General features: G+C 70.1%; 32 protein-coding genes and 7 pseudogenes. 17 read left to right on the forward strand and 22 right to left on the reverse strand.

What is annotated here, in order from left to right; genetic code table 11:
* Positions 1 to 608: FAD-dependent oxidoreductase (locus ACWCRB_RS30545; RefSeq protein WP_450999115.1), on the reverse strand; the 608-nt coding region annotated here is incomplete at its 3' end.
* A 338-nt stretch (positions 609 to 946) separates the two neighbouring features.
* On the opposite strand from ACWCRB_RS30545, the gene denD reads away from it, so the two are divergent.
* A complete protein-coding gene (denD, locus tag ACWCRB_RS30550) occupies positions 947 to 2,038 on the forward strand; it encodes a D-erythronate dehydrogenase (RefSeq protein ID WP_450999116.1) in 1,092 nt (363 codons plus the stop codon).
* A 75-nt stretch (positions 2,039 to 2,113) separates the two neighbouring features.
* Here denD and ACWCRB_RS30555 read toward each other — a convergent pair whose 3' ends face one another.
* A complete protein-coding gene (locus ACWCRB_RS30555) occupies positions 2,114 to 2,512 on the reverse strand; it encodes a winged helix-turn-helix transcriptional regulator (RefSeq protein ID WP_450999117.1) in 399 nt (132 codons plus the stop codon).
* Between the two features lie 158 nt (positions 2,513 to 2,670).
* Here ACWCRB_RS30555 and ACWCRB_RS30560 point away from each other — a divergent pair, with 158 nt between their 5' ends.
* On the forward strand, positions 2,671 to 3,420 hold the full coding sequence (locus tag ACWCRB_RS30560) for an alpha/beta fold hydrolase (protein WP_450999118.1): 750 nt from the start codon (positions 2,671 to 2,673) through the stop codon (positions 3,418 to 3,420).
* 79 nt (positions 3,421 to 3,499) lie between these two features.
* Positions 3,500 to 4,519, forward strand: coding sequence for a LacI family DNA-binding transcriptional regulator (locus tag ACWCRB_RS30565; RefSeq protein WP_450999119.1), 1,020 nt, complete (start codon positions 3,500 to 3,502; stop codon positions 4,517 to 4,519).
* A 36-nt stretch (positions 4,520 to 4,555) separates the two neighbouring features.
* On the opposite strand, the gene ACWCRB_RS30570 is transcribed toward ACWCRB_RS30565, so the two are convergent.
* Together ACWCRB_RS30570 and ACWCRB_RS30575 are read right to left on the reverse strand one after the other, a co-directional pair.
* On the reverse strand, positions 4,556 to 6,025 hold the full coding sequence (locus tag ACWCRB_RS30570) for a ricin-type beta-trefoil lectin domain protein (protein WP_450999120.1): 1,470 nt from the start codon (positions 6,023 to 6,025) through the stop codon (positions 4,556 to 4,558).
* 282 nt (positions 6,026 to 6,307) lie between these two features.
* On the reverse strand, positions 6,308 to 7,408 hold the full coding sequence (locus ACWCRB_RS30575) for a cytochrome P450 (protein WP_450999121.1): 1,101 nt from the start codon (positions 7,406 to 7,408) through the stop codon (positions 6,308 to 6,310).
* Here ACWCRB_RS30575 and ACWCRB_RS30580 point away from each other — a divergent pair.
* Positions 7,365 to 7,976: pseudogene (locus ACWCRB_RS30580) on the forward strand (amidohydrolase family protein); the annotation flags it as partial. The gene ACWCRB_RS30575 and the pseudogene ACWCRB_RS30580 overlap by 44 nt on opposite strands.
* 18 nt (positions 7,977 to 7,994) lie before the next feature.
* Complete coding sequence (locus tag ACWCRB_RS30585) at positions 7,995 to 8,417, forward strand: hypothetical protein (protein ID WP_450999122.1); 423 nt, start codon at positions 7,995 to 7,997, stop codon at positions 8,415 to 8,417.
* 37 nt (positions 8,418 to 8,454) lie between these two features.
* On the opposite strand, the gene ACWCRB_RS30590 is transcribed toward ACWCRB_RS30585, so the two are convergent.
* Entirely contained in the window at positions 8,455 to 9,372 is a 918-nt protein-coding gene (locus tag ACWCRB_RS30590) for a LysR family transcriptional regulator (protein WP_450999123.1), read from the reverse strand.
* A gap of 75 nt (positions 9,373 to 9,447) precedes the next feature.
* Here ACWCRB_RS30590 and ACWCRB_RS30595 point away from each other — a divergent pair, with 75 nt between their 5' ends.
* The 7 genes and pseudogenes from ACWCRB_RS30595 (at position 9,448) to ACWCRB_RS30625 (ending at position 13,976) form a co-directional block, all read left to right on the forward strand.
* Positions 9,448 to 10,197: a CTP synthase C-terminal region-related (seleno)protein gene (locus tag ACWCRB_RS30595; RefSeq protein WP_450999124.1), complete on the forward strand. Its 750-nt coding sequence runs from the start codon at positions 9,448 to 9,450 to the stop codon at positions 10,195 to 10,197.
* A gap of 4 nt (positions 10,198 to 10,201) precedes the next feature.
* Positions 10,202 to 10,534, forward strand: a pseudogene (locus ACWCRB_RS30600) (pyridoxal-phosphate dependent enzyme); the annotation flags it as partial.
* A gap of 55 nt (positions 10,535 to 10,589) precedes the next feature.
* Positions 10,590 to 11,135: pseudogene (locus ACWCRB_RS30605) on the forward strand (pyridoxal-phosphate dependent enzyme); the annotation flags it as partial.
* A gap of 235 nt (positions 11,136 to 11,370) precedes the next feature.
* Complete coding sequence (locus ACWCRB_RS30610) at positions 11,371 to 11,973, forward strand: isochorismatase family protein (protein ID WP_450999125.1); 603 nt, start codon at positions 11,371 to 11,373, stop codon at positions 11,971 to 11,973.
* Positions 11,974 to 11,983: 10 nt separating this feature from the next.
* Entirely contained in the window at positions 11,984 to 12,892 is a 909-nt protein-coding gene (locus ACWCRB_RS30615; RefSeq protein WP_450999126.1) for a GlxA family transcriptional regulator, read from the forward strand.
* 308 nt (positions 12,893 to 13,200) lie between these two features.
* A pseudogene (locus ACWCRB_RS30620) lies at positions 13,201 to 13,446 on the forward strand (alpha/beta hydrolase); the annotation flags it as partial.
* A gap of 58 nt (positions 13,447 to 13,504) precedes the next feature.
* Positions 13,505 to 13,976: pseudogene (locus ACWCRB_RS30625) on the forward strand (NAD(P)H-dependent oxidoreductase).
* 46 nt (positions 13,977 to 14,022) lie between these two features.
* On the opposite strand, the gene ACWCRB_RS30630 reads toward ACWCRB_RS30625, so the two are convergent.
* The gene (locus ACWCRB_RS30630) at positions 14,023 to 15,102 is read right to left on the reverse strand and encodes a hypothetical protein (RefSeq protein ID WP_450999127.1); all 1,080 of its coding nucleotides are present in this window, start codon (positions 15,100 to 15,102) and stop codon (positions 14,023 to 14,025) included.
* A 100-nt stretch (positions 15,103 to 15,202) separates the two neighbouring features.
* Here ACWCRB_RS30630 and ACWCRB_RS30635 point away from each other — a divergent pair, with 100 nt between their 5' ends.
* The gene (locus tag ACWCRB_RS30635) at positions 15,203 to 16,051 is read left to right on the forward strand and encodes a hypothetical protein (RefSeq protein WP_450999128.1); all 849 of its coding nucleotides are present in this window, start codon (positions 15,203 to 15,205) and stop codon (positions 16,049 to 16,051) included.
* Positions 16,052 to 16,129: 78 nt separating this feature from the next.
* Here ACWCRB_RS30635 and ACWCRB_RS30640 read toward each other — a convergent pair whose 3' ends face one another.
* From ACWCRB_RS30640 to ACWCRB_RS30655, 4 genes and pseudogenes are all read right to left on the reverse strand, one after another.
* On the reverse strand, positions 16,130 to 16,666 hold the full coding sequence (locus ACWCRB_RS30640; protein WP_450999129.1) for a phosphoribosyltransferase family protein: 537 nt from the start codon (positions 16,664 to 16,666) through the stop codon (positions 16,130 to 16,132).
* Between the two features lie 80 nt (positions 16,667 to 16,746).
* On the reverse strand, positions 16,747 to 17,340 hold the full coding sequence (locus ACWCRB_RS30645) for a WD40 repeat domain-containing protein (RefSeq protein WP_450999130.1): 594 nt from the start codon (positions 17,338 to 17,340) through the stop codon (positions 16,747 to 16,749).
* A complete protein-coding gene (locus ACWCRB_RS30650) occupies positions 17,313 to 20,309 on the reverse strand; it encodes an nSTAND1 domain-containing NTPase (RefSeq protein ID WP_450999131.1) in 2,997 nt (998 codons plus the stop codon). Before ACWCRB_RS30650 ends, ACWCRB_RS30645 begins: the two co-directional genes overlap by 28 nt.
* A gap of 128 nt (positions 20,310 to 20,437) precedes the next feature.
* Positions 20,438 to 20,572, reverse strand: a pseudogene (locus ACWCRB_RS30655) (IS481 family transposase); the annotation flags it as partial.
* A 212-nt stretch (positions 20,573 to 20,784) separates the two neighbouring features.
* Between ACWCRB_RS30655 and ACWCRB_RS30660 the strand changes: the two are divergent.
* Complete coding sequence (locus tag ACWCRB_RS30660; RefSeq protein WP_450999132.1) at positions 20,785 to 21,228, forward strand: HIT family protein; 444 nt, start codon at positions 20,785 to 20,787, stop codon at positions 21,226 to 21,228.
* A gap of 190 nt (positions 21,229 to 21,418) precedes the next feature.
* On the opposite strand, the gene ACWCRB_RS30665 is transcribed toward ACWCRB_RS30660, so the two are convergent.
* The gene (locus ACWCRB_RS30665; protein ID WP_450999133.1) at positions 21,419 to 21,994 is read right to left on the reverse strand and encodes a TetR/AcrR family transcriptional regulator; all 576 of its coding nucleotides are present in this window, start codon (positions 21,992 to 21,994) and stop codon (positions 21,419 to 21,421) included.
* A gap of 102 nt (positions 21,995 to 22,096) precedes the next feature.
* Between ACWCRB_RS30665 and ACWCRB_RS30670 the strand changes: the two genes are divergently transcribed.
* Positions 22,097 to 22,948, forward strand: a complete 852-nt coding sequence (locus tag ACWCRB_RS30670) for an SDR family oxidoreductase (protein ID WP_450999134.1) — start codon at positions 22,097 to 22,099, stop codon at positions 22,946 to 22,948.
* A 44-nt stretch (positions 22,949 to 22,992) separates the two neighbouring features.
* On the opposite strand, the pseudogene ACWCRB_RS30675 reads toward ACWCRB_RS30670, so the two are convergent.
* Together ACWCRB_RS30675 and ACWCRB_RS30680 are read right to left on the reverse strand one after the other, a co-directional pair.
* Positions 22,993 to 23,207, reverse strand: a pseudogene (locus ACWCRB_RS30675) (hypothetical protein); the annotation flags it as partial.
* A gap of 169 nt (positions 23,208 to 23,376) precedes the next feature.
* Positions 23,377 to 23,580: a hypothetical protein gene (locus tag ACWCRB_RS30680; protein WP_450999135.1), complete on the reverse strand. Its 204-nt coding sequence runs from the start codon at positions 23,578 to 23,580 to the stop codon at positions 23,377 to 23,379.
* Positions 23,581 to 24,335: 755 nt separating this feature from the next.
* Between ACWCRB_RS30680 and ACWCRB_RS30685 the strand changes: the two genes are divergently transcribed.
* Positions 24,336 to 28,352: a phage tail protein gene (locus ACWCRB_RS30685; RefSeq protein WP_450999136.1), complete on the forward strand. Its 4,017-nt coding sequence runs from the start codon at positions 24,336 to 24,338 to the stop codon at positions 28,350 to 28,352.
* The gene (locus tag ACWCRB_RS30690) at positions 28,352 to 29,041 is read left to right on the forward strand and encodes a hypothetical protein (RefSeq protein ID WP_450999137.1); all 690 of its coding nucleotides are present in this window, start codon (positions 28,352 to 28,354) and stop codon (positions 29,039 to 29,041) included. The genes ACWCRB_RS30685 and ACWCRB_RS30690 overlap by 1 nt, the downstream gene beginning before the upstream one ends.
* Positions 29,042 to 29,586: 545 nt before the next feature.
* Here ACWCRB_RS30690 and ACWCRB_RS30695 read toward each other — a convergent pair.
* The 9 genes from ACWCRB_RS30695 to ACWCRB_RS30735 form a co-directional block, all read right to left on the reverse strand.
* Positions 29,587 to 29,880 carry a hypothetical protein gene (locus ACWCRB_RS30695; RefSeq protein WP_450999138.1) on the reverse strand — a complete coding sequence of 98 codons (294 nt, stop codon included), beginning with the start codon at positions 29,878 to 29,880 and terminating at the stop codon, positions 29,587 to 29,589.
* 5 nt (positions 29,881 to 29,885) lie between these two features.
* Positions 29,886 to 32,150 carry an ATP-binding protein gene (locus ACWCRB_RS30700; protein WP_450999139.1) on the reverse strand — a complete coding sequence of 755 codons (2,265 nt, stop codon included), beginning with the start codon at positions 32,148 to 32,150 and terminating at the stop codon, positions 29,886 to 29,888.
* 100 nt (positions 32,151 to 32,250) lie between these two features.
* Positions 32,251 to 34,041: a hypothetical protein gene (locus tag ACWCRB_RS30705; protein WP_450999140.1), complete on the reverse strand. Its 1,791-nt coding sequence runs from the start codon at positions 34,039 to 34,041 to the stop codon at positions 32,251 to 32,253.
* Positions 34,038 to 34,568 carry a hypothetical protein gene (locus tag ACWCRB_RS30710; protein WP_450999141.1) on the reverse strand — a complete coding sequence of 177 codons (531 nt, stop codon included), beginning with the start codon at positions 34,566 to 34,568 and terminating at the stop codon, positions 34,038 to 34,040. Before ACWCRB_RS30710 ends, ACWCRB_RS30705 begins: the two co-directional genes overlap by 4 nt.
* 2 nt (positions 34,569 to 34,570) lie before the next feature.
* Complete coding sequence (locus ACWCRB_RS30715) at positions 34,571 to 35,710, reverse strand: hypothetical protein (RefSeq protein ID WP_450999142.1); 1,140 nt, start codon at positions 35,708 to 35,710, stop codon at positions 34,571 to 34,573.
* Positions 35,707 to 37,827 (reverse strand): hypothetical protein, encoded by a 2,121-nt coding sequence (locus ACWCRB_RS30720; RefSeq protein WP_450999143.1) that lies wholly within the window; start codon positions 37,825 to 37,827, stop codon positions 35,707 to 35,709. Before ACWCRB_RS30720 ends, ACWCRB_RS30715 begins: the two co-directional genes overlap by 4 nt.
* 2 nt (positions 37,828 to 37,829) lie before the next feature.
* Positions 37,830 to 39,146, reverse strand: a complete 1,317-nt coding sequence (locus ACWCRB_RS30725; protein ID WP_450999144.1) for a hypothetical protein — start codon at positions 39,144 to 39,146, stop codon at positions 37,830 to 37,832.
* Between the two features lie 10 nt (positions 39,147 to 39,156).
* Positions 39,157 to 41,154: a phage tail protein gene (locus ACWCRB_RS30730; protein WP_450999145.1), complete on the reverse strand. Its 1,998-nt coding sequence runs from the start codon at positions 41,152 to 41,154 to the stop codon at positions 39,157 to 39,159.
* A partial coding sequence (locus ACWCRB_RS30735; RefSeq protein ID WP_450999146.1) for a baseplate J/gp47 family protein occupies positions 41,151 to 41,713 on the reverse strand: 563 nt, incomplete at its 5' end. The genes ACWCRB_RS30730 and ACWCRB_RS30735, both read right to left, overlap by 4 nt.

The raw sequence follows: 41,713 nt of genomic DNA on the forward strand, positions 1-41,713 counted from the left end.
GCGGGCAGGACGAGGATCACCCGGATACGGTCCAGGACGCCTTGCCTGCGCCAGTGGTCGGCGGCCAGGTAGGCGATTTTCTGCGGGGCGCCGCCACATTTGACCGGGCCGGCGGGCTGGGTGAAGACCGCGGTGCCCGAGCGCATACCGCGGATCAACTCCCAGGTGTAGGGAGCGTGCTCGAAGGAGTAGTTGCTGGAGACCCCGCCGTGTCCGACCGCACTGTCCAGGCCGGGGACCTTGCCCCAGTCCAGCTGCAGGCCGGGGGCCATCACCAGGTAGTCGTAACCGATCGTGCGGTCCGCGGCAGTGGTGACGGTCCGCACCTCGGGGTCGACGGCGGTGGCGGCCTCTCGGATCCAGCGCACCTGCCGGGGCATCACGGAGGCTTCGGGGCGGCGGGTGATGCCGAGCGGAGCCCGGCCGCCGCCGACCAGGGTCCACAGCGGCTGATACCAGTGGACGTCGGCCGGTTCGAGCACCGCGATGCCGGTGACACCCGCGCGGCGCAGCCGGGCCGCGGCCGTGATCCCGGCGGTGCCACCTCCGACGATCAGCACCCTGTGGTGGTCGCGGGCGGAACTGGAGGCGGAGGACATGGATGACATGACGAGTGCTCCTCACTGTCTGCGGACTTATACCCCCTGGGGTATATCGGGGATGGTAGGTCGCATCCCGCGCGGGGGCCACTGACGGCACGGACAATTGCCTGACAGGCAAGGAGAGTTGACAGGATCGCCATGAGCCTGTGCGTGGCGTGCTCTCCGCGCTGGTGCGCCGCCAGCCGTGCCCGGCAGGAGTGCCGGGAAGAGGAGCCTCGTTGCGGCAGGCGTGCGTGGCGGGGTTCGGCATAGCTCTGGCGCCGGGCCCGAGCGAGCGGGTATGTCCCCTGTGCCGGGCCGGACCAGCGGCTCGGCCGGGTCACGGAGTATCGAGGAGCATGCACATGAGGGTCCTTATCACCGGCGGCTTCGGCTTTCTGGGACAGCGAGTGGCCGCCGTTCTGCTCAAGCGGCGGACGCTGTGCGGCGCTCCCATCGAGCGTCTTGTGCTCGCCGACCGGTTCGTCCCAGTCGTGTCGACGTTGGTGGACGACCCGCTGGTGGACGTCGTGCGCGGTGACCTGAGCGCGCACCTGGAGGAGATCTTCGTACAGCCGGTCGACGTCATCATCCATCTGGCGTCGGCCGTCTCGGCCGAGTGCGAGGCCGACTTCGACCTCGGCATGAGTGCCAATCTGGACACCACCCGTGCGCTGCTCGATGCCGCCCGCGCCCAGTCCGCCGCCGGCGGACCGACCCCCCGGGTGGTGTTCTCCAGCAGCGTCGCCGTCTACGGCGGCGACCCCTCACTGCCGCTGCCGCCCGTCATCAGCGAGTCGACGCTGCCCATGCCGCAGACCAGTTACGGAACACAGAAGCGCGTCTGCGAGCAGCTGATCGCCGAGTACACCCGCCGGGGCTTCGTCGACGGACGGGTGGCGCGTCTGATGACCGTCTCGGTGCGGGCGGGCAAGCCCAACGCGGCCGCCTCCGGCTTTCTGTCCGGCATCATCCGCGAGCCGCTCGCGGGTCTTCCGGCCGTCTGCCCGGTCGGTCCCGAGCTGCGGGTCGCCCTGGCCTCGCCGCGTCGTACGGTCGAGGGCATCCTCCGTATCACCGAGGTCGAGCGCGGCCCGGGCGGGCTTGAGGGTGGGCTTCCCGTCAATCTGCCGGCGCTCACGGTCACGGTCGCCGACATGCTGGACACGCTGCGCCGGGTGGCCGGTGACGCCGTCGCCGACCTGGTGACGGTCGCGCCCGATCCCGTCGTCGAGGCCATCGTGGGCTCCTGGCCGGCCATCCTCGACAACACGCGTGCCGCGTCGCTCGGCCTCCGGCCCGACGAGAGCTTCGAGTCGGTCGTACGGGCGTACGCCGAGGACCACCCCGACGCCATCACGGCCGAACGGCTTCAGGGCGGTGCGGGTGGGGCTCGTGGGCGCGGGCGCGGCGATGGTGGTGCGGGGCGACAGGCCGACGCCGGGCGAGGCTGGTGAAAAGGGCATCGAATCGGGCCGCGTACTCCCCCGGCCTTCCCGCCGTCGACCCGTGCTGCCGCCGCGTGCGACGAACTACCGGTCCGTGTCCGGGGTGTTGGGGCGGGCGTCGTACGCGGCGCGGGCGTCGTCGATGAGTGCCAGGTGGGTGATGCTCCACTCCAGGAGGGGTGCGGTTGCCTCGCGGAGGGTTCTGCCCATCGGGGTCAGTTCGTAGCTGACGTGCGGCGGCATGACGCTGCGGACGGTCCGTGTGAGGATTCCGTCGCGTTCCAGGTCGCGCAGGGTGACGGTGAGCATGCGCTGGCTGATTCCGTCGACGGCACGCTTGAGCTCGGTGAAACGGCGCGGTCCCTGGCTGAGGTTGCGTACGACCAGCAGGGACCATTTGTCGCCGACGATGTCGAGCACTGCGCGGGTCCGGCACGGGTCCTCCGGCCGTGCCGGCCGCGACTCGCTCTCCGCTGTGCTCATGGTTACCTCCAGAGAACCGGGGCACTGAAATGTGCCTTATTGCTCGCGGCGCCCCACACGTACCACGATGATCTCGGTTCTCAAAGAGTACCGAGGCACGAAAGGGAACCGTCGTGCTCCCGTGCCTCCGCGTCCCGAAGAGGGAGAGCGTTCCCCTTATGTCCACATTCCTGTTGGTGCACGGTGCCTGGCACAGCGGCCGGTGCTGGGAGCGGGTGGTCCCGCTGCTGGAGTCGGCCGGACATCGGGTGTTCGCGCCGTCGCTGACCGGCTACGGCGACAAGGCACACCTGCTCGGTCCCGAGGTGGGACTCGACACGCACGTCGAGGACGTCGTCGGGCTGATACGCGAGGAGGATCTGACCGAGGTGATCCTCGTGGGCCACAGCTACGCGGGACTGGTCGTCTCGTCCGTGGCCAACGAGGTCCCGGAACGGATCGCGCATCTCGTGTACCTGGACGCGATGGTCCCGGAGCACGGCGAGACCGCCGTCGACGTCATGCCCATGACCCAGCACCTGATCGACCTGGCCGCGAAGTCCGACAGCGGCTGGCGTATCCCGCCACTGCCCGAAATGCCCCCGCCCTTCGGCCTGTTCGGGGTCACCGACCCGGCGGACGTCGCATGGCTGCGCGCGATGCTCTCCGACCAGCCGATCCGCTGCCTGAACCAACCGGTCCGGCTGGACGACCCGGCCGTGAACGCGATCCCCCGCACCCACGTCCACTGCGTCGGCGTGGCACCGGAAGGCATCACTCGGCGGCCCGTCCCCGCGACCCAGCCCAATGGTTCACCGGCACAGGTGTGGGAACTGCCCACCGGGCACGACTGCATGGTCACCATGCCGGCAGAGCTGAGCGAACTGCTGCTCAAGCTCGAAGATCTCGATCCGCAGTCGGAGTACTAGGCTGTTGTCAGGGCCCGATACACAGGGAACGAGAAGCAGGGAAAAGGGAAAAGGGATCACGGCGATTGGGGGCGAGCCCATGTCCGGACGGCCCCGGCCGTCGATGGCGGATGTCGCGCGGCACGCCGGTGTCGCGCCGCAGACGGTCTCGCGTGTGTCCAACGGCCACAGCAACGTCGACCCGGCGACCCGGCAGCGGGTCGTGGAGTCGATGCAGGCGCTGGGGTACCGGCCGAACGGGGCCGCGCGTGCGCTCAAGAGCGGGCGGTTCAACACGATCGGTGTCATCACCTTCACGCTCAGAACGTTCGGCAACACGCGCACCCTCGACGCCATCGCCGAGGAAGCCGCCCGCGCCAAGTACGCCGTCACCCTCATCCCCGTCGCGGACCCGACCATGGGCAGGGTTTCCGGCGCGTACGACCGGCTCAGTGAGGCGGCCGTCGACGGAGTCATCCTCATCTTCGAGGCGCATCTCCTGGACGACACGGAGTTCAGCCTTCCGCCCGGGGTTCCGATGGTCGTCGTCGACTCCGACACCGGTCCCGGTTACACCGTGGTGGACACCGATCAGGCCCTGGGCGCCCGGCAGGCCACGGAGCATCTGCTGGAACTGGGTCATCGGCAGGTGTGGCACATCGCCGGGCCCGTGACCTCGTTCTCCGCGGCGCATCGGGTCGAGTCCTGGCGACGCACCCTGAAGGAAGCCGGCGTCGTCCCGCCCTCGGTGCTGTACGGGGACTGGACCACCAGGTCCGGATATCAGCACGGGTTGGAATTGGGACGGAGGCCGGAGGTCACGGCGATCTTCGCCGCGAACGACCACATGGCGCTCGGTGTCATGCGTGCCCTGCACGAGCTCGGCCGTCGGATTCCCGAGGACGTCAGCGTGGTGGGGTTCGACGACATGGAGGAGGCCCATGCCTTCTGGCCGCCGCTGACCACCGTACGGCAGGACTTCGCCGCGGTCGGGCGGCTCAGTCTGCAGAAGTTGCTGGGCAAGATCGGGCGTACCGGGCCCGACGTGGTCGACAAGACCCTGGTTCCGACCCGGCTGGTGGTCCGCGCTAGTACAGCGGCGCCGCCGGCCTCGCCCTGAGGCGAAGCACGGCGGCGCCGGTCAGCTGTGCCTGGGTCAGCTCCTGGTCCACTGCTGGTTGCTGCTGCCGTTGCAGTACCAGACGTCGACCGCCGTGCCGTTGCCGGTGCCCGCTCCGGCCGCGTCCAGGCAGAGTTCCGGGTTGGCGACGCTGGTCACGGAGAGGTCCGCGTTGACGTTCCACTGCTGGGCCGTCGCACCGGTGCAGTCGGAGATGACCACCGGGTCTCCCGCCGTCGCGCCGGTGCCGCCCACCGTCATGCACTTGTTGCCGTAGACGGTGAGTTGTTTGTCCGCGTTCCAGTTCCAGGTCTGGTTGCCGCCGTCGTTGCAGTCCCAGAGGTCGAGCTGGGTGCCGTTGGTCGTGCTGAAGCCGGGTACGTCGACGCAGCGGCCCGAGCCCACTCCGCGCAGGACCTCGCCGGGAGGCGCGGGCGGCAGGTCGTTGACGGGCGGGGTCGTGCCGAAGCCGTAGCCCCAGCGCAGCAGGGCGACTCCGGTTTCACTGTTGTCCACGAGGTTGCCGTCGGCGTCCAGCGACTCGATGGAGTAGGCGTCGCCGAACCTCAGCCCCGGCCAGTACACCAGCCCCATGCCCTTGCTGCGGGCGGTGTTGGCCACGGCCGCGAGGTACGAGGTGTAGATGTTGCCGTTCCAGGCGCCGTAGTTGAGGCCGATGGTCATCGGGGCGCCGGCCTCGTCGATGATGGTCCGGCCCGCGTAGTCGCCGAGGCGGGCTTCGAGGTCGGCGGTCCAGTCCGCCTGCGTGGTGTGGCTGGCCCAGAAGCCGTAGAAGTGCAGCGAGAGCAGGGTGCCCTTCAGTTCGCGGGCCGCGCCGACGCCGGTGACGTTGTCGTTGTAGCCGGTGCCGCTGATCACGACTCGGCCGCGCGGGACGTCCTTGTGCTGGGCGAGCCAGCCGCTGGTGACGGACACCCACTGGTCCAGGGTGTAGCCGTGCGGCTCGTTCATGGGCTCGAAGTAGACCCGTGGGTTGTGCTTGTACTCCCGCACGACGGTGTTCCACATGGTCTTCCAGGCGGCCGTGTCGTCGACCAGGCCGTCCTTGCTGGTGTTGGCCTCCCAGTAGCTCACGATGACCTTGTCGCCGTAGGCCGTGGCCGCGTCGATCGTCGCCCGGTACGACTTCCACCAAGTGGTGCCCACGGTCGACGGGTTGATCGGCAGTCGCAGCGTGTTGGCGCCCAGGTTCTTCTTGAAGCCGCGCACCATGCGGTTCGTGGTGCGGTACACGGTGCGGTAGTCGTCGGTCACCGTCAGCCCGCTGGGCACCACGGCGTCGGAGGCGTAGTTGTCGCGCGGGTCGGCCCAGTTCACCCCGCGGAAGTCACTGGTACCGCCCTTCGCCGCGGGCCGCACCTGCGTGTGCGAGGCGGCCGACTCGGCGAGGGCGGGAGCTGGGGCGGTCAGGAACATGAGTGTCGCGCCGAAACCGGCCATGATCACGCTGGCCAGTCTTCTCGACCTCGTCCGGGTCTTGGTCATGTCGTCTCCAGTGACGGGTATCGCTGCGGGCGGAGTGCGGGTTCGTCGACTGAGCCGAGGCACTGACGAGCCGGGATCCGGACATTGGCGGCCACCCGGACCCACGCAAACCGGCCATGGTTACGTAACCATGGCCGGACACTCGCATGCCGTCGGCACCGCTGACAAGACCCGCGACAGCTCCGGCACGCGACAGACCGCTCAAGATCGGGCGAATCCTTCGCACCCCCGGACGGGGAAGCGAGGACCGTCGTCGGCCCGGCCGTTGGTTCGAGCGTGCCGTCAGGCGAGCGTGACCTCGACGGGCAGCTTCTTGATGCCGTTGACGAAGTTGGAGCGGACGCGCGGCACTTCGCCGGCCAGGCGGATGCCGGCGATGCGCGGGATCAGTTCCTCGAACATGATGCGGATCTCGGTGCGGGCGAGGAGGTTGCCCAGGCACAGATGGGGGCTGCCCTTGCCGAAGGTGACGTGGTCGTTGTGCTGCCGGGCCACGTCGAAGTCGTAGGGGTTGCCGAAGATCTCCTCGTCGCGGTTGCCGGAGGCGTACCACATGACGACCTTGTCGCCCTCCTTGATCCGCTTGCCGCCGAGTTCGACGTCCCGGGTCGCGGTGCGCCGGAAGTGGTAGACCGGGGAGGCCCAGCGCAGGAACTCCTCGACCGCGGTCGGGATCAGGGACGGGTCGTCCTTCAACTTCGCCAGTTGGTCGGGGTGTTGCAGCAGGGCCAGCATGGAGTGGGAGATGGTGTGCCGGGTGGTCTCGTTGCCGGCCACCACCAGGAGCAGGAAGTAGTTGTCGAAGTCCTGCGCGGACAGCGGGATCCCGTCGCGCTGGGTCGAGTTGACCAGCTTGGACACCAGGTCGGTGCCGTCGCCGCCACGCCGCTGCCGGGCCAGCTCGCGGCCGTACTCGAAGACTTCGAGCGAGGCGGGTGAGCGGAAGGGCAGATCGCGGTACTTTTCGCTCTCGGCGCTGTGCAGGAGTACGTCCGCGTAGTCGGGGTCGGTGTTGCCGATGATGCGGTTGCCCCAGTCGATGAGCTGCTGGTTGTCCTCCGGCGGTACGTCGAGGAGGCGGGCCAGCACGTTGATCGGGAAGTCCGCGGAGACATCGGCGACGAAGTCGAACGTGCCCTTCGCGAGGGCCGCGTCCAGGGTCTGTGCCGTCAGCCCGCGCAGGAAGTCGCTGTAGCTGTTGATGACACCGGCGCCGAACTGCCGCTGGATCACGCTGCGCAGCACACGATGCCGGACGCCGTCCATCTCCAGGATGGAGGCCCGCTTCTTGATCTGGTCGTCGTCGACCTCCTCGAGGTTGACGAACCGCGTCGAGTAGGCCGGGTTCCAGCTCGGCGTGCACGTCACCGGCGACCGGGCCATCGACACCGTCGTGGACGCGTTCATCGCCGCCGACGAGGCCGCGCCCCGCCGCGACGCCCGCCACTACGTCATCCACGGCGACTTCATCGGCCCGGACAGCCTGGCCAAACTGGCCGCACACGGCTACGACGTCAACATGAACCCCGGGATCAAGTGGACCATCGCCGACCTCATGGACGAGGTCGTCGGACCCGCACGCTCGGCCTATCAGTGGCCCGTGCGGTCGGCGACGGAGGCCGGCGTCACCGTCTGCTCCAGCTCCGACGCTCCGATCACCGAGCCCGACTGGCGCCAGGGCGTGGCGTCGATGATGCTGCGCGAGTCCAAGGCCAGCGGCCGGCAGAGCGGCCCCGACCAGTGCGTGCCGCTCGCCGACGCCCTGCGTGCCTACACGGCCAACGCGGCCTGGCAGGACTTCGCCGACGACTGGACGGGCACGATCGAACCCGGCAAGGCCGCCGACCTGTGCGTCCTCGACCGCCCGCTGCTCGACCTCGACCCGCACGACCTGGCACGGGTGGAGGTGGACCTCACCGTGTTCGACGGGCGTGTGGTGCACGAGCGGTGAGGTCCTGAGCGGGGGTGTATGTGCGGCCGCCGGGGCTGTGCAGGGGCCCACGCATCCGGCCCGGCGACCCTGCGGCACGCCGCCGCAGGACGTGGTCGGCCGGTGTCGTACCAGGAACCGCGCGAGGGCGCCCTGAACCGCGTCCCCCGGGCTGTCGGCGCCGTCGAGTTCGGGTGCGCGGCGCCGGCCGTGGCGGTGACCGGTGTGGTGGAGCCGGTACAGCCCGAGCTGGTGATCGTCGGCGGCGGATTCGCCGCGGGCGTGCCGGGTTTCGTCGACGTGTTCGAAGCCCGTCCGGTCTGCCTGGCCCGGCCGGGACGACCACTGCCACCGCTCCGCCTCGCGGCCCTCGGCGGCGAGTCCTCGCTCCACCGCGCCGTCCTGGCCGCACGCGACAGGCTCCTCCTGACGCAGGGACACCCGGCGGACCGATCTGAATGAGGTGTACGCCATTCACTGGGCCGCCGACGGGGTGCGCTCAGGCTCGTGGCAAGGGAGTCCGGACGTGGCGGTGGATCGCCGCCGTGAGCATCGTGGCGGGACCCGTCAGGCTGCCGTGGACGAGTTCGGTGCGGTGGACGAGGTGCGGAGTCGAGAGTGGGACACCGGTCGCATCGGGGTCGCCCTCCCGATGGTGTGGCACGGCGGACGCGGGAAGCAGGGCGAGCCCGCCACCGACCGCGACGAGGGCCAGGAGACCGCGGACATCGGTGCCGGTGTAGTGCAGGCTGGAGCGGAACCCGTCGGAGCGTGCGAGGGCCCGCAGCCGGTCCAGCGGTGTGGCGACGTCGGGTGCGTCGATCCAGACGGCGTCGACGAGATCCTCCAGACGGAGCCGACTACGGCCTGCCAGCGGGTGCGTGCCGGGCAGGGTCACGACGACGGATTCCTCGCTCAGGGCGACCGTGGTGAGCGGACCGCTGTCGAGCAGGCGGAGCGGGTCGCTGGCAGCGGTGACCCCGTCGACGAGACCAAGGTCCGCGTCGCCGTTGGCGACGGCCTCGATGACACCATCACGGCCCATGGTGCTCACGACGATCGTCAATCGCGGCATCGAGCGCTGCAGTTCGGTGAGTACGGCCATGGTGTGCCGGACATCGGCGAGCGGCGACACCCCCAGGGTCAGACGGGCCGGCGGTTCGCCCGACAGGCGCTGGACGTCGGTCCGGGCGGCGCCGAGGCGCAGCAGGATCGGCGTGGCGTGCTCCAGCAGTCGCTGCCCGGCCTCGGTCGGGACGACCGGGCGGCGGTGCAGCAGTTGCACCCCGAGGTCCTTCTCCAAGGCGGCGACCTGCTGGGAAACCGCGGACTGGGTGTAGCCGAGGTCGCATGCGGCGGCGGAGAAGGATCCTGCACGGGCTACCGCCACGAAGGTCCGCAGGAGGTTGACGTCCATGACTATAAGTATCTCTGATACTTGGACGATGATCTCTTGTTGTACTAATAACTGCGGGCTGCGCACGATGAGCTCATGCAGAGCAACGACGAGACGCATACGGCGAAGGTGGCACTCGTGGGCGACCGGTCGCCGCACGTCCGGTCCCACACGCGGATACCCCTCCTGCTGGAAACCCTGCGGCAGCGGGACGGAATCGCCCTGGACGCCTACTGGGTACCGACCGAGGAGGCGCACGCCACCAGCCTGGACCGGTTCGACGGCATCTGGCTGTTGCCCGGCAGCCCGTACCGCAGCGAGGCCGGCGCGCTCCAGGCGGTCCGTACCGCCCGGGAGACCGGCATCGCCTACCTCGGAACCTGCGGCGGGTTTCAACACACGCTGCTGGAGTTCGCGCGCAACGTCTGCGGGCTCACCACTGCCGACCACGCCGAGAACACCCCGCACGCGAAGAGCCCGCTGATCGCACCCCTGGCCTGCTCCCTCGTCGGGCACGAGGGCATGGTCGGCATCACCCCGGGCTCGGCGGCCGAACGTGTCCTCGGCGTGGACCGGACCGTGGAGCGCTACCACTGCGGGTACGGGCTCAATCCCCAGTACCTGGATGTTCTGTCCGCTCACGGCATGCGGTTCACCGGCCACGACGGCCCCGACGTACGCATCGCCGAACTGCCAGGGCATCCCTTCTTCCTGAGCACGCTGTTCCAACCCGAACTCGCCATTGACGACGGGCGGCTTCATCCGATCGTGCGCGCCTTCGCCCACGCCGCCGTCGCACACGCGGCGGGCCGGGCCACCGTGCCTGTCTCGACCGGCAGGGGGTAGGGCGATGCGACCAGGAACACTGGCGGCGATCGGCAACACCCCGCTCGTGGAACTGCGGCGTCTCGCGCCCTCGACCGGTGCCCGGGTGCTGGTGAAGCTCGAATACCTCAACCCGACCGGCGCCATGAAGGACCGGCTGGCGTTGACGATGGTCGAGGGTGCCGAACGTGACGGCAGGCTCACGCCGGGGATGACGATCGTCGAGTACACCGGTGGCAGCACCGGCCCGGGGCTCGCGCTGGTCTGCGCGGTCAAGGGGTACCGGCTCAAAATCGTCACGTCGGCCTGCTTCAGCGATGAGCCGCGCCGGCTGATGCGGGCACTCGGCGCCGACGTGGAGGTGCTCGGCGCCGCCATCGCACCCGGTACGGTCACTCCGGCCGACATCGACGCGATGCGCGGCCCGCGCGGCCGACATCGCACAGCAACCGGGCCACTATTTCACCGACCAGTTCAACAACCCGTATGTGGTCGCCGGTCTGCGCGACGGACTCGGCATGGAGATCCTGGACCAGAGCGCGCACATGCCGGTGACAGCGTTCTGTACGGGTATCGGCAGTGCCGCATCCCTGCTCGGTGTGGCGGCGGCGATCCGTCGGCGCGACCCGCGCCCCCGAATAGTCGGCCTGGAGCCGGCCGGATCGCCGGGTATCACCGCCGGCACCCGGGGCGTCTTCGCGATGCAGGGCTGGAGTGGCTTCGCCCCACCGCTGTTCGACAGGGACGCCGTCGACGCGGTCGACATCATCAGCGACGACGACGCGTTCGCGACAACGTCCCGCCTGGCCGAGGAGGAAGGCATCTTCACCGGCGTCTCGGGCGGTGCCAACGTCCATGGGGCGCTGCGCCTCGCGGCCCGACTGCCGCGAGAGGCGGCCGTCGTCACGCTGGCACCCGACTCCGGCTACAAGTACCTGGGGAGCGGCCTGTTCGGATGAGCCATTCGTCAACAGGTGCCGTTTCTCCCGGACGGATGGCTATGGGCCGGCGCGCCCTTGCGGCACCTGTTCGTGATCAGAGGCTTCGACAGCGGCATCGACACCGGCAACACATACGGCGACTGTCCTGTCGTCCGCGAGGCCGCTGCCGCTGCCGAGTAGATGACCGGATCGGTCCGCTTCGGGACCCGATGCGGCCTGTCGCCGCCCCGTCCGTACGGCCGAAGCTTGGGGCATGACCCGAGCACTGATCGTCATCGATGTCCAGGAGTCCTTCCGCGCCGATCCGCTGTGGGAGACCATCTCCGACCCGAAGATCGCCGACAAGGTGAACCGACTGGTCCGGCATGCCAGGCGGGCCGGGGACCTGGTGGTGTGGGTACTGCACTCCGAGCCCGGGAGCGGCGGTGCCTTCGACCCGGCCCTCGGTCATGTCCGGCTGCTGGAGGAGTTGGAGCGGCGGGAGGACGGCGAGCCGTTGATCCAGAAGACCTCGCACAACTCCTTCACCACCACCAACCTGCAGCAACTCCTCACCGAGCACGGGGTCCGCGAGCTCGCCGTCTGCGGCATCCGCACCGAGCAGTGCGTGGAGACCACCGCCCGCGTCGCGAGCGACCTCGGCTACCAGGTCACCTTCGTCGTCGACGCGACCGCCACCAACCCGATCCCGCACCGCGACGCCCCCGCCGACCAGAGCGTCGCCGAACTGCTCGCCGACCCCCGTACGCTGCCTACCGACGAGATCATCCGGCGCACCGAGTACGCTCTCGCCGGACGCTTCGCCACCATCGCGACGGTCGACGAGGTGGAGGCAGCGGCAGACCTTCAGGCATGATGACCGAATCGTGAGCCACGTCGTCTTCTTCCTGGTGCCCGGAGTCCATCTGCTGGACCTGGCCGGCCCCGCGCAGGTCTTCTCCACCGCGGCCGACTTCGGGCACCCCTACACCCTGACCTATGTCGCCGAGCGGCCAGAGGTCCTCACCGCTCAGGGCCTGCCCCTGGTGGCCCGGCTCGACTGGCCCGAGCTGGGGCCCGAGGACCTGATCGTGGTCCCGGGCTGGCGGGCCGGCACCCTTGCCGACTCGCCCGCCATCACCGACGCCTCCCTGACGGTCCTGCGGGACCACCACGCCAGGGGCGGATCGGTGGCGAGCGTCTGCGCCGGGGCGGAGGCGCTCGGGCGGGCCGGCCTGCTCAAGGGCCGCCGCTGCACCACCCACCACGACGTGCAGGACGAGCTGGCCCTGCGGCATCCCGGGACGGTCGTCGTACGCGACGTCCTGTTCACCACCGACGACCGGGTGATCACCTCGGCCGGTATCGCCAGCGGCATCGACCTGGCCCTGCACCTCGTCGCCGGCCGGCACGGCCCCGCCGTCGCCGCCCAGGTCGCCCGGGACATGGTCGTCTACGCCCGCCGCAACGGCCACGAGCCGCAGTCCAGCGCGATGTTCCGGCACCGGTCCCACCTCGACGACACCGTGCACCGCGCCCAGGACCTCATCGACACCCGCTTCGACCAGCCGCTGCCGCTGCCCGGCCTCGCCACGGCCGTCGGCGTCAGCGCACGCACCCTCACCCGTCTCTTCACCCGCGCCACCGGCCTCACCCCGCTGCGCTACCAGCAGACCCTGCGCCTGGAACGCGCCGAGCACCTCATCAGCCACGGCTCGACGGTCGACGCCGCCGCCCGCTCGGTCGGCTTCGAGGACGCCCGGATGCTGCGCCGGTTGCGCACACGGGCGGCGTGACACCCACGTGCGCAACCGTCCCGGCCGAACCGGTCCGTCACCCGAAGGCCGGTGCACGTCCCCTGTCGGTCGGCGCGACCGCCTCACGGGCGGTGTGCAGACAGTGGTCGAACATCCGGTACCGGGCCGCCCGCACCTGCTGGGGCGGGTCGATGCTCGCGGTCAGCTCGGTGGCGTGGGCGCGCAGCAGGTCGTGGGAGGCGTAGCGCGCGGGCCTCCGGCGTGGGCAGTATGTGGAGGTGGAAGGGGTGGGCGCCGTCCACGGCGACCGGTCCGGCGAGCCGGTTGCGGCTGGTGACGATGACGAGAGCACCGTCGAAGTCCCCGACCTGCTCCTCGTCGGCGACGCCGACCCGCGCGCCGACCAAGAGGCACTGGAACGTACGGCCAAGTCCCTTCCCAGGGCCTGTCTTTCGGTGGTCCACGCGGCCCACCACGACTTGCTCAACGACCTCCAGCACCGTTCGGTGGCCGCCGCCGAGGTCGTCACCTTCCTCGAAACGCTCCGCAACGAACTGCGGCCGCTGATCACCGTACGGACGAGCGCCTGGTGAGCGCCCGCCGCACGAACTGTCCGCTCCCCGTCGTCTCTCTCTTCTCTCTTCGGCACACCTGAACCCCGATCACGGAAGCCCCTCCCCCACGTCCCGCACCTCACGGCTGCTGCGCCACCTGGACGACCGGCTCCGTCTCCAGGGCCACGACGTGACCCCGCTGGGCGTACGCACCCTGCCCGCCCAGGCCCTGCTCGGCGCGAACTTCAGACATCCGGCGATCGTCGCCGCCACCGACCTCTTCGCGCGGGCGGACGGGGTGGTGATCGGCACTCCCGTGTACAAGGCCGCCTACTCGGGCCTGCTGAAGTCGCTTCTCGACCTGCTCCCGCAGTACGCGCTGACCGGCAAGACAGTGCTGGGCGTCGCACATCATGCGCGGCTGGTTCACGCTGGACAAGGACATCACCACCGACGACCACGGCACGCCGACCGTCGCGCCCGCTGCCGCCGAGGCGCTGGAGCAGGTCACGGACCACTTCTCCGCCGCGCTGGGCGGGCGGACCGGTGCGCTGCGCCGGACGGCATGAGTCGGTTACGTCCGCTCTCGGAGCCGACCGGCACGAGGACACCAGGTCAGGAGGGTCGGCGGACCTCGGTGCCGGGCGAAGTAAGGGCGAACCAGGTCCGCGTCTCGTCCGCGGTCAGGACGCGGGTCAGCTCGGCCGTGCCTGGCAGATGCGGGAAGAACCGGTCGGCGTTCCAACTGCGCTGGTATGTCGGCTCGTCGAGCACGAGCAGGCGGCGTCCGTCCACCACGGGGATGTCGTCGGGCAGCCCCTCGTTCCAGATCCGCTCGCCGTCGGGGGCGAGGAGTTCGAAGGTTCCGGTCGCGATGGTCTGGGTGCGTCCCTGTGCGGGCTCGGGGTCCGTGGCCAGGCGGACGCTCTCCGCCGAGGGCGTGGTGCCGGGTACGTGGCCGCCGCCGACGAGGACATGGGCGAGCAGCGTGTGCAGCTGGAAGTTGTCCCCGATGCCGCCGATGCGTACCTCGAACCCGGTTCCGGTGGGCCTGTGCAGCACGATGAGGGGCTCGTCGTCGAGAACCGCCAGCGCGTGGGCCAGGCATTTGAGGTCGTGGTGCTCCAGGGCCGCCAGGTCGCGGCAGGCGGGGAGGATCGCGGACGCGTGCTGTCGGCGCACCTCGATGCTGCGGCACAGTACGGCCAGCGCGGGCGGCTGCCACTCCTCGACCGAGCACCAGGCCAGCGCCAGTCGCGTGGCCTCGTACTTGTCGTCGCCGAGACGGGCCAGCAGTGCGTCGTCGATGATCTTCTCGTCCGGCTCCGGCAGTTCGTCCTCGGCCGCGCCGGTGGCGGTCCAGCGCCGGGCGAACTCCAGGGCGTCGAGCAGGTCCTGGTGGACGCCGGCGAGGATCGGCTCGGCGCAGGCGGCCGGATCGGCCCCGCGCTCGACGCAGAAGCCGGCCGCCATCGCCAGCATCGGCCGCGGGCCGGTGGGCGGGAAGGCGGGAAGCAGCGCCGCCAACCGGGGCCCTGCCCATACGCGTTCAGCATCCGACGCCGACTGCACTGCGCTCATCATGGCGGTGAAGGCAGGCCCGGTGCGGTCGCCGTCGCGAGCGGCGACCGCGTTCTCCAGCTCGGACACGATGGCGGCGAGGCCCGAAGCCTCCCGCTTCCTCTTGAAGATCACCGGCACACCCTAGGCCCAGGGTCTGTCCGGAGGACCCCGGGGGTGGGCGGTGTAGCGTCTGGGAGTTGGTGATCAAGCCGTTCGGGGAGGGGCTGGGCGCGTGCGGGGGATCTGGGAAGAGACGCCGCGTGGGCTGCGTGGTGGGTGTGTGGCGCTGTGGGTCACCGGTGTGCTGCTGCTCGGCTTGGGTTGGTGGGGAGATCACGAGGGGTTCTGGGCGGACAAGGCGTTCGTCACCAACGTCTTCTCGTCCGTGACGGCTGCGGCGTTCGGTGTCCCGCTGGCCCTGGTGGTCCTCAACCGGGTTGCCATGGGGCAGGCCGAGGCGATGGAAGCACGTGCCGGGCGACGTCTGGCCATGCGGGTGGCCAGTGATTTCGCCGCGTCCGTGCCCCGCCTGGTCCCCGGGCCCGCGGCTCGCCTCGATGACGCGGCGGCCGGGCTGCTCGCGATGGAACGGACCGCTCAGACAGCTCTCAAGGACTGGGAGGCGAACCGGGACGACGGCGTTCTGGCTGAGCTCCGGCAGCAGCTCGCGGACGGGACGCTGGAGCATGCCCTGGAGGAGTTCCGTACCGCGGTGCGTCCGGGCCGCCAGACCGTCCCGGCGGTGGCGGAAGTGGCGGCGCACTGGTCGTTCCTCAACACGACCGTGCGCAGCAGACTGCTGGAGACCGGCGGGGTCTGGTTGAGTGCGCATCAGGCCGCCCAGATCGACGCGTACGTGTCCCGGCTGACGGCCGACCCCTATCTGGACGGCTGGCTGCGCGACCTGGACATCGCACTGCGGCGGTTCACGGGTGGCGCGGACATCTCCGGGGCACTGCAGGAGCTGTGGCGTCAGCTGGAGATGGGGTCGGAGGTGGCCGAGGCCGTGATCGGGCTCGGCGCTCTGAGCCGGGAGGCTTGTGCCGTCCTTGCACCGGCGGGTGCCCGTACTGCCGTATGAATCGGGCGAGTTCGCCTCGGTGGCCCTGTTCTCTTTGGTGCCGGCGAGGTCTCCGGCTCCGGCTCGGTGAAGCTGAACTCAGGGCTCGCACGAGGGGAGTTCTTGCGCGGTCAGCAGCCCTCGAACAGTGCCGAGGGCGTTCTTCGGCGCATCGGTGAGCTGATCGACGATGACGCTGCATCCCAGCCAGGTGGACCCGCACTCCTCGACCATGCTCCTGACGGCCGCTGCCTGGCTTCCGGTCTCGATCCAGTCGTCAACCAGCACAACGCGGTCTCCCGGCCCCAGCGAGGATCGCTGGAGGCGCAGAGTATGACGAAGGCGTCGGTAGTCGGGAGATGACTGGCGCACGATTTTCTCGCCCGGGAAGAGGCCCTCGCCCTTCCGGACGGGAACGAAACCGACGCCGAGCTCGACAGCCGCGGCACCGCCCAGGAGGAATCCCCGCGACTCGATCCCGCAGACCGCGGTGACCTGCTCGTCCCGGAACGGTTCAACGAGACCGGCGACCACCGCGGCCAGGGCCTTGGCATCCCGAAAGACCGCCCACACATCCGCGTGACCGCCGATCCACCGGAAGTGGTCAAGCGCCAGGTCACGTGCGGTCGGAGGCATGAGCGGAAGTCTTCCGATCGCCGGACAACGCGGCAAACCATTAACGACCACCTGGGCACCTTGGCCAAGCCCCGAACCGTTCAGATCCTTGCTCGGGTTGTCGGCAGCAGGAAGCTGCGGCGTTCGTCGTCGGTGAGTCGGCGGAAGACCCGGGACCGGGCGCGTCTGAGGAGGCCGTCCATGTCGGTCGCGGGCTCCCAGATTCTTCCACTGCGGTCGCGGGAGACGGTGGCCAGGTGGGAGCCGTCCGGATGCCACGCCAGACCGTTGGCCTGGTCGTCGTGGACCCCGATGACCGTGAGCTCTCGGCCGTCGTCCGGGTTCCAGAGCCGTACGGTGCGGTCCCAGGACACGCTGGCCAGATGCCGCCCGTCGGGTGACCAGGCGACGCCTTGGACGCGTTCCTGGTGCCCGGTCATGGTGACGAGCCGGGCACCGCTGAAGGGGTCCCAGAGGCGAACCGTGCGATCCCGGGAGCCGGTGGCGAGCCGACGGCCGTCAGGTGACCAGGCGACGCGCCATGCGTAGTCCGTGTGCCCCTGCAGGGTCGTGACGGCTGTTCCCCGGCGGGTGTCCCAGACGCAGAGCGCCTTGTCGGTCGACGAGGTGGCGAGGTAGCGGCTGTCGGGAGACCATGCGGCCCCGCCTATCCAGTACTTGTCCCCGCGGAGCATCCTGAGTTCGGTGCCGTCCGAGGCATCCCAGATACGGGGGTGCTGTCGCGCGATGCCGTGGCGATCCGGGTGCCGTCTGGGGACCAGGAGACCGTCGTGAGTTCGTCGTCGTGGCCGCTGAGCACGGCGAGCTGCGTCCCGCCGCGTACGTCCCAGATTCGGGCAGTGGCGCCGCTGAAGGCGGTGACCAGTCGCTCGCCGTCCGGGGACCACGCCAGGTCGGACACGGCACCTTCGTGTCTCAGCGTGGCCACCGCGGAGTTCTGTGCGACGTCCCAGATCACGGCCGTGCCGTCCTGGGACGCGGTGGCGAGGCGGGTGCCGTCGGGCGACCAGGAGACGTTGTGGACCGAGTCGTCGTGACCGAGCAGGGTGCCGGTCCGGCTGCCGCGCGGAGTGGCGTCCCACATGGCCACCGTCCGGTCGCGGGAGACCGTGGCGATGCGGTGGCCGTGCCAGGCGATGCCGTTGACGCTGTCGGTGTGGCCGGTCAGCAGTGATTCCTCACCGCTGTCCGCGTCCCAGACACGGACGGTGCGGTCATCGTCTCCAACGGCGATGTGGCGACCGTCCGGGGACCACGTCACGCAGGTCAGCGGTGTCAGCGAGGTGAGCTTCCGGGACTGCGGTTCGTCCCCTTCCTCCTCTGCTTCGGCGATGTTCCAGACCACGGCCGTACGGTCCTCCGACACCGACGCGAGACGGCGGCCGTCGGGGGACCAGGCGACGGCCGAGACGCTGGCCCGGTGGCCGGTCAGCTCGGTGGTACGCCCACCGGGTGACAGGGACCAGACGCGCACCGTGCCGTCGTCCGACCCGCTGGCAAGTTGCCGTCGGCCGGGTGACCAGGCCAGGGCCCACACAGGCAGCTCGTGACCGGTCAGCACGGTCAGTTCGGCGTACGTCTCCGCGTCCCAGATCCGTACGGTTCGGTCACTGCTCGCCGTGGCGAGCCGGTCGCCGTCCGGTGACCACGCGAGAGCCCCGACGCCGTCGTCATGACCGGTGAGTACGCCGAGTTCGGCCCGGGTCTCGGCGTCCCAGACGGTGACGGTACGGTCCCGCGAGCCACCGGCCAGCCGCTTCCCGTCAGGTGACCAGGCCACGGCGTACACCCTGTCGCCGTGGTGAGGGGTGAGGACGACGGGGTCCGCGGCACCGTCGGCCTCCCAGATCCGGACCGTCCCGTCGTCCGACGCGGTCGCCAGTCGCGCCCCGTCGGGAGACCAGGCCACGGCATTGACGTCCTGTTCGTGGCCCCGGAAGACCGCACGCCGCCGGGAGGCGCCGAGAGCGGTGTGCAGTGCCTGTTGCGCCGCCGAGGTGGGCGCGCACTCCTCGATGGCGGCGAACGCCGCAAGGATCGCCAACTCCGGGTCGCGTTCGGCGCTTTCCAGAGCCCGGTGGGCGACCGCGTCGGCGACACGTTCCATGGCGACTCTGTCCTGGCTGACGGAACGCTCCAGAAAAGCAGCGACGAGCGGGACGCCGGTGAGGGCTTCAGCCGCCTCGTCCGCCCATTCGCGTGCGACGCCCAGCCGTTCGCCGCTCAGCAGATAGGCGTCCTGCCGGCCCGAGCGTTCCCAGTCCTGGGCCCACCTTTCCAGCTCCGTACGGCGCCGCAGCCTGTCCGTACTGGCCGCGACGGCTTGACGCAGCGGAGCCCACTGCCGGAAGAGCGCCTCATGGGCGACGTCCAGCACGGCATCGTCGCTGGTGAGCAGGCGTCCGGTGACGAACGCATCGGTCACGGTGCGCTCTTCGGGCGTGAGGTGCTCGCGCCGCACGCGGCGGCGGGTCGGTTCGCCGTGCTCCAGGGTCACGAATTTCAGCAGTGTGGAGAGCACTGGCGTGTCCGCGTCGGCCGTACGCAGGTCGGCGGTGATCCGGTCCGCGTGGTCGGACAGTGCCCCGGCGACCCCGCCCAGGCGACGGTAGTCGTCCTCCGTCACCGTCCCACCGGAGCCGACCCGCAGGAAGAGTTCCCGAAGGGTGTACGCCAGCAGCGGTAGCGCGTCCCCGCCTCCGGTGTCGTCCACCATCCGGGCCACGACCCCGGGAGCGAAGCTCAGGCCCGCCTGTTCCGCGGGTTTTTCGATCACCTCGAACAGCTCTGTTCGGCCGAGCACGCCGACCAGCGTCGGCCGGTGAGTCAGCGCTGCATATCCGGTCCCCAGAAAGTCGGTCAGAAAGTCTGATCGCAAGGTGGCCACAACCCACAGCTGCGGATCCGCCGCAAGCGACTCGTCGATCAGCGACAGGAGCGCGCCCCGGTCCTGGGCTCCGGTCAACGTGAGGAGTTCCTCGAACTGGTCGACGACCAGGAGCACCGGCGCGGCACGTCCGCCCCGCTCCGTACGCAGCCGGTCCAGGCACCGCCGTACGCCCACGGGCCCTTGGGCGAGTTCCGCCCGGACCTGCTCGACGGTCGCATCGGGCAGCACCGCGGCAAGACTTGACGCGAAGCTCCCCAGCGGGTCGGCGCCGGGTGCGAACGGTGGAGCGATCACCCAGAGGCCGCGCCGCCGTCCCAGGGCGGGCAGCAGCCCTGCCCGAACCAGCGAGGACTTGCCGCTCCCGGAGGGACCGATCACCGCGACGAACCGGTGCGCACGGGCCGGAGCGGACGGATTGAGCCTGCCGACGAGATCCCTGATCTCCCGGTCACGGCCGAAGAACACGCCGGCATCGTTCTCGGTGAACGCCTCCAGCCCGGGGTACGGCGGCTGGGAGGAGTTCCACGTCCGCGTGATCGCGACAGGCCGCTCCAGGAAGTGCAGCCAGACCTGTCCCGCGACGAGAAGCAAGAGCACGACCGCGACCAATGGCACCGACCATTCCCGCAACAGGCGCAGTGGCCACGGGACATGATCCGTCCGACTGGTGGCGTAGTTGGCCGCCATGCCCAACAACGCCCCGAGCAGCATGAGCAGGACGTCCAGGACAAGTTTTACCGGACGACCGTCCACGCATCCCCCACCAGAATCCGAGTCAGTCAGCACTCCACGCGCTCCGGCCAACCCTATGCACGACTGTTCGACTCGACCGTCTCTGCCCGGCAGCAGGACACCAACACCAGCGCTCTCGCCAACCAGGTGTATTGACCCGCAGGGTTGTTCACACGGCTGATGGGTGGTTGGCCGCCGAGTGCGGTGTGGCAACGATGGTGGTTGTGAGTGCGCAGGACGTCTGCCAGAGCTGCGGTGCGTTCGTCGTTGCTGGTGTAGGGCCGCGGAAGGTCGGCCGGCGCTGCTACGGGGGACTGCGTCAGGTCGAGCGACCGGGAACCGTCCGCCTCGGTGAAGAGGCCGACCGGTTGGAAGCCGTTCTTCTCGTAGTAGCGGATGGCGCGAGGGTTGTCGGCGCGGACGCCGCCCCACAGGATGATCCTCGTCCTGCCAATTGTGAGCGGCACGACGTACTCGGGTTTCGAGGGGACAGCCTGTGACGGACGACGGATGCGTCTTTTGTGCAATAGCGAGAGGTCAGGTGGAAGCCAGCATCGTCCACGAAGACGAATCGGTGATCGCTTTTATGGATCTCCAGCCCGTCACCCCAGGCCACTTGCTGGTCGTCCCCAAGGCACACGCGGTGGGACTGGAGGATCTCCAGGAGGACGCGGGCGTCCAGGTCTGGAGAGTCGCGCATCAGCTCGGACGCGCACTGCGCCGATCAGGTTTGCGATGTGAGGGCGTCAACTTGTTCCTTGCGGACGGGGAAGCAGCCTTCCAGGAGGTCTTCCACGTTCACCTGCATGTCTTTCCCCGCTTCGCAGGTGACCCGTTTCGTATTGATGCTGACTGGCGCGTCCAGGAACGAGACCAACTCGACGAGACGGCCGCTGCCGTCCGTGGCGGCCTCGCCGCCCTCGACGCCGGGCAGCACTGAAGACCATCGCTCTCCGGGCCGGCCACGGTCTTCGGCCCGAGGGCAAGGAAGTTCATCGAGTGGCCCCCACGGACGCCAATTCCCGGGGCCGCTGAACGACGTCACAGCCTCCTCGTGAGCGCCGACAGAGCCACTCGATGAATTGACCGTGGCTGCACCCGCGTTGGCGTGCCGGTCCGGGAGCCTGGGCTCAGCTCGCGGTCGAGTCCTTGGTCAGCGCGTCCATGAAGAGGTCGACGAGCGGGCGGGCTTGCTCTTTGGTGCCGTGCTGCACGGAATAGGCGATGCCACCCATGAGGAGCAGGACGTTGTCGGGGGCGACGTCCGTTCGCAGGCTTCCGTCTCGGGCGCCGGCCGCGAGGAGGGTGGCGACGGCGTCGGTCAGGAGCGCACGGCTGTCGGAGTACGGATCGACGCCGGAGGCGATGACCGCGTTGAGGGCTTCGGACATCCCGCTCTTCGCCGTGGCGTAGTGGATGAAGTGTTCCATCCACATCCGGGTGGCCTCGACGGCCGGGTGCTGGGCGAGGAGGTCCTCCACCTTCTCGCACACCTGGGTGAGTTGGCGCCGGTAGGCGGCGTCGATGAGGACTTCCCGAGTCGGGAAGTGCCGGTAGAGCGTGCCGACACCGACGCCCGCCTGCTTGGCGATGGCGGCAGGCGCGGTGTCCAGCCCCTGCTCGGCGAAGGCCTGCGCGGCGACCTCCAGCAGGCGCTCCCGGTTCTGCAGCGCGTCACTTCTGGTGCGGCGGGGCGTGGCGGGCATGCGGGTTCCTTCGGTGCCGGTCTCCAGTTGCTTTCCGGAATCCGTTCCGCTTAACTCTTAAACGGAACGAGTTCCGGTATCACTCTACTTCAGGAGACTCCCATGCCCGCCCCCTCCGACAAGGCCTCACGGCACTGGTTCGTCACCGGAGCCTCCGGTGGACTGGGCCGCCATCTCACCGAGTACGCCCTCCGGAACGGCGACCGCGTCACGGCGACGGTCCGCCGCCCCGCAGCCCTGGAAGACCTGCGTGAGACGTACGGCGACCGGCTGACTGTCGAGATCCTCGACCTCACGCGGCCGACCGACGTGGACGAGGTGGTCGGCAGGACGCTCCGGTCCGGGCCGGTGGACATCGTGGTCAACAATGCCGGATACGCGGTCGTGGGCGCCGCCGAAGAAATGACCGTCGAGCAGATTCGCGACCAGATCGAGGTTCTCCTGCTCGCGCCGATGGTGATCACCCGTGCCTTCCTGCAGCCGATGCGCGAGCAGGGCGGTGGCCGAATCATCCAGATCTCCAGCGTGGGCGGCCAGGTCGGCATCCCCACTCACAGCTCCTATCACGCGGGTAAGTGGGGGCTGGAGGGCTTCACCGAGAGCGTCAGCCGCGAGGTCTCCGACTTCGACATCCACCTCACTCTGGTCGAGCCCGGCGCCACCCGCACCGGCTTCGCTTCGGCCCTGCAATACACCACCGAGACGACCGTCTACCGCGACAACGCCGTCGGCCAGACCCGGCGCTACCTGGAAACCGCAGACGAGAACGTCTTCACCGGTGACCCGGCCAAGCTCGCCGCCGCCATCTACGACACCACCCGCCACCCGAGCCCGCCCCTGCGCCTGCCTCTCGGCTCCGACACCTACAGCGCAATCCACGCGACACTCACCGAACGTCTCACCGCGCTCGAAACCCAGAAGGACCTCGCTGATTCTGTCGCCTTCACCCACTGATTCGCCCCACCGGCACGACACGTCAGGAATCTCGCCGCCCTTACGCCTCCCTTCAACACCCGGATGTGGGAGCCGTCGACGGCTCCACGGGAGAAATCGAGGGCGTTCGCGCTGCGGAGGTCGGCGAGGAGGAACCCCGTGCGGCCGGGGCCGTACACCTGCCTCGGTCCACTCGGCCAGGCGGCGCCAGCAGGTCGTTCCACGGCTCGATCACCGCCCACAGCTCGTCTTCGACTTCCCATGGCTTCGGCCGCGCCACCGCACTCCCCCCAGGTCGTCATTCCCGGAGTGCTCCCGTTCGACCGGCCAACCCCGCTGATCGGTACGCGGATGCTGTCCGAGTCCAAGCCAAGAAGGTTGCGGACAGCTCCTGTTCCCAGGCATTGGTGACTTGTTGCGCCGGCACGCGCGGGTTTCCTGGCGAGGGCCTACCACCAAGAGGTGCAGCTGGCGCCGTCGATCTCTCCGGGGCTGGACAGGACCGCGCAGACCTGGAAGGCCCGGCTCGCCGAGCTGCCGGTCGGGTAGGCCGGAGTCGTGATCCTTGCGCCGGCCGACTTCACCTCGAACGGGCCGCACAGGAACGGGCCGCACAGGATCGACGTCGCTTTGTTGTCGTTGGTGACATACATCCAGACGCTGGCCCTGACACCGGGTCCCCAATCGCCGGCTCCTCCGGTGCTCAAGACGCCCCATCCCATCTGTCTGCCGCCGACGTTGCCGGCCTGCATCGCCCACGAGGGGGATGTCGGTGAAACCGTTGGCGCCTCCCGTGCAGTCGGACGCCGCCGCCTGAGCCGCACCGGAAGAACCGGCCAGGAGCCCTGCCCCGAGTACGAACGCGGCCGTTCCCACGCTGAAGATCCGGCGGATACCGTGCATGTCCTCTCCCTGGTCGAAGAGCTGACGGCTCCCGCAGATCGGCCCTTTGCCGTCATGCCCGCCTGCCGGAACCTTCGTCATGTCCTCACGACGGTGTTGGACGACTCTCCGTATGAGTACGAAGACGGGGGCCGGCGACACTCGCGGTGGACATGAGTGTCGATCTTGCTGGGCAGTCCGATCCTGCTTCATGCACGACGACACGGTGTGCACCGGGTGGAGGTGGACGCCGTCATCTTTACGTTCCATGGTCGGATGAGATACGGATTCCTGGCCGAGCTGTCGGTACAAGACCGCTGACGGCCGCAATGATGCGGCAGCTCCGTGGGGAACTGCCCGCAACGCTTGCCTGTCGATGCCCCACCCGTACCGCGCGCTCGCTGGAGACGCTTCGGGGATACAGAGGTGACGGTCTCGTCACGCCCCAGTCGGCACACTGCGTCGGAGTGTCCCCCGGACACCGAGTTCCTGTCGCCACTGCCGGCTGTGGGAGGGGTTCCGTCCGATGCCAGTGCCGAAGGCTCTCGGGCTGCGGCCGAAGGTGTCGACGACGGTGCTCACAACCGCGAAGGGCCGGTCGGAGGAATCCGGTCCCGCCCGTACTCCGTCGCCGTCGTCCAACGCGGCGGTGACGGCCGGCCTGGTGAGCGGACGCGGCCCGGCGCCGGCCCCTCCCTTCCCGGGGCGACTCCCGCCTGCCGCACAGGACATGCTCGGCAACAGCGCCGTAGCGGCAGCCGGTCGCGGTGAGACCGGCGTGGCCCGGCCGGCCGGTGGCACTGCGGTCGTAGACACTCCCGCAGCCGGACCGGCCGTCGATACTCCGGCCGTTGGCGCTGCAGTCGTCGCCGAACCGGCGGCACCGGAGGCGGTGGAGGCGGCCGCTTCTTCCGGTGCCGCGCCGGACGTCAAGTCGCGGCCCGGCCCGAACGCGGACCCGAAGTTCGCGAAGCTGAAGAAGGACGTGGGGCAGAAGAAGCGAACGCTGGCCGCCTCACACCCGCCACCGCGGACCGAGGCGGGCGCGGCGCAGGACGCCGCCCTTCCGCCGAAGGACGACGCCGAGGCACAGGGCAAGACGGCCAACGCCGAGCAGATGAACGAGGCCCAGCCCAAGGAGTTCGACAAGGACGCGTTCATCAAGGCGGTCGAGAAGGCGATCGCCGACAAGGCCCCCAAGAACCTCGACGAGGCGGACAAGTTCGCCGACTCCGGCAAGGCCGACGAGATACGCGCGGAAGTGGACGGCAAGGTCGGCGAGGGCAAGTCGGACTCGGCGCAGCAGATCGCCACGACGACCGCCGCCCCGCCCGACACGTCCGCGGCCGTGCCCAAGAAGGTCGTACCGATGACCGCGGACCGGCCGCCCGGGGCCCCGGGCACCCCGGCACCCTCGAACGCCGTGCCGGACAAACTTCCGCCGTCGGCCACCGATCTGTCCGCCGGGCCCGCCGAGGTCAATCAGAGGATGGCGGACGCGCAGGTCACCGAAGCGCAGATGCAGAAGTCCAACGAGCCCACGTTCAAGAAGGCCGTGGGCGAGAAGAAGGCCGCCGAGCGCCACTCCGAGGTGGCCCCCGGCCGGATGCGCGGGCACGAGAAGAAGGAACTCAGCGCGGCCACCGCTCAGGCGAAGCGGCTCGGCACGGCCGCGATGGGCGCGATGGGCGCCCAGCGGGTGCTGACCGGGCAACGGGTCGACACGGGCAAGGGCGGCGCCAAGGGCCGGGACGAGGAGAAGAGGGCCCAGGTCACGACGCTCCTCCAGGGTGTCTTCGACAGGATGCAGAAGGACGTCCAGGGCACTCTGGACGGTCTCGACAAGCTGGTCGACGAACAGTTCGGCAGGGGGGAGAAGCAGGCGCGGGACGCGTTCACCGCCGAGCACAAACGGGGGATGGAGGAGTACAAGGACCGGCGGTATTCGGGTCCGGGGGGCAGCCTGCGCTGGGGGTGGGACCTGTTCGCAGGGCTGCCCGCAGAAGCCGACAAGATCTTCGAAAAGGCCCGCGACAACTACGTACGCCGGATGCGGCAGGTCATCTCCGATGTCGCCGACACCATCGGCGCGGAGCTGAACCGGGCCAAGAAGCGCATCGCGCAGGGCCGGACCGAGATGCGGGACGCGGTGCAGAAGCTCCCGGCCGACCTGCGCTCCATCGGCCGGGAAGCGGCGGCCGAGTTCACCGACAAGTTCGACGAACTCACCCAGTCCGTGGACGACAAGGGCACCGAGCTGGTCGACACGTTGGCCACCAAGTACACCGATGCCCTCAAGTCCGTCGACGACGAGATCGCCGCGGAGAAGGAGAAGAACAAGGGGCTTGTGGCCAAGGCCGTGGACGCGGTCAAGGCCGTGATCAACACGATCATGGAGCTCAAGAACCTGCTCCTGTCGGTTCTGGCCAAGGCCGCGCAGGCGGTGATGCTGATCCTCAAGGACCCGATCGGCTTCCTGCGCAACCTGGTGACCGCCGTCGGCGCGGGCCTCAAGCAGTTCCTGCGGAACATCGGCAGGCATCTGCAACAGGGCATCATGTCCTGGCTGTTGGGCAAGACGTCCGAGGCCGGCATCGAAATGCCCGCGAAGTTCGACACCCAGGGCATCGTGCAGATGCTGGCCTCTCTGCTCGGGCTGACCCCGCAGAGCATCCGTGCCCGGATCATCCGCAAGGTCCCGAAGATGGAACCGGCCATCAAGGCGGTGGAGGCGGGGGTGCCACTGTTCGCCGCGGTCAGCAAGCGGGGCGTCGCCGGCATGTGGGACGACCTCAAGAGCCGCGTCGGCGACATGAAGAAGGACCTGCTCGACAAGGTCATCGCGTATGTGACGCCCACGATCGTCGAGGCCGGGATCATGTGGGTGCTCTCGCTGCTGAATCCCGCGTCCGCGTTCGTACGCGCGGTGAAACTGATCATCGACATCGTCAAGTTCGTGGTCACCCAGGCGCGTCAGATCTTCGACTTCGTCAACGCCGTCCTCGACGCGGTCATCGCGATCGCCCGGGGCGGCAGCGGCGGCGTACCGGCCATGATCGAACGCGCCCTGGCCCGCGCCATCCCCGTCCTCCTCGGCTTCCTCGCCGCCCTCCTGGGCGTCGGCGGCATCGCCGCCAAGGTCAAGCAGATCGTCCAGGCCATGTCCAAGCCGGTGGGCCGGGCGGTGGACTGGGTGATCGGCAAGATCGTGGGGCTGGTGAAGAAGCTGTGGGCGAAGATCAAGTCGAAGTTCGACAAGAAGAAGCCGACGCAGAAGACCAAGCCGAAGCCGCAGCGCCGACCGGAACGAAAACGACCGGGCAGCCCACGCAAACGCCGCCCGGACAATCTACGGCGTCCCGACAAGCGACGACATCCCAAGGCCGGGCCGGATCAAAAGCGGCCGGGCGAAGGCCACACCCTCAAACCGAACTGGGAAACCGTCAGATTCTCCGCGGACGGGCACGCGCATCGGCTCTTCGTCGCGGCGTCCGGCGGCAAGGCGACGCTCATGGTCGCCAGCACGGAGCAGCCGGTCGTGAGCTATCTCAACCGCATCATCGCCGATGAGAAGACCAATCCCGAGGTCAAGCAGAAGGCTCAGGCCGCGCTCCAGCTGGCGACATCCGCAGGTGGTCAGGCGAACGAGATCGCGAAGCTTGCGGTGCACGTCCCTGAGAAGGGGGAAGCGGCGGCCAAGCAGAAGATGTCCAAGGAGCAGGCGGAGCTCTCCGCCGAACAAAAACAGCTTGCCGACCTGCTCAAGGAAATCTTTGACCAGAAGAACTCCATCGAGCCCTGGCTCGGCAAGCCCGTCGCCGATGTACCGAAGGGACTGCTCGGCTACGACGTCCGGCCGGACAGCGGAACGTTCCTGTTCGGCGAGAGCTACTCGTTCCTGCAGATTCAACGCGCAAGCGGGTTCGGATCGGCCGAAGAAAGCAGCTTCCCGATGGTGCACGTCGACCCGCACGAACTGGTGCAGAAGGGCGCGGGCATCCTGCGGGCCGACATGGAGGTAATCAAGGCGTACCGCGCCGCGATCGCCGCCCACCGGGACAAGCTGAAGCTCGACGAAGCGCCGGATCTAGAGGGTAATCCCGATGGTCTCGCGAGCCAGCTGGAGAAGGGCGCCAACAAGCAACGGCCATTCAATATGGGCATCCGTAAGCAGATGGAAGCCATCGTGAACTTCCTTCAGAAGGGTGGAGATCTCACCGGCGTCGAGGTGAAGGTCGGGAAGAAGCGCGTCGACTACACGGCCCGGATGAGCATCGACGGCCGGGCACAACACGTCATGATCGAGTACAAGCACGTGACCGGCAAGCTCAGCACCGCACGCCGGGACGAGTTGGTGACCAAATTGGCGGCCCAGCTCACCGGTCAAATAGAAGGCGGTCGTGGAAAATACACCACGCACATCATCGACTGGCCTGAGTTCAGCAGCCTCGACACACGTTCACAGGCAGAGTTCCGTGACGTCATCGAGGACGCCAAGGAGGTGGGTGCGACGATGGGCATCGACGTGAGATGGAACGGGTGATGGCCATGGATGATTCGTACGCGGCAGGCAGCCAGCTGGTCCTTCAGATGGAGGCGTCCGACGGGACCGAGAGCACCGTGCTGCGCAGAGCCGTTACCGCGCTGGGCCAGTTTGCCGGCGAAGGCTTTGAGCCGAAAGGCGCCCGCAGTACGCGCTTCCTCAACGGGGAAGGAGCGGCTATGAGGGTCGCTCTCACGCATCCTGCTCACTCGGCACTCAACTCCTGGGTTCATGTGAGTCTCGGCGATTTCGAGCCGGACGGCGTCGGCACGATCTTCTTGACGGTCCACTTGGACGAGCCGGGGGACGTTCTCAAGCAGGAATGGGAGATGGCTGTCGCCCTGACATCACAGCTCGTGGCAGGCCTCAACCCGAGCCTGGTGCATCTGACAGCGTGGCACCTTGACGGCTACGGGGAGATCTATCCGTCCACGCGCCTTCGGCCCGGCTCCCACCTGCCGGAAGAGTTCGGACCGTGGACCTATGTCTCCGGCAATGGGCTCACCGACCAGGTTCGTGTTCGACTCGCGGCCCTGCCTGGGTACGCTTCCCAGGCGCTCGGGGACGGCTGGCTGGTGAGGGCCGTCGAAAATCCCGGTGCCGAGCCGACCGAACAGTTCCGGGACGCGCTGAAGGCACTGGACACCGAACCGATCACCTACCGAGCGGCTCGTCTCGCCGCCGCTTGATCGGTTGGAACCGCGGGCGGGAACCTGTCGAGGCGGACCGGGAGGTCTCGAACGCGGACGCCGGTCGCGTGCCAGATCGCGTTGACAATGGCGGCGGCTGAGCCGCACATGCCGATCTCGCCGCTGCCCTTGGTGCCCGTCGGGTTGAGCTGATCGATGTTCTCGTCGAGCGCCAACACGGTCGTGCCCGGTCTGCTCCAGACACGTGCCTGTGCGTTAGCGATCCACCAGGCTCGGGAGATGCGCAGCTCCGGCGAGGAGATCGAGGGCATGGCGGAGGCTCGGATTCGACGTGACGTCGGAGGAGAAGCTGTCATGGCCGAGCAGATGGACCACCTGCACGACATGGCTCAAGCTCCGAACGTCGACACCCAGGTTCTGCCGTTCACCGCTGGAGCCCGCGAAGCGGCGCACGAGTGCCCTAATCGATGTGACGTCGGCCGTACCAGGTCATCACACCCTGCTGCCAGCGATCCTGCCAGTGGGCTGAACCGCAGCGTGTGTCGCGGTGCCCCGAGGATGGCGTCCTGGGGCTGGCTGTGGTGTCACCGATTCGGTGCGTCCTCGCAGCGCGTCTTCATCGGCATGACGAGCAGCGGTACAGCTGGGGCCGCCTGTGCGGCCGCTTTGGTTGTGGCTGCGTTGCCGAGCTGGTCCTGGGCAGCGGTCGGTGGTGCCTTGGCCAGCGCGTACATGCTGCGGGCCGCCGTAGCATTGCTCACCGGGCTCGGCGTCGGAGCCAGCACCTGGCGGGTGGCCGTCGCCGCCTCCTGGGCCCGCGCCGGCGGCACCGGCGCCACCAAACGGTGCAGGGAGAGCGGCGGTTCAGTAGGCAGCATGCTTGTCACCCCTGGGATCCGTCGTCGAGCAGGTGGGCGTGTGGGCCTAGTTCGGCCGGGCGGAGGAGGCGGGCCTCTCGTTGGAACTGGCGGGCCACGCCTCGTACTACGTGGCGCATTCCGATCGTAGCGCTGTCGGCGTCCGCTGCCGCCAGTGCGGCGGTGCGGGCCGCGGCCGTGATGCCCGCGCCCGTCATGTCCAGGCGGGCCAGGATCTCCAGGTCCATGTCGGGGGCCAGCGGGGCCTCCGGAGGGAAGGCCAGGCGCCAGAGTCGGCGGCGTTCCGGCGCGGCGGGCCGCGGGAAGTGGAGGACGAAGTGGAAGCGGCGGGTGAACGCCGGGTCGATGTTGTCCTTGAGGTTGCTCGTCAGGATCACCAGGCCTTCGCTCGCCTCCAGGCGTTGCAGGAGGTAGCCGACTTCCAGGTTGGCGTAGCGGTCCGTGCCGTGCTTCACCTCGCCGCGCTTGCCGAACAGGGAGTCGGCCTCGTCGAAGAGCAGTACCGCGTGGCTCTCCTCCGCCTGACGGAACGCCGCCTCCATGTTCTTCTCCGTCTCCCCCACCCACTTGGACACGACCTGGGCGAGGTCCACCTTCAGCAGTTCCAGGCCCAGCATGCCGGTGACGATCTCCGCGGACATCGTTTTGCCCGTCCCCGGCTCGCCCGTGAAGAGCGCCTTCACTCCGCCGTGTGCCGTGCGGTGGGCGAAGCCCCAGGTCTCGGCGATTCGGGGCCAGGCGCGGAACGCCGAGGCGATCTCCAGGATCTGGTTCAGCTGGGCGTCCGGCAGGACCAGGTCATCGACGGTGCGCCGGGGCACGATCGACTGGACGCCGCTGCCGCTGCGCCCCCGCGTGACGGTGGCGATGGCGGGTTCGACGTGGTCGGAGACCGGTTCCGGGCTGCCGTTGCCGGCCAGGCGCGCCCCGGCGCCCGCGACCGACGCCACGGCGCGCAGTTCCCCGCCGCTCATCCGGTAGCGGGCGGCGAGGTCTTCCAGCAGGGGGCCGTCCAGGTCCGGAAGTGCGGCCGACCACATGGCTCGGCGGTCCCCCAACCCCGGTGTGGGCACGGTGAGTTCGGCGTACGCGCGGGCGGCGAGCAGGCCTGCTGGGCGCCAGGGTTTGAGGCCGGTCAGGCACACCGGCACGCGGGAGCGGAGCAGCGCCGCCGACACCGACTCGGCCTGGCCGCCGTGCGGTTCGCCGTGCAGGTCGTCGGTGGGGATCCACAGCACCGCGTTCAGGGCGGCGGCCGTCCGGAGGTCCGCCCCGGGGTCCGCTGTCAGCCGCCGTAGCGGTGTTCCCGCCACTCGGGCCAGTGCCTGTACGGCGTCGAGCTGACCGTCCGGCGGGCATCCCCACAGCCCGGCGAGGTCGATGTCGCCGGAACCCAGCGCGCGACCGAGGCGGGTGAGGTCGTCCGAGGACAGGTACGAGGAGAACACACGGGGTTCCGGCTCCACGACCTCGCCCGGATCGTGGCCGAGCAGACCGACGTCGCCGCCCCAGCCCAGCAGGAACTCCAGCACGCCGGGCCCCAGGACCAGTTCCTGGGAGAGCTCGACCGGGGCCTCGCCGTGGGCGCGCAGCAGGCCGTACCGGCGCAGTGGCCCGGTCGGTCCGAGAGCGCGGCGCCGCGCGAGCCGGGCCGCCGCTCCCCCGGGGACTTCCGCGACCCCAGGGACTTCTGCGGCCCCAGGGGCTTCTGCGGCCCCAGGGGCTTCCGTGGCCCCAGAGCCCTCCGCAGTTGCCGGGCCCGCTCCGGTCCCGAGGCCCTCCGCGCCCCCCACGACTCCCGCACTCCCCGCGCCGACCGCGCCCATCGCCCCCACCGTGACAAGCAGTTCCACGCTCGGCAGTCGCCGGTTCAGGTTGTCCACGATGTAGGCGTAGATGCGTTCGTATCCGCGGTCCAGTTCGGGCGCGGCGACCAGGAGCAACGCGTCCTGGTCGGCGTGGGTCAGGCCGAACCTGGTGGCGAGTGCGTCCAGCGGCAGGGTGCCGCCCTCGGCGGACGCGCGTCGCCTGAGCAGGCGTTCGGCCTCCGGCTCGGGCCGTACCGGTGCGTACGGTCCCGCCATGGCCTCGGTCAGGTCGTGCACCTCGTCGAGGAGCACGCCGACCTGTTCGTCCGTCACGCAGTACGGCGTGAGGTCCGGCCGGGTGAGCCTCGCGGCGATCCGCGCCTGCCGCTCGACGGCGGCACGCAGCGCCCGGTGCAGGTCGGCCAACCGGATCCGCAGGTGCTCGACCGCCGGCTCACCCACGCCCGTCACCCAACCCACTCGTCGTTTCACCCATGTCCGTCTCCCGCCCCATGCGGGACTTCCCCATGACCGTCACCCGCCCTTGGTTCACCCACGCACGTCACCCGCCCGAGAACGTCAGGGTCCGGCCGTCCAGCCACACCACGTCGGGAACGTCCGCGAGCAGTCCGCCGCGCAGCAGGTCGGCATGGCGCCGCCCCAGCGGGACGCGCACGCGGACGGCGTCGGACTCGTACCGGACGGTGGCCTCAAGGTCTGCGAAACGGCTCAGGGACAGCAGCGGATGCGGTGTCTCGCGCCCTTGCCAGAGCGTCCAGGCGATCGTGGACAGGCCCAGGGTCGCGGCCAGGGTGACGGTGCGCTCCAGGTCGCCGTCGTCCGCGAGTGGCACCGCTCTCCGTTCCACGGCCAGGGCAGTCACCAGGTCCGCAAGCCGTGCCGCGTGGCCGGGCAGCTCCGCCGCGAGCCGCGGATCCGGTCGTCCCTCCCCCAGTCCGTCCTCCACTCCATCCCCGGCCGTCCACAGCGGGGTGCGCCAGGGCAGGCGTGTCACCGGGTCGCCGCGCAGTGGTCGTACGGCGGTCATGAACGGCACGCCCGCCGCCGCCAGTTCGCGCAGGGCTCCGGGTGGCAGGGGGCCGTCGCAGATCAGTACGGGTGGCCGGCCGCACGCCTGCCAGTGCGGCAGCAGTCGCGCGGTCTCCCCGGCCCAGGCGATCGGGAACATGCCCTGGGCGTCGACGAGGAGCAAACCGTCGTCGACGCCGGTGATCAGGAGCGGGTCGGCGGGGTCGTGGCCCCGGCACACCGAGAGCGCCAGGACGCCGTCGAGGAGCGGGAGCGCGGGGCCTGCCTGCCGGGCGAATTCCGTGAGCCGCTCTTCGGACACGGGCGGGGCGAGGCCGGCGAAGGCCGCCGCCGCTTCCCTGTCCTGCTCGGTGCGGCGCCAGCCCCGTGCGGTCGCGCCCAGCACCTTGTACGCCAGGGCGGCCGCGAACAGCGGTGCCTCCTCGGCCAGTTCGACGCCCGCCAGGGCGGGCCCGAGCGCGTCGAGGTACCCGATGCGCGCCAGTGGCCCGGCGAGCAGGAAGGGCAGCACCGAGCCCACCCGAACCTCGCGAGCGGTGGTGCGGGACCGGGACACGGATATGCCCTCGGCCGAGGGGGACGGGGGCTCAGAGGTCCGGCCCGGCCGGTCCGGGTGCCCCACCGCGTCGGGCAGGGACCCCGCGAGCCGCGCGACCTCCTCCCGGTCCGCCGATGCGGCGTAGTCCGTGAGGAAGCGGGTCAGGGCCGGTCCGGGCTGAGCGTCCCGCAGCTGCTCGGGCAGTCCCTCCGTCGTCCCGGACAGGAGGGCGCGCCGGGCGAGTTCCGCGAGCAGCCGTCCGGCCGACGCGTCGTCGGCTCCGAGCAGGGCGAGCAGGTAGACGTGGAGCGAGTGGTCCGGGAGCAGGGCGAGGAACGCGTCCAGTTCGTTGCGTTCGGCGAGTTCGGTGAAGAGCGCGGCGGTCGGTGGCGCCGACCACAGCCGCCGCTCCGGCGACAACTCCTCCTCGAACGACACTGGTTGTGCGGAGGACGCGTCGGTGAGGAGTTCCGTCACCGACACCGGCGCTACATGGACCTCGAAAGGCATCTCGCCCCGTCCGGACCAATCGGGCCTGCCCGGACGGACGGTGACGGTCACCGGCTCGGTGATCTCCACGTCCGGGCCTTCGCCCACGAGGTGTTCCGCGAAGTGCTCCTCAAGCACCTCGGGGAGAGCGTCGACGACCTCGCGGACCAGACCGCGTGGATCGGGCCCCCAGCTCCACCCACCGCGCCGGACCACCGTCATCGTGCAGCGGTGCACCTCGATCTCCCCGGTGGTCCGGACGGTGGGCGCGCTCATGCCACGTTCACCCGCTCCAGAAGGCCCGCCCAGCCGGTCACCAGCACGAGCACACCGTACGCGGTGTCCCCGGCGAGGGTCACCGGCAGCTTCACGCTTCTCCGCCCGTCGGGGATCTCGCCGGCGAGGACATGGGTGGTCCGGCTGTCGGAGACCAGTGCGACCACTCGGGTGGGGGCGGTCGTGGGGACGGGCACAGTGACGGTGAGGCCGTCCGTCGCCGGCTGGAGACCGCCGGTCCACGACGGCAGGTGCAGCAGCTTCGGCTTGGGCTTCTGGTCGGACCCGAACTCGACCGCGAACGCCAACGGCTCGGCCAGCGCGCCCGGTTCTTCGTCCACGGCCGCTACGGCGAGGTCACGGGCGTCGACCGGAAGGATCGCCGTACCGTCCGCGCCGAGGGAGACCCGCAACGGCAGCTCGGGGCCGACGAGAGCGGCCGCCTCGGTCGGGGCGCTCGCGCCGATGAGTGCCAGCGCGCCCAGGACATGGGCAGTGTCTTCCGCGTACACCACGGAGAGAGCCATCGTCAGCCACCGCCGTTCGTTGCCGAGACCGTCGCCACGACGAGGAAGTCGACCGCCCCGGGGCGCTCGACGACGCCACCCGGGCCGTTCGACGGGTCGTACAGACGTGCCCTGCACCGCACCCGCAGGTCGTCGTCCACCGTGGCCTCCACGGGGACGTACAGCACCGACTCCCCCAGGACGGGCGGGGTACGCGGCGTCAGATGGACATGAACGAGGACCCGGCCGTCGGCGACCTGCTGTGCCGTGATTCCCGCCGGAAGCGGCAGCAGCATGCCGTCGGTGGCCGTCCCCGACGTCACCAAGGTGCTGCCCGCCGGCATCGTGCCCTCGAAGCTGCCCGCGATCTTCAGGTTGCCGTTGGCCGCCATGGTCAGCAGCGGGTCGACCGTGCCGCCGCCCTGGTACAGGCCGAAGACCAGACTCGGCCGGTCGCCGCCGGACAGCACGATCGCGGGCTTGCCCTCCTCGGCCGCCTGGCCCGTGCGCAGGGTCAGGGAGCCCGACTGGGCCGAGACGATGTCCGCGCGCACTCCGGAGTAGCGCACCGGAACCTCGCGCGCCACGGTCTCGACGCCACTGAAGTGGCCGTCAGCCCAGCGGACATAGCCCAGCAGGATGCGCCACAGAGCCGGCGGGGCGGCCAACTGGGCGCCGATCTCCGGTGGTTGCTGATCGGCGACCGTCCGCTCGTCGCCGAGCCGCCCGAAGGAGATCTCGTACGAGTCCTCCACCCGCGTTCGTCCGCCGGCACCGCCGCACGAGTCCGGGCGCGCGGACGTGGCCGGTTCCCGGTCGGCCACGGCGAGGAAGACCGGATAGGGCTCTTCCTCCTTCGGGTCCGCGCCGTTGACCTCCTCGAAGTCGCTCTCCCGCAGCACGACCGGGTCGGTGAGGACCACCTCGCGGCCGGTGCCGTCGACGGCGTACCCCGGCTCCACCCGCACCTCGACGTACCGGGCGTTGGTCACCGGGTCGGTGCGCGGCTCGGTGGTGAGGGCGAGTCCTTCGGCGACACCCCATTCGTGCAAGTGGCGTGCGTGCCGGGCGGATTGGCCGCGCGCGTACTCGACCGTGGCCGACAGGTCCGCGGCGGCCAGCACCTGGCCCTCGTGGAACGCGGGGCGCATCGGTCCCGTCATGGCGTCTCACCGGGCTTCCGGGTACGGGACGACCGGGTCCGCTTCGCCGGGGGTTTGGCAGGGGCCTTCGCCGGAGGAGCCTTCGCCGGCTCGGCGGGCGGGGCGGGCTCGGCGGGCTGTGCTTCGTCGCTCCCTGATGCTTCGCCGCCCTCTGATGCTGCATCGGCCCCTGATGCTGCATCAGCCCCTGGTGCCTCTGCGCCACGCGGTGCGTCGCCGTCACCACCCGGAGCCCCTTCGAGCTCCTCCAGCCGGGGCCCGAGCCGCTCCGGCAGTTGCTCCGCCACGTGGCTCATCTGCTGCTGTGCGCTGCCAAGTTGCGCGCGCAGCCCCTCCAACGCCGCGTTCAGGTCGGCCACTTGTGTCCGGAGCATGGCCAGTTCCTGCATGCTGTCGGTCACTTCGCTGGGGGTCGTGTAGACCTGCTCGTGCAGAGCCTTCGGCGGGGTCTCCCCGGGCGCCCGGGTGAGCAGCAGGGAGAGCATCTCCTCCAGGTCGCCGGTGCGTGGCCAGTCGCCGAGCAGCCCTTCGACGTACGGCCGCGGCACGGGCCCTTCCGACGGGAGTTCCGGCCTGCGGTGGCGCGGCGGGGGCTTGCAGCACAGCCGTTCGGCCAGTTCCCGCAGCCGGTAGAGCTTGGGCAGCCACTCCCCGTACGCCGATCCGCCCGGCAGCACCTGTTCCCGGGTGGCGGAGCAGATCCGTACGACGTCGCAGCCCTTGAGCTCGACGTGCGCGAGCAGGACGTCGGTGTCGGTGGAGTCACCGCACGGCGGGTTCAGCGTCGCGCATGCCACGTCGGTCACGAACCGGCGTACCGCCACGCCCAGTTTCGCGGCCGCCTCCGCGATCTGCTGCAGCTCGGCGATGGTCGCGCGCTCCACGCTGTCCGTCGGCGGAGGCGGCAGGAGCGGCGGTACGTCGATGGCGGCGACCTTCTTGCGCAGCCTGCAGTCGGTAAGGCCGGGGCTCTGCTCCAGGCGGCCGAGGAGCCACTCGCGGATCAGGCTCAGGTCGGCGTGGAACTCGACGCGCAGTGCGTGGCTGAGCGGTGTGCCCTGGGCGATCAGCCGTACTTCCAGTGGTGCGTCCTCGTCCTCCCTGTCCATCGCGACCCGTGCCGCGGTCTCGGTGACCACCGCGCGGGCGATGGAGCGGCGCAGCGGATCCGGCCAGGTGGCCTCCTCGTCGATGCCGCGCAGCCGGTCGCACGCCCCGCTGAGCGTGCGGCGGGCGACGTGGACCGACGTGAGGTCCGGGTACTGGTCCGTGAGCTGCTTCTGTCCGGCCGGGTCGTAGGTGTCGAACCGGGCGACGGCACTGGCCAGCGCGCGGACGTGCTCCGTCATCTCCCGGGCCGTGGCCGGTGGCAGTGGTCCCTCGCCGCCCCCGTTCTCGCTCAGCCAGGCGAGCCCGGCGGCGTACCGCTTGGCGTCGGCGGCGTCGAAACGGAAGGTCCGGCCCGTGCCGACGGCCGCGGCGAACAGGGCGTCGACGTAGTGGCCGAGCCGCCGGTCGCGACTGCGGGCCCGGTCGGCCCGGCCCAGGTCGCCGAGTCCTGCGAGCAGTTGGGTGCCGGGGTTGTGGCGGTGGTCCTCGACGTCACCGCCCTTGACGAGGAACCGGAAGCCCTCCTGGACCCGGGAGGGAACGCACCCGGGTGAGGGGCAGGGCTCCTCCGTGGCGTACGGCGCCACCGGCTCGACCGGGAGTTCCTGGTAGCGCACGAAGAGGCCGTAACGGCGTACGCCGTCGTCGTCGCAGGGCTCCCCGCAGTCCACACCGCGGGCGCTGACGCGCTGCTCCTGCACCAGGGCCTGTACGTCGACCTGTTCGGTGCAGGACACCACGATGTCGTTGCCCGCCGGGTCGAAGGCGTGTCCGGGGTGCACCACCACGGTTCCGCCGCCGCAGGGATCGCAGCTGACGCCGAGTCCGCAGACCACTCCCGGACCGGACAGGGAACGGTTGTGCAGTCTGTCCTTCGCCGCCGTGTAGTCGACGAGCAGGCTGAGATCGTCCTCGGTCAGCAGTTGTCCCGCGAAGAAGCGAGGTCGTACGAAGGCGGAGGTACGGGTGGCGTCGCCCCCGCAGCCGCATCCGCAGTCGGTCCGCATGATCAGCGCTCCTTCACGAAGAACCAGCTCTCGAAGACGTCCCCACCCACACCGGTGCCGGACGTCCAGGGGCCGATGCCGGACGGCGGGAGGTCGCAACCGCCGTGCCTGGCCGCCCCTTCGGAATCGGTGGTGTCGCCGGTGTCGGTGATACCGGCCGTATCAGCGGTGTGGGAGTCCGCGTCGATCAGCGGTACGCGTCCGCCGACATGGGTGCCGTCGACCGGGCGGCAGCAGCGGTCCAGGATGAACGCGGTCCGGACGGTGATCGTCAGACGGTCGCCGTCCTGCAGCGACTCCCGCGTCGTCTGCCGGTACCGGAACTCCTGGGTGAACTCGCACGACTCGACGTCGGGTTCGGTGAACTCGCCGCGCATGTACGAGATGCCGGCGTTGTTGCCCCTGCCGCCCTCGATCACCTGGAGGTCGACCACGCCGGGCCGCAGCGAGTCGGTCCTGACGTCGTCGGAGAACCGCACCACCAGCCCGCCGTCCTCGTTCTGGGTGCCGAGCAGGGCCTTGGCCTCGTCGATGGTGTAGGTGTGCCCGTGGATCCAGTTCACGCCGGTGATGACCGTGGGCACATGCCGGCCGAAGGGGCGGCGGACGTTCATGTGGATCTGGTGTTCGCGCACCGGTTCGTGCCGGTCGGCGCAGTCGATCCTGGCCAGCCAGAGCACCTTGTGCTCGCACGGGGAACAACAGGTGTCGCAGCGTTCGTCCGCCGGGGGCTCGCACCCGGTGACGCGCACCGTGAAGCACTCCTCCGTCCAGCCGTACTCGCAGTCGGAGGTGTCCGCGCAGGCGTCGTTGTAGACGGCTCGGGTGGCTTCCACGGGCCGCTCGGCGTACTGGACGCCGACCCAGACGGTGTCCGTGTCCCGTTCGTCCGGGGGCAGTGCCTTCCACAGGTCGATCACGCAACCGCCCCGCACCACGACCTCGTTGCCGTCGCAGTCCACGGCGAGACCGGGCGTGATCCGCACCCTGGCCCGGTGCCGGGTACGTTCCGTCTCCGTGCCGCCGTCCTGGCCGGAGCGGCCCAACTCCTCGGCTTGCTCCGCCTGTTCGGTCGGTTCAGCCTGTTCGGCCTGCTCCGCCCGATGGTCCCCGTCGTGGTGCCTCACCGGCTCCACGAACAGGCCGCACACCACGCCGTACCCGAGCAGGGCGCGCATGCGCAGCTTCAACTTCTCGCGGTAGTACTCCTGTTCACGCTGGAAGTCCCTGGCCCCCAGCATCTGGCCGTGGAAGTACCGCAGCCTGCGCAGTGGTGGCGCGTCGAACTCCGCCGGCCGTTGCGCCCCTGTCTCCGTCATCGCTGTCCTTTCACCACACTCGCGTATGCACACCGACGGCGGAGACGACTCCCACACCCACCCCTCGGCGCAACCCTCTGGGTCCTGGTCCGATCACCCCGTCGCGGCCCAGCCGCAACGGGCGTTCGCCGCCCAGAACGGGCGGCGGAAGTGGTACGAACGCCGTGTCCACGCCGACCGTGGAGCGCGAGCCGACCACGAAGCCCGCGCCACCCGTCCGTACCGAGCCCACCGTGTGCGCCGGTGCCTGCCGCTCCACGAGCCGCCGCAGCGCCTGCTCGTCCGCCGGTGCGGCGGGCAGAAGCACCCGGAACCGGTGCGCGTGCGCGGTGAGCGGGTCGGTGTCCGGCGCCCCGAACGCCCGCAGGGGCGCCGCGCCCAGCGCCGAGCCGCCGATCCGGAACCGGCTCGACGACCGGCTGAACAGCCGCACGGAGCCGACACCCAACCCCTGTGACGCCTGGGGCTCCCGGGGCTCCTGGGTGTCGACCGCCTCGCGCAACCACGCCCACCGGCGGTCCGTCGCCAGCTCGTCGATGACCGGGCACACCCCGAACACGATCCGTACCGCCTCCCGCAGCGCCCACGGCGTGCCCCGGCGCCGGTACAGCTCCGGAGCCGCCGCCAGGAGCGCGCGCCGGGTCCCGGCGTCCCAGCCGGCCTCGAAGGACAGGCCCAGCAGTCCGGCCAGCCATGGCAGCACACGGTCCGGGACGCCGGCCGGGTCGAGGAGCGCCGGGTACCGTTCGATCACCCGGTCGAGGTCGGCGAGCGAGGCGTCGAACAGGGACAGGAAGCGCTCGGTGAAGTCGTCGGCCGCGGGGTCCATCCGGTAGGCGGGCGGCAGGAGTTCGGCGCTGGTGGACCGGGGGAAGTCCAGGCGGATCCGGCGTACGACCGGTGTCGCGCCGCCGTCGCCCGACAGCCGCAGTCGCAGCCGCAGAAAGCGGCCGGGCGGCTGGTCGACGAGGAAGTCGGTGACGCCGGGGGGCGAGATCTGCCAGTCGGTCTCGTCGTAGTGGTCGTCCTCGGACACCACGATCTCGACCGAGACCGCGGTGCCGGTCGGCACGTCGGCGTCCACGCGCACGCGGTGCCAGCGGCAGCGTGAGATGCCGCTGTCGATCAGGCCGGTGAGGAGGAATCCGTCGGTCGCGTACGGTGTCGTCGCTGTCGGCGGGGTCTGTCTCGGCCCGCCCTGCCAGGTGTGGCAGGTGGTCACGGCGCCGTCCGGGCCGTTCTCCCGCAGACAGAATCCGTCCTCGTCCGCCGAGATCAGCGCGGACGGCGGCAGGGCCGCGACGAGTTCGTCGACGGTCGCGACACGGAAGGTACGGTGCCCGCCGCGCCGGTTGACGCCCCGGTAGATCGTCAGGCGGCCGTCGTCGTCCGTGAGCAGCCAGACCGTCCGGCCCTCCCCGGTGCGCAGCCCGACGACCTCTCCCTGCGCACCGGTGCGCAACAGCCCCCGGAAGGCGCCCGTCGAGTCGAACCGGCGCAGGTCGGTGTCGCCCGCGCAGGCCACGAGGACCTCGTCCCCGGGTGCGGGCGCGGCCCACCGGGGCTCGTCTGCCCTGATCACACCGGCGAGTTGCTCTCCCTCGCGGCGCCACACCAGGACTCGGTCCCCGTCCACCACGGCCAGCCGGTGTCCCCGCGCGGCGACGGAGACGGGCTCGCGCAGGAGGCCGGGGTCGCACGAGGGCGGCCATACGGCGGTCCAGGTGCCCGTGCAGACGTCGCGCCGCAGCAGGCCCGGCCCGTCCGGGACGAGCAGGTACCAGGAGCACGGGCCGCACCCGGGCGCGAGGCGGGGGTCGGGGAACCACGGCAGCAGTTGCTCCCTGGTGGGGCCGTCCGGCGCGGGGCCGCTGTGGGCCAGCCGGATGCCGGCCGGGTCGTCGAAGCCGACGATGTTCTCCAGCCCCGGCTCGCCGCCGACGGGCTCCTCCCAGCCGACATAGGCGTCGAGGAGGCGGAAGGTGGCGGGGTGCGGGGTGCACGTCATGTCCGGTCTCCTACCGGGATCAGCAGCGGGCGCTCCGGCCAGACGAGGGTGTGGGGCGGGATCGCGTGATCGGCGCAGGCCGGCTGCCGTATCCCGTCGACGACCAACGAGAGCCGGGAGACGGCCAGGACGCCGTCGGCCGCGAGGAGGCGCCGGAGCAGCGCCGTGTGCCGCAGTGCGCCGCCGAACGGCCAGCCCGCGCCGTTCTCCCCGCCGGTGAGCGGATCCAGGTAGGTGCGCACCGCGTCGCCCGCCCCGGTCAGGACGGTGGCCCGGTCGAGGTCCGGGTCGAGCGTGACCCACGCCTCCACGGCAACCCTCCGGTACGAAGCGGGGGCGGCGACCACCGTGACCCCGGCGGGGGCGACCTCGCGGGTCAGGTACTCGGTGACGGCCCGCAGGGTGGCGGCCGTGGGGACCGGTGGTTCGCCGGTGTCGTCGGCGGGCGGTACGACGAGGACTCCCACGACGCCGGGGATCGGCGTTCCGGCGAACTCGGGGTGCAGTCGGTGGTGGCGGCGCCCGCGACGTCCAGGCACTTGCCGCTGTGCTCGTTGAC

The organism is Streptomyces sp. NPDC002156 (assembly GCF_053593675.1).

Coding starts and splice junctions, on each gene's coding strand:
- denD (WP_450999116.1), top strand. CDS start 947: ATGAGGGTCCTTATCACCGGCGGCTTCGGCTTTCTGGGACAGCGAGTG.
- ACWCRB_RS30555 (WP_450999117.1), bottom strand. CDS start 2,512: ATGAGCACAGCGGAGAGCGAGTCGCGGCCGGCACGGCCGGAGGACCCG.
- ACWCRB_RS30560 (WP_450999118.1), top strand. CDS start 2,671: ATGTCCACATTCCTGTTGGTGCACGGTGCCTGGCACAGCGGCCGGTGC.
- ACWCRB_RS30565 (WP_450999119.1), top strand. CDS start 3,500: ATGTCCGGACGGCCCCGGCCGTCGATGGCGGATGTCGCGCGGCACGCC.
- ACWCRB_RS30570 (WP_450999120.1), bottom strand. CDS start 6,025: ATGACCAAGACCCGGACGAGGTCGAGAAGACTGGCCAGCGTGATCATG.
- ACWCRB_RS30575 (WP_450999121.1), bottom strand. CDS start 7,408: ATGGCCCGGTCGCCGGTGACGTGCACGCCGAGCTGGAACCCGGCCTAC.
- ACWCRB_RS30585 (WP_450999122.1), top strand. CDS start 7,995: ATGTGCGGCCGCCGGGGCTGTGCAGGGGCCCACGCATCCGGCCCGGCG.
- ACWCRB_RS30590 (WP_450999123.1), bottom strand. CDS start 9,372: ATGGACGTCAACCTCCTGCGGACCTTCGTGGCGGTAGCCCGTGCAGGA.
- ACWCRB_RS30595 (WP_450999124.1), top strand. CDS start 9,448: ATGCAGAGCAACGACGAGACGCATACGGCGAAGGTGGCACTCGTGGGC.
- ACWCRB_RS30610 (WP_450999125.1), top strand. CDS start 11,371: ATGACCCGAGCACTGATCGTCATCGATGTCCAGGAGTCCTTCCGCGCC.
- ACWCRB_RS30640 (WP_450999129.1), bottom strand. CDS start 16,666: ATGCCTCCGACCGCACGTGACCTGGCGCTTGACCACTTCCGGTGGATC.
- ACWCRB_RS30645 (WP_450999130.1), bottom strand. CDS start 17,340: ATGCTCCGCGGGGACAAGTACTGGATAGGCGGGGCCGCATGGTCTCCC.
- ACWCRB_RS30665 (WP_450999133.1), bottom strand. CDS start 21,994: ATGCCCGCCACGCCCCGCCGCACCAGAAGTGACGCGCTGCAGAACCGG.
- ACWCRB_RS30670 (WP_450999134.1), top strand. CDS start 22,097: ATGCCCGCCCCCTCCGACAAGGCCTCACGGCACTGGTTCGTCACCGGA.
- ACWCRB_RS30680 (WP_450999135.1), bottom strand. CDS start 23,580: ATGTATGTCACCAACGACAACAAAGCGACGTCGATCCTGTGCGGCCCG.
- ACWCRB_RS30685 (WP_450999136.1), top strand. CDS start 24,336: ATGCCAGTGCCGAAGGCTCTCGGGCTGCGGCCGAAGGTGTCGACGACG.
- ACWCRB_RS30690 (WP_450999137.1), top strand. CDS start 28,352: ATGGCCATGGATGATTCGTACGCGGCAGGCAGCCAGCTGGTCCTTCAG.
- ACWCRB_RS30695 (WP_450999138.1), bottom strand. CDS start 29,880: ATGCTGCCTACTGAACCGCCGCTCTCCCTGCACCGTTTGGTGGCGCCG.
- ACWCRB_RS30705 (WP_450999140.1), bottom strand. CDS start 34,041: ATGAGCGCGCCCACCGTCCGGACCACCGGGGAGATCGAGGTGCACCGC.
- ACWCRB_RS30710 (WP_450999141.1), bottom strand. CDS start 34,568: ATGGCTCTCTCCGTGGTGTACGCGGAAGACACTGCCCATGTCCTGGGC.
- ACWCRB_RS30715 (WP_450999142.1), bottom strand. CDS start 35,710: ATGACGGGACCGATGCGCCCCGCGTTCCACGAGGGCCAGGTGCTGGCC.
- ACWCRB_RS30720 (WP_450999143.1), bottom strand. CDS start 37,827: ATGCGGACCGACTGCGGATGCGGCTGCGGGGGCGACGCCACCCGTACC.
- ACWCRB_RS30725 (WP_450999144.1), bottom strand. CDS start 39,146: ATGACGGAGACAGGGGCGCAACGGCCGGCGGAGTTCGACGCGCCACCA.
- ACWCRB_RS30730 (WP_450999145.1), bottom strand. CDS start 41,154: ATGACGTGCACCCCGCACCCCGCCACCTTCCGCCTCCTCGACGCCTAT.